We start from the raw sequence: 57,671 nt of genomic DNA on the forward strand, positions 1-57,671 counted from the left end.
CTCTTTTAGCCGAGGAGCCTTGTATAACTTTGTTGATGGTCAGATCAAGTAGGCGACCAAATAGACAGCTCTTTATTTTTTTGTGATCCAGGGTATGGTGCGGTATCATTTTCTTATCCTAGATCAAATAATTCAGGGAAAGAAGGTGTTACTTTTGAATGACTTATAAAATAGATAAAAATGGAATTAGGAATAGGAATGTTTGGCGACTCGAGGATAGATCCTGTTACAGGTCAAATCCAGGCAGCACAAGATAGAATGAAAGAAATTATTGAAGAGATCAAGCTTATGGATCAAGTAGGATTGGATTTCTTTGGAATAGGGGAGCATCACCGTGCAGATTATGCGGTTGCAGCACCCGAAATTATCTTGGCTGCGGTTTCTACCGTTACCAAAAATATTAAATTGGGCAGTGCAGTTTCGGTATTAAGTTCTGCCGATCCGGTTAAATTATTTCAGGATTTCGCAGCCGTCGATCTTTTATCCGATGGACGTGCTGAGCTCATGGCTGGAAGAGGATCCTTCATTGAATCCTTCCCTTTATTTGGTTATGATCTAAAAGATTATTCCGAGTTGTTTGAGGAAAAACTAGAGCTTTTGCTTCGCCTGAATAAGCAAAATCCAATTACTTGGCGCGGTAATTTTAGAGCACCATTAATCAATCAGGAAGTTTTCCCACGACCTAAAAATGGATCACTACCGATTTGGGTTGCAGTAGGTGGCACAACATCTTCTGTGATCCGTGCCGGAAAGTTGGGCTTACCGGTTATGTTTGCCATCATCGGCGGGATGTATGAAAGCTTCGATCATTTATTTGACATGTACCGTCAAGCATATGAGGATAATGGGCATGATATGGCTAATTTTCAGGTCGGAGTACACATGCATGCGTTCTTTGGCGATAACAACGCGCAGGTAGCAGACTACTATTATCCGATTTATTCGGCACAGATGGATCGTATCGGTGCAAGTCGTGGATGGCCGCCATACCAACGCACACAATATGACTTCGGAAGGTCTTCCAGAGGACACCTTATTGTTGGGGATGCTGCTTATGCCGTAGATAAAATATTGCAAATACAGGAGAAATTTGGATTGACACGCTTCTCTGCACATATGGATGTGGGCGCCCCTGGGCATAAAGAAATGCTGCGTTCTATAGAGATTTTTGGTGAGAAAATAGCACCTGAAATTCGAAAGGCTCTTCATAAAGATGCCTAAAGAGCGATTATCATTTTTTTAACGCTGAGATATTCGCTACCTTTGTGTCGTAAATCATTTTAGAGAGTAAGATGCTTGGATTAAAGTTGTTGACAGATCCGCGATGGGCAAACATTGCAGAAGGAAATTTAGAAGAGATTTTGACAGATCATGCCTGGTGTGAACAAAAGGCTGCTTCAAATGCCATATCCTTAATTACCAACAACTCAGAACACGAAGATTTGGTGCATGAGCTGACAGCAATTGCCATCGAAGAAATGGAACATTTTAAGATGGTTATTGATATCATCAAAGAACGTGGCTATACCTTGGGTCGTGAACGAAAAGATGATTATGTCGGTCAATTGATGAAATTCTCTAAAAAAGATGGCAGTAGAAATATGGCTTTTATTGACCGTTTATTATTCGCGGCGATGATTGAAGCCCGTAGCTGTGAACGTTTTAGAGTGCTTTCACAAAATATTCAAGATAAAGATCTTGCGATGTTTTACTATGATTTAATGGTGTCTGAGGCAAATCATTACACCACATTTCTAAATTTTGCACGCAAATATTCCGTAGACGTCGACGTAGAAAAGCGTTGGAAGGAGTGGTTGGAATTTGAAGGGAAGCTAATTCAGTCGTACGGAAGTAAAGAAGCCATTCATGGCTAATTGAACCTCGCTCCTACCTATTTTAAAACACATACATAACAGTTGTCCCGTTCTATTTCTTAGAACGGGATTTTTTGTCACTTATTTATTCTTATCTTTGTACCGTGATTGAAAAAAGTAAAATAATAGATATCAGGAGTTTGTCTTTGGATCAGATCAAAGATCAACTTACCGCGTTGGGGGAGCAGGGCTTTCGTGCGAAGCAGATTTATGAATGGATTTGGGTGAAATCTTGCGTAGATTTTGATCAGATGAGTAATTTGAGTAAGCCCCTTCGTGAGAAGCTGAAAGCGAATTTTACGATCAATGCAGTTACAGTCAAAGAATCTCAGATCAGCTCAGATAAAACAATTAAAAGTAGTTTTTGGCTCTATGACAACAACATCATTGAAGGGGTGTTAATACCTGCTCCGGAACGAATGACCGCTTGTGTCAGCTCACAGGTGGGCTGTAGCTTAACCTGTAAGTTCTGTGCAACAGGTTATATGGACCGTAAACGGAACCTTAATGCCGATGAGATCTATGATCAAGTCGTTCTTATCAGCAAGCAAGCCGAAGAGCACTATGGGCAGCCACTGACAAATATCGTTTATATGGGGATGGGCGAGCCCTTGTTGAATTATGCCAATATGATGAAGTCTGTTGAGCGCATTACAGCGCCGGATGGATTGAATATGGCCGCCAAGCGGATCACGGTGTCCACAGCGGGTATCGCAAAAATGATTAAGAAATTGGGTGATGATCAGGTACGTTTTAACCTAGCACTTTCTTTGCATGCGGCAAATGACAAAAAACGGAATGAAATTATGCCTATCAATGAGCAGAACTCACTGAAAGCATTGGCAGAAGCACTCAAATATTTTTATGCGAAAACAAAGAGCCCAATTACATTTGAATATATTGTCTTTAACAATTTCAATGATGAGTTGGAGGATGCAAAAGAACTGGCCAAGTTCTGTAAACATGTTCCTTGTAAGGTCAACCTGATTGAATACAACCCTATCGCACTGGCCGATTTCCTGAACGCTGAAGCAGATAAAATCGAGGTATTTGCAAATTATTTAAAAAGCCAAGGTATCATCACGAATGTGAGACGTAGCCGTGGTAAAGATATCGATGCAGCCTGCGGACAATTAGCAATTAAAGATAAGGAAAAAGAGGAATCCGAAGCATAATCTGAAGGATAGTTCCTATCTTTAATAGGGAATTAACCAGATGAAATCCGAATTAAATAAGGTTTTTAGCGATTTTATAGCCATATTTTTTCCAAGGGAATGTGGCTGTTGCGGCTGTGTGCTAAAATATCAGGAAAAGTTTGTCTGTACAGCATGCGATTTCCATTTGCCTTATACTAACTTTCACGAATATTCGGATAATGATACCGCAAGACAGCTCTGGGGGAAAGCTCCTGTGGAAGAGGCCTGTTCATTCTTATTATTGCAAAAGGATAGTCGCGTAGAGCGCCTCATTTATCAGATTAAATACAATAACCAACCTTTTCTTGCAGAATATTTTGGTTATCTATACGGCTTAAAATTAATCAAAATAAAGGCCTATCAGGATATCAATTGTATTGTTCCTGTGCCATTGCACCGTAGCAAATTCCGAAAAAGAGGCTACAACCAATCCACTTACTTCGGAAGAGGGTTGTCCAGAGCAATGGGAATCCCCTTGCGGGAAGATATTTTAGTCAGGAAGAAAGCGACAATGAGCCAAACGGGTAAGGGGCGGATCGACCGGTACGACAATGTAAGTGATATTTTCGATTACAAAGGCACTATGTTGCCGGCTAACGTACATATCCTTGTGGTTGACGATGTATTGACCACGGGAGCAACGGTTGTTTCAGCAGCATTGACACTCTTAGATGCAGTTGATTGCAGGGTATCTGTTGCTACGCTGGCAAGAGCCTAGTTCGAAAGTCTATCCCATAACTTATACCCTTCTCCGTCCGGATAAAGCGAATTTCAGTAATTACGGTAACCACTATTACGAGCAGGCCATGCCTTCAATAGTAATGACCAGGTCAAAACGAATTCAACACGTTATTTGCGACGTCGGTTGACATAGTTTAGGAGATAGGCAAATCCTGCCATGCCGATTCCGATGCTGTCTGCAAATAAATCCCACCAGTCACCGCTGCGATACGTAAAAATATAAAGCTGAAGTAACTCTGTCAGTCCTGCAAATAAAAAACCAAGGATGGAAACGACAAAGATTGGAAGCCAACGGGTCGGTTTACCATGGAATTGCTGGATTACACCGTTGTATAGCAATGTACAGAAAACAAAGAACATCCCACAATGGACTAATTTATCCATACCTGGATAGGCGGGAACTGCATCAAAATTATTGCCCGGGAGGGTGCATAAAACAATAACTATTATGGCCCAAATAAAACACCACTTATAGTCTAATAAGATTTTAATCATGGCGATAAATATCCAAAAATTTCCTGATAGAAATAAAAATATTATTTATTTAAAAATCATTTCACTGTAAATCAGTTGTTTAGTTATATTGTTTTGTTTTATATGGTACTATGTATTGCATGGTACCATAAAATACATATATCTTTGTATTGTTATGATAGCTGAAAATACACAAATCCAAATGAGGAAGGGGATACTTGAATATTGTATCCTATCCATAATTTCTCGAGGAGAAATTTATGCCTCCGATATTATCAGCGAACTGAAGAAAGCTCAATTATTGGTTGTGGAAGGAACCTTATATCCGCTTTTAACACGTCTAAAAAACAATGGACTGTTAAGCTATATATGGAAGGAGTCAACTTCAGGTCCGCCTAGAAAATATTATGAAATTACCCAAGAAGGGTTAGAAGTCCTTTCGCGACTAGATGTTACCTGGAATGAGCTCGTGTTTGCTGTAAACACGTCATTGGTGGGTAGAAACAATGATTCAACTAAACCAGTTAAAGATAATAACGATGAATAAGACAATAATTATCAACATAAATAGTATCGTCTTCCATATTGAAGAGGATGCTTATGAGGTGCTTCGCTCCTACATGATTGATATAAAGAAGCACTTTGGACAATCGGAAGATAGTAAGGAGATTTTGGAGGACATCGAAAATCGTATTTCTGAAATGTTTACCGAGAAGATTCAGGCTGGCAGCAAAGAAGTTCTGAATATGGACGATGTTAATGCCGTTATCGAGCAAATGGGGAGCGTCAGCGATTTCGAGTCTGAGGATCAGGATGGTTATGCGTCTTTTCAGCGCCAGCCAAATGCAGATGGTTTTAAAGTAGGGAAGAAGCTGATGCGCGATCCCGATGACAAAGTTTTCAGTGGAGTATGTAGTGGATTGGGGCACTTTTTTGGTATTGAGGCGAAATGGGTACGCTTACTCTTTGCTTTATTTGTTGTGATCGGTGGATCGGGCGTATTGGTCTATGTTATCCTATGGATCGTCATGCCGCTCGCTGTAACCCGTGCAGATAAGATGGAAATGCGTGGTGAAGCACCGAATATTCAGAACTTCAAACGTTCTTTTGATGAAGAAATGAGCGGGGTAAGGGACTCGTTCTCGAGGGGAATGGACCGCACCGGAGATGGTGTTGCTAAATTATTGCAGGTCTTTGTGAAAGTTATCGGCGTATTCTTTGTTATTATCGTCGGGTTAACGCTCATCGGATTGATCATTGGACTTATCTTCTTTGCACTGGCTATTGTGAACGTAATTCCTGACGTCATGGACGATTCTGGTCCTTTCTACCTCATGAATCCGAGCGATGTACCTTTCGCTTTGATCGCGGGTTTCTTGGCCATTTTTATCCCTTTCGCCGGCTTGTTCTATTTGCTTCTCCGTGTTCTCTTCGAGAAAAAACCAATGAACAACTATTTGACAACCACCTTGTTTTTAGTCTGGTTGGCATCGATAGGCGGTATCATCTACTACGCTACATCGGTAGCAAAGGAATTCAAAGAGTCTAGTACGATTGTTGAAGAGAAGCCACTGCAAAAACAAGCTGTTTATTACTTAAATGAAAATGATATTCGGGTAATCCGCTTAAAAAATGGCGTAAAAAGCGGTTTGGGGATCAGGAATGAAAACCTTTCGACCTATCTGCGACGTAATATTCGTATCCGTGTCGAACGTATCGACTCCCTACAGGAACCTTATGTACGGTATGAGTATTCGGCTAAAGGAAATTCTTATAAAGTCGCAACGGATAGAGCTGGTAAAATTAACTATGCATTGAGACAAGATAGTACATCATTAACATTTGACAATGCGTTCCAATTGAATGAAGGTGAGCTCTATCGGGATCAAGAAGTCAATATTACGTTGTTTCTCCCAGTAGGTACCAAGTTGATCATTAATGATAATTTGGAAGATAAATTAAGGGATATTTCATTTTACGAATGTCGTGACCGTTATAGTGAAGATCTAAGGGATATAAAAGAAGTCGAATTTGTAGTTACATCACTTGGGTTGAAATGTGCCTTGCCGCCCAAAAAGTCAGATGACAGTGACGAAACAGATGCTGAACGCAATGAAGTAATCGCAAATGATACGTCTGTTGTCATTCGCAGAGATACCATTATCAATGTCAAAAAAGATGGTGTTACTATAGAGACAAAAAAGAAATAACATAAACCAAGTCTTCCGCCTTTAGGCGGAAGACAAATTATTGAAGCTGTAACCAATCGAAAATCACTACTGAACCTCGTGTGATAAGCCTATTTAGTACCATCAAAAGTAAATGCTATTACACCTATTTATAAACGAATGAAAAGATATTTTTACCTCTTACTCTTAAATTTTTTAATTGCTTCCTTTGCCTATGCGCAAGTGAAAGTTACAGGCAAAGTATTGGCGGAAAATAATGTGCCTTTGGCTTCTGCAACGGCTTATCTGATGAAAGTAAAGACAACCGTTATTTTGAAAGCAGTTGTTACAGATGAAAATGGAGAATACCAATTTTCGGATATACAAGCTGGAAGTTATTATGTCGAGGCGAAAATGGTCGGTTATACCACCAATAAGAGCAATGTTTTTGATATCAGCAAATCAGACCACAAGGTCCCGGCGATCCTGCTGAACACGGATACACGAAAATTGCAGGAGGTCGCCGTAGAGGGTAAGCGGCCGATGGTTGAAAGCAAGCCCGGTAAACTGGTTTTAAATGTGGAAAATTCGCCTTTAGCCGCAGGGAATAATGCCTTAGATATTGTACAGCGGGCTCCTGGAGTGAGTTTAGATAACAATAATAACCTACAGTTGATGGCGCAATCTGGTGTATCCGTGACCATCGATGGTCGGCAGACCTATATGTCCGGTGAACAGTTGGTGAATTTTTTGAAGAGTACGGATGGCAATCAGATTAAGTCCGTCGAAGTGATTACTACGCGTGCAGCAAAAGATGACGCTGAGGGGGCAGTGGGTACAATTAATATTGTCCTCAAAAAAAATCGGATGGAAGGTTTTAACGGAACCTTTAACATGACGGTAGGGAGGGGAGAAAAATTCAGAGGGAATAGCTCCTTATCCTTAAACTATAAGAAGAACAATACGACAGTATTTGGATCGTATGCGTATTCGGATGAGAAAAGCCACCGGAAGCTCCTGCTTGATCGTGTTATTCAGAATAAAGGTGAAAAGACCTATTTTAAACAAAGGTCGATATTGGACGAAAAGGAACAGAACCATTCCTATCGCTTCGGTGTTGAGCAAAGGACATCGGCCAGAAACACCTTAACCGTGCAGTTTAATGGATCGAATAATATCGAATACAACGATAACGATAGTAAGACCAATGTAGGAAAGTCTTTTACAACATTGGATTCGCTTTTGATTTCAACATCGCAGTTCAAAGAATTATTTGATCGTTACTCCGCTAATTTAAACAATGAGTTTAGAATTGATTCGAATGGCAGAAAACTTACCCTTGACCTGGATTGGAGTAAATTCAAAAGCAGCAAACGCGTAGGTTATAATAACCAATATTTTGATGGTCAGATGAATGCGATTACGCCCGAAGAGATCCAACGCAGTAAAATGCCTATCGGAATCGATATCTATGTCGCCAAACTGGATTATGAACAACCGCTATCGAAGGTCTCCAAGCTTGAGATGGGGGCTAAATATTCTAACGTTACGTCGGATAACGATTTAACCTTTGAAGACTTTTTGAACAATTCCTGGATTAATAATGAAAAGCGTACGAATCATTTTGTGTATAAGGAGCAGATCGCCGCTGGATATATAGACTATAATAATACCATAGGGAAATGGGGCCTGAAGGTCGGCGCGAGGGGAGAATATACATTTTCTGACGGGAACTCGCTTACGTTAAATAAGCAAGTGAAACGGAATTACTTTAAACTTTTTCCGAATGCAAATCTGACGTATACACTCCATGAGAATCATATCCTTTCCTTAGGTTACGCAAGGAAGATCACGCGTCCTAATTACCGACAGTTGAATCCTTTTGATTATTTTATTGATAAACTAACCTTTGAACGTGGTAATCCTTACCTGAATCCGCAATTTTCCAATGAATTCACCCTAAACTATACCTTGATGCAACGTTATAATGTGACATTGGGTATTAACGATGTGCGGGATGCGATTGTAGAGAGCATGGGGCAAGATTCGGTGCTAAAACAAACGTGGGTTATACGTGAAAATTTAGGTAAAAATTTGACGGCTTATCTGAATCTGAACATCCCGGTTACGGTATCCAAGATTTGGAGCATGAATAACAATATTACAGGCATCCACTTTAACTTTGATGGCATGGTGAGTGGTTATCCGCTGAAAAGGACCTCCTTTCTTTTGCAGGCTACATCGATGCACAATTTAAAACTGGCGAAAAGTCTGTCCGCTAATGTCAATTTGAGGTATTTCTCGCCGTTCAACTATAATGTATACGATATGAAGGCCCGTTGGGATATGGAGGTAGGAGCGACCAAGACATTTAAAGATCAACGTAGTTCGTTGAAGCTGGCGGTGAGCGACTTGTTTAATACAGGGAATCAGAATCTGAAAACCAATTTCGGCGATTTTGACTCCAGTATCAGGCAATACCAAGATCGTCGCGTGGTTCGATTGACCTATTCGTATAAATTCGGAAATTTAAAAAACAACTATCGTAAGAAAGATACAAGTAATGAGGAGAAAGAAAGAGCGCAATAGGCCCTTGAATTTTCTAAAAAAAGCGACACCGCGAGATGATCTAAATCATCCTGCGGTGTCGCTTTTTTTTATAGACAATGCTATTAGAAAATGTATTTGGTACTTAAAAAGTTCGATTCATTTTCACTAACAATGTCATTCAACAATTTCTTGTTTTCTTCGGTGAACTTTGCCGCGACCAGGGAGCGTATCGAGAATGAACGCAAAGCATCTACAACGGATAATGTTCCCTCAGCGCTATCTTTTCTTCCGGTGAAAGGGAAGGTATCTGGACCACGTTGACATTGGCAGTTGATATTGACACGACTTACCTGATTGACCAATGGATCGATTAAAGACGACACAACAGCCGCATTGTTACTAAAGATACTGACCTGCTGTCCATGCGAAGAGCCGATCAGGTACTCGATAGGTTCCTCAAGGTCATCAAATGGCACAACAGGGATAACTGGACCAAATTGTTCCTCTCTGTAAAGTTTCATTTGAGAATTGACCGGATAAACGATCGCTGGGTAGAAGAAAGATTCTGCTACTTGTCCACCATTTTCGTTAATCACCTTTGCACCATACGCTTTTGCATCTTCGATACATTCCGTCAGATAAGCTGGTTTGTTAACCTCTGGAAGAGGTGTCAAAGACACGCCTTTTTCCCAAGGCATACCATACTTTAATTTAGCAACTTCCGCAGAAAGACGTTTTAGGAACTCTTGTGCCAAGCTGCGGTGTACATAGATAATTTTAAGTGCGGTACAGCGTTGGCCATTGAATGAAAGAGAACCCAGTACGGTTTCAGAAACAGCAAGATTTAAATCGGCATCCTTCGTGATGATTGCCGCATTTTTAGCGTCCAGACCAAGAATTGCACGTAGACGGTTAACTTTAGGATGTAATTTTTTAAGTTCGTCAGCAACACGGCTTGAACCGATCAACGTCAACACATTGATCTTTCCAGACTGCATAAGACTTGGAACGATCTTGTTTCCACGACCATAAATTGTATTGACAACGCCTTTTGGGAAGCTTGTTTTGAAAGCCTCTAATAAAGGGTAATGTAATAATGTACCATGTTTAGGTGGTTTGAACAACATCGTGTTCCCCATGATCAAAGCAGGGATCAACGTTGTGAAGGTTTCATTCAATGGATAGTTGAATGGTCCCATACATAAAACAACTCCTAGTGGAGATCTTCTGATTTGGGCTATAATACCTTGTTCGATCTGAAAACGGGAAGAATCGCGGTCAATATCTTTCAATGCGTCGATCGTTGCGTAGATATACTCTACCGTACGGTCAAACTCCTTAACAGAGTCAGCATAGGATTTGCCAATTTCCCACATAATAAGCTTGACAACAATGTCCTTCTTGGCAATCATCTTTTGTGTGAAATTTTCAACACAAGTAATACGATCGGCAACGCTCATTGTCGGCCATTCTCCACGGCCATTGTCGTATGCTTTTACAGCAGCTTCCAAGGCTTCCATGGACTCTTTTTCAGTACAAACAGGGAAACTACCGATGCGCTTACGTTTCAAGCCGTCCTTAGTCTTTACACAGATAGGTGAAAATACTTCGTTTACTTGACCCGTCCAAGAAATCATTTCTCCATTGGAAAGGAACTCTCTTTGATCGACCTGTTCGTCTAGCGTAAATTCTGCGGGAATGTCTTTCTCCTCGTAGAAGATACCTCCTAAGTTTAAGCTCATTGTTTTTAAAAGTGGTTTAGATTGATATTTATAAAGATATTGCTAATATACTGTAAATATTACAATATTTGTTAATTTTTTATTAAAATAAGTTTAGGTACTAGTGTTTTCATTACAATCCATGCAATTAAATATGCGATTGAACAGAACGAAAAAATAATAAAATATCCCGCTTCTTCTCCCTTGAAACCCATAAAGACAAGTTGAGTCTCTTTGGCATAGTCGAATAGCCAGCCCGAAGTTTTATTGATAATAAAGGCTCCTACACCGCCCGCAAGCCCGCCGATTCCTGTAACAGTGGCAATGGCGCGTTTTGGAAAAGAATCGCCAATAGTGGAAAAAATATTGGCCGACCACGATTGATGTGCCGCACCTGCAAAACCAATTAAAATAACGGGTATCCAATAGGAAATATGCCCCAAGGGTTGTGCAAAGAGTACGACTAATGGGACGAAAGCAAACAGCAACATAGCTTTCATTCGACCTTCATAGGCATTCATTCCCTTTTTCTCCACAAAATACGTCGGCAACCAGCCGCCGTAAATTGACAGCATGGTGATCGCATATAAAACAAATATGGCCAATTGCCCTTCTGTATCAGAAGACTTTATGTCGTAAACGGCTGATAGATAGGCTGGCATCCAGAATAAGAAGAACCACCAGACGCCGTCGGTCATGAATTTTCCGAAGACAAAGGCCCAGGTTTGCTTGTACTTGAGGCATTCTGCTATGGTGGTTTTGGGCTGTTTTGTTAAGGCAGAATGCTCCGTTTGGTGTTCATGGTCATCTTGGTGAATGTAAGCCAATTCAGCCGCATTTACTTTTGGATTCTCGTGCGGTTTTTTATAAAGAAAGATCCAGAAACCCATCCAGACAAACCCAAGGGCTCCTATTATGATGAAAGACATCTCCCAGCCCCAGTGTGCTGCGATGACCGGAATGGTCAATGGAGCAGCCAATGCTCCTATGGTTGCCCCTGAATTGAAAATACTGGTGGACAATGCACGATCTTTCTTTGGAAAATACTCTGCTGTAGCTTTAATGGCCGCTGGGAAATTTCCAGCTTCCCCGACAGCCAATACAAACCGGGCGAAAATAAATAAGTTTACACTAACGCTGATGATTAAACCGGCATTGTTCACATGAGAAATAGCTTCTTTTGCACCCTCAAATCCAACAAACCACTCGCCAGCGACAATTCCTGAGGTTGCAATACCACAAAAAGCATGTAATATGGCGCCAATGGACCAAATAGCAATCGCCCATAGAAAACCTTTTTTTGTATCCATCCAATCGACAAAACGTCCCGCGAAAAGCATGCTGATGGCATAAAAAATAGAAAACAAAGCGGTAATATTTCCATAGTCCGTATTTGTCCAGTGGAATTCAGGGCTGATAAAATCTTTCCAGGTTAAGGATAATACCTGGCGATCCAAGTAATTGATTGTGGTAGCAAAAAATAGGAGGGCACAGATTACCCAACGGTAATTACCCTTTTTCTCTGTATTAATCATAATGGGTTTAATTGTTTATTTTTCTTGAACCTATCGCTTCAAATGACGAATAATGAACGCTGTATGCCTTCCTTTTACGATGCTCGTGGAAGGCATACAAGCAATCTTATTGTTTTTAACGTGCTTTTGAGACAAGATCAAGTGCTTTTTGTGTATTTTCGAATAAATTGCTGGTGTCCTTTGGATCAATCAGTTTACTGCCCATACCTACCGCACATACACCTGACCTGAACCATGCTTTTAGATTTTCTATTTCGATGTCTACACCCCCCGTTGGTATAAAGTTCTGACCTTTAAAAAGATCCCGAATAGAGGACATAAATGCTGGTCCCAAAATATTTGCAGGGAATAATTTTATCAATGCGGCCTGTTGCTGCTGAGCCGTGTAGATTTCGGTCGGTGTCATGCAGCCCGGAATCCACAACTTATGGTGCTCATGTACAAGCGAGCCAACCAAAGGATTCACTAAGGGTGCCACAATAAAATCAGCACCGGCCTGGAGAAACTGTTGTGCATCGTCCACCGATTTGATGGTGCCAATACCCAAGTAGAGGTCTGGTATCTCAAGGTCCCTCGTTGCAACAAGGCGCTCAAAAACAGCCAACGCCTCGGGGCCACGATTTGTAAATTCAAAAACGCGTACACCCGCTCGGTATAATGTTCGTAGAATATCGATACTTTCTTCCTGATCATGATGGAAGAATAAAGGAAGTGTTCCTTGTTCGATAATTTTATTTAATACAATCTCTTTTAAATTCATGTTGTTAATCTCTTTTTAATATCGTCCACTGTACTTGTTGTTGCATCGCTGGCGATAAATAGTTTATCGAATGCCGCGCTTGTTGCAAATTCTAGCGTCTCCTGCGGCGAAAGGTTGGAATACAATCCATAAATCAGACCCGCCATAAAGCAGTCGCCACTTCCTACTTTATCCAAAATCTCTTCCGCTATATAGGTTGTGGATTTGATCAAACGGTCTTTATCAAATAATGTGCTGTAGTATTCTATCCCTTTGGTATGGTGGTCAAAACGGAAGGTATTGGCGACATACTGGCACATGGGGTTGGAAGCAATGATTTCTCGGCTTGTCCGATCTGCTTGCGCGAGTAACTCTTCTTCGGTGTATCCTGACGTGTGTGTTAAGAATTGTTCGTCAAGCGGTGTACCCAGCATCTGATGCGCGGCCCATATATTGCCCATAATTAAATTGCAGTACTTGGCAATCCGAGGCATAACCTCTTTCGGTGTTTTACCATATTTCCAAAGCTTCGATCGGTAGTTAAGGTCTAAGGACACAAAAATTCCTTTTTCCTGTGCTTTTTGCACAGCTTCAAGACAGAGGTCTGCAATATCCTGGCTAATTGCTGGGCAAATTGCCGAAAAGTGAAACCATTTCACGTCCTTCAAGGCTTTGTCCCAATCAATACTGCCGACTTTGAGGCTTGCAAAAGATGAATTGGCGCGATCGTAGATAACCCCCGCATTTTTAAGATCTTTACCTTTGGGGAGATAGTAAATGCCCAAGCGCTCTCCGCCCCATTGCATCGCCGATGTATCTATGTTTCTACGTTTCAAATAGACATCTATACCTTCACAAATGGCATTTTGCGGTATCGCAGATAAGTAGGATGATGGCACGTTCCATAGGGCCAAAGCTGTAGCGACATTTAATTCTGCTCCTCCAACGTAGAAAGGCAATTGGTGCTGTTCAATCCAATTGTCTTCAATATCCGGACAGATCCGTAACAGCAATTCCCCAAAGCTTAAAACTTTACCCTGCATGTTCATTTATTAAAATTCAAAATATTCTTTTGCGTTATTGTAGCTGATATCCTGTATGATTTTCCCGACCCATTCGATATCATTTGGTATTTCTCCTTTTTCGATGTCCTGTCCAAAGATGTCACAGACCAATCTTCTGAAGTATTCATGTCTTGGAAAAGAAAGAAAACTTCTGGAATCGGTCAACATGCCTACAAGACGACTTAACAAACCCATATTCGACAAGGTATTAATCTGTTTTGTCATGCCGTCTTTTTGGTCCAAAAACCACCAAGCTGAACCAAACTGAATTTTTCCTTTGATAGAACCATCATTGAAATTCCCAATCATTGTCGCAATAAGTTCATTGTCGGCTGGATTGAGATTATAGATAATTGTCTTGGTTAGCTTATCTTGGTTATCTAATTTATTCAAAAACTTTGATAATGTACGTCCCTGACTAAAATCCCCAATGGAGTCCCAGCCTGTATCAGGACCGATCAAGCGATGCATGCGGGAGTTATTGTTACGTAAAGCGCCCAAATGGTATTGTTGCACCCAGCCTTTTTCATGATCCCATTCTGCAAAATAGACTAACATGGCCGATTTAAACTTCAGGCTCTCATCAAAAGTTATTTCTTTGCCTGCACGAATTTTATCAAAGATGAATGCGATTTCAGTTTCGGTGTAATCTTCAGCATAGATCTGTTCCAAACCATGATCTGAGACTTTACAGCCGTTGGTCGCAAAGAAGTCGTGCCTTGCTTTCAAGGCCTTGAGGTAGTCGCTTAAACTGCTTATCTGCATATTGCTGACTTCTTCAAGCTTATTGATGTATTGGTTCAATGCAGGCAGGTCATCGCAATTCATTGCTTTATCCGGACGAAATGCCGGAAGCATTTTAAATGATTCACGCTCTTTCGCAAACTGCTGATGAAATTCCAGACTATCGATTGGGTCGTCTGTTGTGCAAACGACTTCAACATGCATCATCTTGAGTAGTCCGCGGACAGAATGACTATCTTGTTGCAGTAAAGCACTGGTATCTGCATAGATCTTGGCCGCGGTTTTTGGAGACAATACATCTGTTATGCCAAAATAGCGTTGTAATTCAAGGTGTGTCCAATGGTGTAGTGGATTACGCAAGGTATAAGGGACAGTTTCTGCCCATTTGATGAATTTTTCTTCATCTGAAGCGTCTCCGGTCACATAATGTTCGTTGACACCGTTGGCACGCATGGCCCTCCATTTGTAATGATCACCATGTAACCAAACCTGACTAATATTATCAAACTTGACATTATTTGCAATCTGTTCCGGGATTAGGTGATTATGGTAATCAATAATCGGCAGATGTTTTGAATAATTATGGTACAGCTCTTCAGCCGTTTTTGTGTTCAATAAAAAGTTGTCGTCTAAAAAAGTTTTCATACAATGTATTGATTTGTAAGTTCATCTGTTTTCTATCCTCTTTTGCTTGTCAAACTTTTTATTGCTGAAGTAATCGGACATAAAAAATGCAAAAAGGGGTGAAAGTACGGTCGCCTGAATTTCCCAAACTGTTTAATTGGTCAATGAAATTACCAATATTCAGGTCATACTTAAAGGAAATTCAATAAAATAAATGCGCAAACGTTATCGGTAGCGTTTAAGGCAATCGGGTTATACCGCATTTTCTACGTTTTCTAAGCACGTTTTCGCTATCGCAGATTGCTTGAAATTTTGAATAAGTCCCGAATAATATGATCTGCTAAAGCGTAATTGTATTGCATATAAAAAGCAATTTCTCTAAGTTTGTTCAACAAATTGCTCAACATGGATATCCAATCACTTTATCAGATTTATAAACAGTATCCGAATATTACAACAGATACACGTAAAATTGAAAAAGATAGTCTATTTTTCGCCTTAAAAGGGGCCAATTTCAATGGGAATACTTTCGCCGAGAAAGCGCTTGAAATGGGTGCTAAATATGTTGTTATTGATGACGAGACCTACCGAAAAGGAGAAGCGTATATTCTTGTTGATGATGTTTTAAAAGCACTACAGCAACTCGCAAATTACCACAGACATCAGTTGCACATACCAATTATTGGTGTGACAGGTACAAATGGAAAAACGACTACGAAGGAATTGCTGTATGCCGTTGTTTCGCAGAAATACAAGGCCTATGCAACAAAAGGAAATTTGAATAATCATATTGGTGTTCCATTGACATTATTGGCGATAGATGATTCTGTTGAGCTAGCCATCATCGAAATGGGGGCAAATCATTTGGAAGAAATTGCTTTTTTGTGTGGGATTGCCGAACCGACACATGGTTTGATTTCTAACGTTGGCAAAGCACATCTAGAAGGTTTTGGATCTTTTGAAGGAGTAAAGAAAACCAAGGGCGAGCTGTACGATTGGCTGCAGGACCATCAAGGGGTATTATTTTTGCAGGCAGATAACCCACATCTTAAAGAGATGGCTTCCGCCCGCAAGATAGCCAACATTGTCACTTATGGTTTTTCGGAAGGTAATGATGTGATTGGAAAGCTTCTTAGGGCAAATCCCCTTTTGCAAATTGAATGGCACAAGAAAGGCACGGCCGAATCTTATGTTGTCGATACCCATTTAACAGGATCTTATAATACCGAAAACTTTCTTGCAGCTATTGCAGTAGGTTTGCATTTTGGCGTTTCTTCTGCGTCAATCAATCGGGGTATTGAAGGATATGCCCCTACGAACAATCGTTCGCAGGTTATGAAAACTGCCCACAATACGCTAATCTGCGATTATTATAATGCAAATGCAACAAGCATGGCTGCTGCATTGGATAATATTCGGATTATTGAAGCGGATAAGAAGGCTATTGTATTGGGTGATATGTTTGAATTGGGGACAGAATCATTTGAAGAACATAAAAAAATTGTCGAGAACGTAAGAGCTATTCCTGCAGATCGCAAAATTTTTGTAGGAAAAGAATTTTTCGCACATCGGTATGAAGGTGGAGCATTTTATGAAACTACTGCCGAAGCAAAACAGGCAATCAGCGGAAATCCTATTGTGGACAGCACGGTCTTATTGAAAGCGTCAAGGGGTATGGCCTTTGAAAATCTGGTCGAACTACTGTAGTCTTTTTAGCTTTATGCTATGCACAACGAGGGGATAAGTTCGGGGTGCGAACATATGGCGACCATGGTGCTCCCGCATTGAATGTACTTAAAAAGGTGGACTCAACGTGGACTCACGGTGGACTTACCGTGGTTGCGGGACGAAGTTGATAGGATGTTGCGGAAACCTTCGTTCCACTGAATCCCGAATGACTCGCCCAGTAGCATCGAGCGAAAGGAAGTGCAAAACAAACAGTTTTGTCATGTAAGGATTAAATAATAAGGAAAATGAGCAAATTCGTTCTACGGAGAAATGATGCTCATTTGGAAAAACGTACCTTTGTTGCATATAATGGATAAAAGACGTTTTTTTTTAGAAATAGCCTATTTTGGACAGGCTTATCATGGTTGGCAAATTCAGAATAATGCAATTTCCGTGCAGGAAGTGCTGAATAAGGCGCTTGAAACCCTGTTGCGGGAACCCATTGAAACAACTGGAGCTGGCCGTACAGATACAGGTGTTCATGCCAAGCAATTGTATGCACATTTCGATGCAGCCCCTGTGGGTATTCTACAAAAAGCTGATCGTTTTATTCATTCGCTCAATGCACTATTGCCCTTTGATGTGGCCGTGAAGCGCCTGATCGAAGTGGAACCCGAAGCACATGCTCGCTTCGATGCGACGCAAAGATCATATGAATACCATCTTCATTTTCATAAAGATCCTTTTATCTATCCCTATTCATGTTTTATGCGCGATCGTCCGGATGTCGAAAAGATGAATGAAGCTGCGCAGTTTTTATTGGGTAAACAAGATTTCGAATGCTTTAGTAAGTCTCATACGCAGGTGTTTACAAATATTTGCGATATTCGTAGAGCCGAGTGGGTATGGCATACTGAGCAACATCTGGTTTTTCACATAACTGCAGATCGTTTTTTGCGCAATATGGTGCGTGCCATTGTAGGGACATCGTTGGAAATAGGGATAAAAGGCAAGCCGGTTTCATTTATGCAAGAGGTTATTCAAAGTAAAAACCGCGGAAAAGCGGGTGTTTCTGTTCCTGCACATGGTTTATATTTAACAGAAGTAGCATATCCTTATATATAGAATTTAATAGATATAGAATTTAACGTGAGTCAAGATAAAATAACTGGTAAAACCTACGATATCAATTTAGTGAAACGCATGAGTCGTTATATGCGGCCTTACCATGTGTCATTTTGGATATCGGTCGTTCTAACGATATTGTTGGCCGCTGTGGCGCCCGCTTTGCCTATGCTAATTCAGCATACATTAGATAACTATATTTTAAATTTCGATACCAACGGGTTGTCCCTCATGCTGATAGCGATGTTGGCATTGGTCATCCTGCAGACCTTGATTCGTTATTATCATACCTTAATGACAAATACCCTGGGGCAGTCGGTCATTCGCGATATCCGGATTCAGGTATTTAACCACATTGTTCAACTCCGGCTCAAGTATTTTGATCGTACTGCGTTGGGAAAACTAATTACACGTACCATTTCTGATCTGGAGACTCTTTCCAATATTTTTTCTGAGGGCTTGATCCAGATTATCGGTGATTTATTGCAGCTGGTAGTTATTCTGGTTGTGATGTTTTACTCCGATTGGAAGCTAACATTGATTGTTTTAATTCCCATGCCTTTGATGGTGGCAGCAACTTATGTGTTTAAAGAGGCGATGAAATCTGCTTTTATTGATGTGAGGAAATGGGTTTCCAATTTAAATACCTTTTTGCAGGAACACATTACGGGAGTCGGGATTATCCAATATTTTGCGCGTGAAAAGCAGGAAATGGATAAGTTTAAAGAAATTAATGCGCAACATCGAAATGCACATATTCGAACCAATTGGTACTTCTCCATCTTTTTCCCAGTTTTGGAAATTATCATGGCTATTGCTTTGGGATTATTGGTGTGGTTTGGTTCCAAACAAATTATGGGTGATGTGATCTCTCCGGGTGTAGTTGTAGCCTTCATCATGTATATCAATATGATCTTTAGGCCCATTCGGGAACTTATTGATAAATTCAATACACTTCAAATGGGTATGGTCAGTGCTGAACGAATTTTTGAAGTCTTGGATACCGATGAAAAGACGCCTAATTTGGGGACTTTGAAACCCGCACATATCAAAGGAGAGATTGCGTTTCGCGATGTTTGGTTTGCTTATAATGAGGAAAATTGGGTTCTGAAAGATGTTAACTTCAATGTTAATCCGGGCGAGACTTTAGCTTTAGTTGGGGCTACTGGTGCCGGAAAATCTTCTACCATCAATATTCTAAGCCGGTTTTATGAAATCAATAAGGGTGAAATTCTATTGGATGGCCGTAATATCCGGGATTATGACCTTGATTATCTGAGAAATACCATTTCGACAGTATTGCAGGATGTATTTCTCTTTTCGGATAGTGTCATCAATAACATTACATTAGGTGATCCTGCGATATCTAGAGAGCAGGTGATCGAAGCGGCAAAGGAAGTCGGTGCGCATGATTTTATTATGCGACTTCCTGGGGGCTATGATTATGATGTGAAAGAGCGGGGAGCAACTTTATCTGCGGGGCAGGCACAATTGATTTCTTTTATACGGGCTTTGGTACACGATCCTCGCATTCTTATTTTGGATGAAGCGACTTCTTCTGTTGATACCGAAACGGAAGAAATGATCCAACATGCAATTGATAACCTCATGAAAGGAAGAACATCGATTGTTATTGCCCACCGCTTGTCCACCATTCAGAAGGCGGACAAGATTATTGTGTTGGATAAAGGCGAAATCAAGGAAATCGGAACGCATCAGGAATTGCTATCTTTCGATGGTTATTATAAAAAACTATACGACTTACAGTTTCATTCCGCAGGGATTTAATTAAGCGATAATACTCTCTTTGGGGATAGTTTCTTCGTCTTCAATACGTGTATTTGCTTTAATTTCTGAACCTCGACCGACTAGAACGTTTGCTCCGATTGAGATATTTGGGCCGATGTTGACAAAATCTTCAATAATGGTGTTGCTTTCGATAACGGCGGAACCGGCAATAACGCAGTGGTTGCCTATTTGTACATCTGGAGCGATCGAAGCGCCTGGGAGAATAATGGTGCCTTCACCAATTTCGGCTCTTTTTGATACGTAGGCTTTAGGATGGATGAGGGTCTGGAAGTTCCAGTTTGCGTTTTCTGACACAATCCTTTGGCGAAGACCAGGATTCTTGACTGCGACAAAGAAATTTTCTTCCGTGCCTTTTGATTCATGATGAAGTTGAACCTCATAATCAAATACATCTTCAATTAGTAGCGATTTGTCGATAAGACCACCAATTTCAATCGCTAAATCTTCTGCTACATCTACCGCAGTTTTAGCATGAGCGGTTGCTCCATATATGTATAACATGGTATTTTTTTTTCGCAAAGATAAAGCTTTCTAAAAAGAAGCCCTTTGATATGATGTAAAAAAATACAACAAAATGTCAGGTTTGATTGTTTTGGTGTTTATAGAGCTGTAGGGTTGGTTGTTTTTTCGGTCGCAATTATATTGCATATGAAAATCAATTTATCTAAGTTTGTTGATATACAAAAATTAAACTATGATTCAACGTATCCAAACTGTTTATTTGCTGATAGCAGGATTAGTCATATTTGGCTTGTTTCTATTTCCCTATGTTAATTATAGCGATTTAGTGGGTTTAGGAAAGAATGTGAAGGTGACTGGTGTGTATAGTGTTGCTGCTGGCCAGTCTGTACATGAGGGGGGATTTGGTTATATTCTCCAGACCGTGGTGACCGTGTTATTGGGAGGACTTCCGCTATTTACGATATTTAAATTTAAAAAGCGTAAAGTTCAACTTTTGCTTATATGGGTGGAGATTGTGGCAATTATCTTATTTGCAATCTGGTTATACTCGTCTGCAAGTACTCATCTTGCCACCGTGAGCCAGTTTTTAGGTGCCGGGAATATCGGGGTAGGTTTCTTTTTGTTGCCAATTTCGATTATTTTCTGTGCGTTAGCGATGGGTGGAGTACGTAAAGATGAAAAGTTGATCCGATCTGCCGATCGATTGCGAGCATAATTTTAAGACAATAAAATAATACGAGTTAAAGCCACGAAGATCGTGGCTTTTTTAAATATAATATGATATGAATGTTTTTTTTAGATATGTTGTTGTCTTGATCCTCTTTCTTGGAGGTGGGCTTGTAAAGGCTCAGTCGGCAGATTCATTGCTGGTTGTTGACGATATTCAATTCGATGTGCGGGAATTTCACTTCGATGAGGGTAAGAATGAACTGGTGATCAATTTGTTTGCGATATCTTATAGTACCGATCCACGAGAATATAAAATGAACACCTTTTCCACGCAAGTGTTGGATCAGAAGAAACAACCCCATTTCTTTTCAACGATTCAGATGGGAAATGTTTTGGTTAAATTTGAAGATAAGCAGAATTATCTGCACTATTTGCTAGAAGAAGATAAGCCTGTGGATATACAGGTCATTGTTAAGGATTGGAAGAAAACGGATAAGCCGGTTATGATTAAACTGGTGTTTGAGAGTAGCACGGAAGAGGGGGAGTTTTTGGAAGTTCCTATTCCATTAAAGAAATAGATTTTGGCTCTTGAGCAAAAAAGCTTCAAAGTTATACTTTGAAGCTTTTTTGATTATTCAATATTATCGATTGTATCTGATCTGCTGTTTGTCCATCATACCCATTTGGTCTTTCATCATTTTGATCTGATCGGCCAATAATTTGTTTTTATCTGCTTTTTTCGCTTCTTGAAGTAGTTTTTCGGCTTCACGCTTGTTGCGTTTTGCCATTGCTACACCTGCCAGGCTTAATTTTGCTAAAGCGATATTATGATCCATATGTAAGCCCAACGCCAATGCCTTCTTAAAATATTTTTCGGATTGCATAGGTGCGCGTTGTGATTCGATCAGTCCGATCAGCATATTGTAGTAACCGTGCTGTTGTGGGATCAATTGCTTTTCGTAGTTGGTGATTTTACGTAGCCATTTTTCAGCTGCGGCCATATTTTGTTTACGCATATACCATTGCGCAATCAGCATATATTCGTGGAAAAATACAGTAACAAAGCCTAAGATCGTGATCAGGATACCTAAGATTCCCCATCCCCAATTTCCAGTCCAGAATAAGGCAACTGTTCCGATCAGCAATGCACTGCAAATAATGATTCTAACGAGATTTGACATAAATCTTTGTTTAAAATATTTGTATTCAATTTAATTCTGCAAATATCCGTTAATTTCATCGTTTAAGCAACTCGTTCAGGTGGTTATTTTGTAAAAATGTGTTTTTCCCCCTGAAGAGGATATGGATAAACAAGATGTGATCGTTTTTTTTGCTGTAGTTCCTTGAAAAGAGCTTATGAGGATAAATTTGCCTTTATATGCAACTTTATCTATGTTTGGGGTATGGAAAAGCAATACGATGATTCTTGGGCTCCTGTGCTAAAGCCTTTGTTTGGTCAACCCTATATGAAACAACTGTCTACTTTTGTGCAAGAAGAGCGTCAGAAAACGAAAGTGTTTCCACCGGCAGATCTGGTGATGAATGCTTTTAAGCTGACGCCATTGGACCAGGTAAAAGTAGTTATCTTAGGGCAGGATCCTTACCATAATGATGGGCAGGCACATGGCTTGTCTTTCTCTGTGCCAGAAGGGATTGCTTTGCCGCCATCCTTAAAAAATATCTTTAAGGAATTGCAAGACGATATACCCGGTTTTGTTGAGCCGCGTGCTGGCGATTTGACCTATTGGGCCAAACAGGGTGTACTGTTGTTAAATGCGACATTGACAGTGCAGGCGCATCTGGCAGGTTCCCATCAAAAGAAAGGTTGGGAGATTTTTACAGATAGTATTATTTATGCCATTTCGGAGCGTTGTGAACATGTCGTATTTCTGTTGTGGGGAAGTTATGCCCAAAAGAAAAGTGTGCTCATCGATGCGAAGAAGCATCTTGTGCTAACGGCGGTTCATCCATCACCGTTGTCTGTCTATCGTGGTTTTTTTGGTAGTAAGCATTTTTCACGTGCAAACCAGTATTTGATGGAACATGATAAAACCCCAATTGATTGGCGCCTGATTTAAGTTTTGTCTTGAGTTAAATAAACATCATTGCCGGTTATCGTCGCATGGAGCAAATACGTCCAAAAGCGAGATTCCGGTAATGATATTTTTGATTGGGCTTATTCCTTCGCTTAATATTCTAAAGGAATAATTGGCTCTTTTTTGCTGGTTGACATAATCATCATGGTTTGGAATGTCTTTACAAAAGGTATTTTGGAGATTTTTTCCATGATGACGCCTTCATAAGCTTTAATATCTTTTACGTAAACCTTGAGGATGAAATCACAATTGCCTGTAACGTGGTGGCATTCGGTTACCTCGGGTATCATTTTGACAGCAGCAACAAACTCAGGGATAGCGTTATGTGTATGGAAATCGAGTGAGATCTGGATAAACGATTTGATTCCAAGTCCCAGTTTCTCCTCGTCTACAAAAGCATGGTAACTTTTGATGAAGCCAGAGTTTTCCAGTTTTCGCACACGCTCTAAAGTTGGTGCGGGAGATAGTCCGATGCTAGATGCGAGTTGCAAATTAGTTATACGACCATTCTCTTGTAATAGTTTAAGAATTTTTAAATCTGTTTTATCCGGTGCAAAGGGCATATCTTAAGTCTTAATAATCAATAGTATTTGTAAATATACAAAATTATATTTGGAAATTTAAAAATATACAAAATTATTGATGATTAATAGATTTTAACTATATTAGGGTTGTTTAGTTATAATTTTAATCGATGTAAAATCATTTGACTGTCATAATCGATTGAAATGTGCTCATTTTAATGAAATGGAGTGATAAATGTCATTTTTTTATTAAAAATGCCTTCGTAAGGTGCTATTAAATGCTGTTTTATTGGCTTTGAAATTGTAACTTTGCAGTTCGATAGGTGCGGAGGTGAAGCCCTCCCAAATTAGTTAAACCGTGAGAGCGCAATATGAGTACTAAAGACGACGATTTGTTAAAAGAGCTGGAGCTCGAAGAATATAAATACGGGTTCACGACAGATATCGAAATGGAAATTGCAGCCAAAGGCCTTACTGAGGATACGGTTCGTTTTATTTCGGCAAAAAAGAATGAACCTGAATGGCTATTGGAATGGAGATTAAAAGCTTTCCGTCATTTCTTGACGTTAAGAATGCCTACTTGGCAGAATTTCAAAGCTCCTGAAATTGATTTTCAAGAGATTTCCTATTATGCAGCCCCAAAAGCAAAACCACAGCTTAATTCGATGGATGAGGTTGACCCTGAGTTGATTGCTACCTTTGAAAAACTGGGGATTCCTTTGGATGAGCAAAAAGTATTGGCAGGAGTTGTGGCGGTAGATGCTGTCTTTGACTCGGTATCTGTCAAAACAACGTTTCGTGAGAAATTAAAAGAACAAGGTGTTATTTTCTGTTCATTTGGTGAGGCCGTGCAAGAGCATCCTGACCTGGTGAAAAAATATTTGGGTACAGTGGTTCCACAGACGGATAACATTTATGCAGCGTTGAATTCTGCAGTATTTTCGGATGGATCCTTTGTTTATGTTCCAAAAGGTGTTAGATGTCCAATGGAATTATCTACCTACTTCCGTATCAATGCACAGAATACCGGACAATTTGAACGCACGTTGATCATTGCAGATGAGGGAGCTTATGTTTCTTATTTGGAGGGATGTACTGCACCTATGCGTGATGAAAACCAGCTGCATGCTGCGGTAGTAGAATTGATTGCCGAACGCGATGCTGATATTAAATATTCTACCGTGCAAAACTGGTACCCTGGTGATAAAGATGGAAAAGGTGGTATTTATAACTTTGTAACCAAGCGTGGAATCTGTAAAGGTGATAACAGTAAAATCTCCTGGACACAGGTAGAAACTGGTTCTGCAATTACATGGAAATACCCTGGTGTGATTTTAAAGGGTGATAACTCTATTGGCGAGTTTTACTCTGTGGCCATGACACGTAATTATCAGGTAGCTGATACAGGAACGAAGATGGTTCATTTGGGTAAAAACACGAAATCTAAAATTATTTCTAAAGGTATTTCTGCCGGTAAGAGCCACAACAGTTATAGAGGTTTAGTGAAAATCGGCCCAAATGCAGACAACTCACGTAACTTTACCCAATGTGATTCCTTATTGATCGGTGATAAATGTGGGGCACATACATTCCCTTATATCGAAAATAGAAATAAGACAGCCAAATTAGAGCATGAGGCGACTACTTCCAAAATCGGTGAGGACCAAGTATTCTATTTGAATCAACGTGGTATCGATTCTGAGAAAGCTGTTGGTTTAATTGTCAACGGGTATGCAAAGGAAGTATTAAATCAATTGCCGATGGAGTTTGCTGTAGAGGCTCAAAAATTATTGGCAATTTCATTAGAAGGTTCAGTAGGATAGATAAAAAATCATTGGGAATGTAGTTTATGACGCTACATTACACCATACTCAATACGAATAAAATGTTAAGCATTAAAAATTTACATGCGTCTGTAGAAGACAAACAAATATTAAAAGGGTTAAACCTAGAAGTAAAAGCTGGAGAAGTTCATGCGATTATGGGACCAAATGGTGCTGGTAAAAGTACATTGGGTAATGTATTGGCCGGACGTGAATCATATGAAGTAAGTGAAGGTTCTGCACTATTGGACGGTGTAGATTTATTGGATCTTTCACCTGAGGACCGTGCACGTGAAGGGCTGTTTTTGGCTTTTCAATATCCTGTTGAAATTCCGGGCGTATCGAATATCAATTTCTTGAAAACAGCTGTAAATGATATTCGTGAGTATAAAGGCCTTCCTCCAATGGAAGCGAAGGAGTTTTTACAAATGGTAAAAGATAAGCAAAAATTGGTTGAATTTTCGGCTAATTTGGCTAACCGCTCTTTAAATGAAGGATTTTCCGGTGGTGAGAAAAAGCGTAACGAAATTTTTCAATTAGCGATGTTGAATCCGAAATTATCTATTTTGGATGAGACAGATTCTGGTTTGGATATCGATGCCCTTCGTATCGTTGCAAATGGCGTGAATCAATTGCGCTCTAAAGACAATGCTTTTATTGTTATTACACACTACCAACGTTTGTTGGATTATATCGTTCCAGATTTTGTTCACGTATTGTACAATGGCCGTATCGTGAAATCGGGACCTAAAGAATTGGCTTTGGAGCTCGAAGAAAAAGGATACGATTGGTTAAAAGAATATGATACACAAAACGCCTAATCTTTTACCTGAGTAAATAGGATTGGAAGAGAATTTTGGCGATTTGATTAAAAAATAACATGAGTACATTAGTTTCAGAATCATTACTTCAACAAGTGTTGGGAGCTTTCAAAGAGCAAGGCGTTTCAGACGAACCTTCGTTTTTCGTGGAGGCCCGCCAACTTGCATTCGAACGTTTCGAAGCAGCAGGCTTTCCCACCGTTAAGAATGAAGAATGGAAATATACAAACATCCACAGTATTATCAATAAGCCTTATGCGCTTGATGTCGATGTGGATATCGAAGGCTTAGACTTTAGTGCAGGGGAGATTCCTCAGTTGGATGCTTACCGCATTATCTTGGTGAACGGTCAGTATGTGTTGGCGGTAAGTGAATTAGAAAATGTGAAGGGACTGTCGGTTATTCCAATGGATGAAGCCACTTCAGAGCCTGCATTTGAGAGCCATTTTGCTAAATATGCGGACAAGTCAGACAATATTATGGTCGCATTGAATACGGCTGCTTTTACAAATGGTGTTTTTATCCATTTGAAAAAGGGAGTTGTACTTGATAAACCAATACAGATTATTCATGTCGCTACAGGAAAAGAGGATTTCTTTGCACAAACACGTAATTTGATCGTTGTCGAGCCAAATGCAGAACTTGAATTGATCGAAAGCTTTATCACTGCAGAAGGTACCGCAAATAATGTGCACAATAAGGTCTCTGAGATTATCGTCAAAGAGAACGCTAAAGTACAACATTATTATTTGCAGCTCGCAGAATCTGTAAGTCGTTACTTTAATCATACAGAGGTATACCAAGAAAAAGATAGCCTTTATAATAATTACAACTGTAATTTTCCTGGCGCCTCGTTTATCCGTAACAATATCAATGTTCGCTTGGATGCAGCGCATGTGGAGAGCCATTTATATGGAATCAACTTAACTGCAGGTGATCAATTGGTCGATAATCATACCATCGTAGACCACCTTAAGCCACATTGTGAGTCTTATGAATGGTATAAAAATATTACACAGGATAAATCCGTTGCAGTTTTCAATGGAAAAATCTTTGTGCGCGAGGATGCGCAGAAAACGAATGCTTTTCAACAGAATAATAATATGTTGATGTCAGACAATTCGGCGGTTTATACCAAACCACAGTTGGAAATCTTTGCCGATGACGTAAAATGTTCACACGGGTGTACCATCGGTCAGTTTGATAATGAAGCGCTGTTTTATCTGAGAGCAAGAGGAATTGGCGAAGAGTCTGCTCGTATCCTGTTGGTACACGCATTTGCATTTGACGTAACGACACGTTTCTCAAATGAGGTTGTTCGCAAATATGTTGAAGAGCTTGTAGAAGAAAGCCTAAGAACAAATTAAATCCATTTAGGATCATATAGCTTTTAAATATGGCGTTTACTGAATAGGTAAACGCCATTTTTTTTCATAGACCAATACATCATAGCCTTCGTATCAAGCGCCAAGTTGCTTCTTGTTGCTCTTGCTTGGACGGAAGAGCGTTTAATTGTACTGGGAGAAGCGCTTAAAGTTATCATTGTTTGCTGTGGGGTAAACCCTAGTAATTTCTGGGTATCAAGTTCGTCATTTTCACGGTATAACAACGGATCTTAATCGGAGCTACAACGCTATTTGTTCGCTCACAACCGAAGAAGCACCGAACAAGTACCGAACAAGCTCCGAAGAAGCACCGAGGAAGCTTCGAATTTGGTCCCTTTTGTTTGGTTCCTTTTTTCGTAAATGGAACGAACGTTGAAACTAATTCTTGGTACTTGCTTTAAATTGTGCTAATAATTTTTTCGGCAATTTTAGTAAAATCAAACAAAGATAAAGGTGATGAAGGGCTGAAATGTAGGGAATAACAGAGCACTATTAAACGAAAAAAGCTTCCAAATTTTGGAAGCTTTTTTTGAGCGAAAGACGAGATTCGAACTCGCGACCCCAACCTTGGCAAGGTTGTGCTCTACCAACTGAGCTACTTTCGCGTTGATGTTACAAAAGTAAGGCATTTATTCGTATTCTGCAAGAGGAAAAGCAAAAAATATTAACTTAAATTGATCGCATCAACACAATTAATACCGTCTATAGCCGCTGAAATGATACCGCCGGCATAACCCGCCCCTTCACCACAAGGGTAAAGTCCTTTGACCTGAGGGTGTTGTAAATCTTCTTTATTTCTAGGAATCCGAATCGGTGAAGATGTACGTGACTCTACACCGACTAAAATGGCTTCATTGGTATAATACCCTTTCATCTTTTTGCCAAAGATGGGCAACGCACCGCGTAATGCTTCGTGAACAAAAGCAGGTAGCACTTCGGTGAGATCTGCAGATGCTGTTCCGGGCTTGTACGAGTTTTCTGGCAGATCCATAGATACACGTCCTTCGACAAAGTCGACCATGCGTTGCGCCGGAGCAACGAGCTTACCGCCACCTACGGCAAAAGCCTTTCGTTCGATCTCTTTCTGAAAATTCAGTAATGCAAATGGATCCTTATGTGCATTGGCAACGTCCTCAAGGTTGATCTGAATAACGGTGCCTGAATTGGCGTGCGGATTATTTCGTTTGGATGGCGACCATCCGTTGACAACGATTTCATCTAAATCTGTTGCACAGGGCGCAATGACGCCGCCTGGGCACATGCAGAATGAAAATACACCACGGTCATTCACCTGTTCAACCAGGCTATAATAGGCTGGCGGCAAATGCTCGCTTCTTACCTGGCAGTGGTATTGCGCCTGATCAATGATTGCCTGCGGGTGCTCGATACGCACGCCCAAAGCAAATGCTTTGGCTTCGATCAGCCAATTGTTGCGATGAAAAAGCTCGAAAATATCCCGCGCAGAGTGCCCTGTTGCTACAATGACATGATCTGCCTTAATTTCTTCACCATTGGCTAATTTGACACCGCGTACTTGACCGAAGGATTCTAAAATGTCATCGACACGTTGGTCAAAATGAAATTCGCCCCCAAATTCAAGGACGCTCTCGCGCATGGCTTCAATAATATGCGGCAATTTATTTGTACCGATATGTGGGCGCGCATTGACCAGAATATCCGTCGTTGCCCCATGGGAAACGAAAAGTCTGAGTACTTTGTCTACGTCACCTCGCTTATTGGAACGTGTATATAATTTTCCGTCTGAGTACGTTCCAGCTCCACCTTCGCCAAAGCAGTAGTTTGACTCAGGGTTTACGATGCCTTCCCGGTTCAACTTAGCTAGATCGCGTCTACGGTCTTGGACCTTTTTACCGCGTTCGATTACAATTGGTTTGAGACCACGTTCAATACAGCGTATTGCTGCAAACAGGCCGGCAGGGCCCGCGCCAATAATAATAACGGGTTTTCCGTCTTTAACGGACTTAAAATTATTTTCGTAGAGTTCTGGAACAGGAAGCTCGTCAATGTAGTAAATAACCCGAGCTCGATAAACAACCTGCTTGCTTCGGGCGTCAATGGAACGTTTACGGATTTTATAACCTTTGACTTGTTGAGGTTGGACTTTCAGGGCTTTGATCCCTTGCTGTAGAATATACTGATCGTCCTCGATTCTTTCTGGAAGTATCGCAATTTCAATTTCTTTTTGCATAGTATGAGGGCTGGGTTTTTATCCCAAAACCGGGACAAAGTTAATGAATATTGGCTATTTGGAGATTTGGAAATAAAAATATTCTTATCTTAGTAAGAGCTTGGTATATGCTTTGATAGTGTAACCGTATAATTTGAATAGTATTTAATTCTTTGAACAATGAAAATTAAAAGATTTTTGGTCGCCCTATGTGGTTTATTTGCATTAGTATCATTAAACTCCTGTGGCTACAATACGATGGTCTCACAAGATGAGAATGTTAAAGGAAAATGGGCACAAGTTGAAAATGCGTATCAACGTCGTGCGGATCTAGTTCCAAATTTGGTTAATACAGTAAAAGGAGCGGCAAAACACGAAGAAAGTACATTGACAGCTGTTGTAGAAGCAAGAGCTAAAGCTACTTCCGTGACGATTAATGCCGATGATTTGTCTGAGGAGAATATTGCCAAGTTTCAAAAAGTTCAAGATGAATTCAGCGGTTCGTTGAGTCGTCTTTTGGCGTCTGTTGAAGCTTATCCTGATTTGAAAGCCAATCAGAACTTTTTGGAATTACAAGCACAGCTGGAAGGTACTGAAAATCGTATTTCAACAGAACGTAGATCTTACAATGAAGCGGTACAGCAATATAATACCACCGTACGCAGCTTCCCGAATAATTTAATGGCGGGGATGTTCGGATTTAAGGCAAAAGGTACATTTACTGCTGCCCCAGGTTCGGATAAAGCGCCAACGGTATCATTCTAACAGCAAATTGTTAGGAATAAACAGGATGATGGATGATGCGGCTTTCGTAGAAGCACATCATCCATTTTTTTATCGTGTTTTAATTAGTTTAGACCCTTTGAATCTGGAATAACCGGTATGGTAATCTAGTTTTGGAGTGCAAACGTATACAAACTATGGCATTAAATTCTGAAGAACAAGAGAAGATCGTTCACGCTATTAATGTGGCTGAAAATGAGACTTCTGGTGAGATTCGTGTAGTGGTCGAAAATCATTGCCCCGACGAGGTACATGATCGTGCAACCTATTATTTTTCCAAATTGGGCATGCACAAGACTACATTGAAAAATGGTGTTCTTATCTATATCGCGCTGGAAGACCATAAATTTTCCATTATTGGCGATAAGGGAATTCACCAACGTGTAGAAGGTGATTTTTGGAACAGTACCAAAGATCTAATGGTGGCGGAGTTTCGGGTGGATCGCATTGTTGAGGGCCTGGTCAAAGGGATCGAACATGCGGGTAAACAATTGGCAAAATTCTTCCCGCGTGAACACGATGACATCAATGAGCTTCCAAATGATATTGTTTTTGGAGACCGTTAGTTGTTAAGTGACCAGAAACAGTCCCGAGAAGCTATTCCCTGTCTCACAAATAAACTGATAAAGATCGTGATAAACCCGATTTCGGGATTCACCGAACGCCATTTGCATGAAAACTGCTCAAGGCAAATAAAAATGAATAAAAGAGAATTATAGGATGAAATTTGTATCGAGATTATTTTCTCGGGTTCGGATCCCTGCTATGGCTATGTTGCTTTGTTTGCTGTCGGTAGCCACAGTATTGGGTCAAGATTTCCCAGAAACATCAAATAGGCTTGTCAATGATTATACAAACACATTGACCGCAAGTCAGAAGCAATTATTGGAGCAGAAGCTATTGGCATTTGAGGATTCTGCATCTACGCAGATTGCAGTGGTTATGATGAATTCTACCGGTGGCTATGATATTTCTGATTATGCGGTTCGTTTAGCGAAAAAATGGGGTATTGGGAATAAAAAGTATAATAACGGTATTCTGTTGTTGGTCGCTCTGGGAGATCGGGCGGTGACTATTCAAACAGGTTATGGCATAGAGGGCGCTGTCCCGGATGCCATTGCATATCGTATTATTGAAAATGATATCAAGCCGGCTTTTCGTCAGGGCGATTACTACAAAGGGGTGGACGATGCGACCAGTTCCTTAATTTCCTACACAAAAGGTGAGTACAAAGCTGATCCAAAACAACCGAAAGGAAAGGGATCAGGTTCGGTGATGTTTGTTGTTATTATTGTGATAGTCTTGGTTGTTCTTTTCTCCAATCGCGGTGGACGAGGTGGTGGCGGTGGTGGCCGTGTGATGAATGGACGCGGCGCTTCTGATATCTTTTGGTGGACATTGCTGAATGGTCTTGGCGGCGGTGGCGGCCGAGGTGGCGGCGGTGGCTTCGGCGGAGGCTCTGGTGGCGGATTTGGCGGTTTCGGTGGCGGTGATTTTGGTGGTGGCGGTGCTTCCGGACGTTGGTAACATCTTTGCTAAATAATGTTAAATAGGACGACAGTGAAACGGAAATGTTTTACATTTATGGGAAGTATATAATTATGAAAAAGGGAATATTAATGGGTTTAAGCTTTTTACCAGCCTTGTTAATGGCACAAGAAAGCTTCACGGTTACAGGAAAAGTAAACACGACGTCAGACAAAGCGAAAGTGTTTATGCAGTATGCTGCGAATGGCACTCGTCAGACTGATTCAGCGACGGTCGTAAAAGGCGAATTTAAGTTCAACGGACAGGTAGCTACACCAACAAAAGGTATGATGATCTATTCGCCGGAGGGCTTAACTTTTGCAGAACTTAGAAATAGTCAAAAGCAACCTGAGACAGCACAGTTATATCTTTCTAAAGGCGTTATCAAAGTCGATGCAACCAAAGGGTTTAAAAATGCAACGGTCTCAGGTACGGCGCTTAATGACGATCTGACGCAGTACAAGGCTTTTGTGAAACCGCATACAGATGCGTTCGAGGCATTGAACCAACAATATTATGCGGCTTCGGAGACGCAAAAACAGGATCCTAAATTCATCGAAGGCTTACAAAAACAAGCTGGTGAGATTTCCGAAAAAATGGAAAAAGCAGATGCTGAATTTATTAACAAAAACCCAAAAAGCTGGTATACGTTGGATTTGTTGTCTGAGAATGTCAGCGGTGAAAACGTCAATGAATATGTAGCTTCTTTTGAGAAAATGTCTCCTGAACTGAAAAATTCTGAAAAAGGGAAGGAATTGGCTGAGCGTATCCAGAAATTGAAAGCAGTAGCTGTTGGTTCCGTAGCTCCTGACTTCACATTGCCAGACACAACAGGAAAGAATATTTCCTTATCTTCCTTAAGAGGAAAATATGTTTTGTTGGATTTTTGGGCAAGTTGGTGTGGTCCTTGTCGTCATGAGAACCCGAATGTCGTTGCGGCTTTCAATAAATTTAAAGATAAAGGATTTACCGTGTTTGGTGTTTCTTTAGACAATCCCGGTAAAAAAGATGCTTGGTTGAAAGCTATCCATGATGATAATTTACAACAATGGCCACACGTTTCAGACCTACAGGGCTGGAAATCAGCTCCGGTAAAATTGTACGAAGTACGTGGTATTCCGCAAAACTTCCTCATTGATCCTTCTGGTAAAATTGTCGCATCAAATTTAAGAGGTGAGGCTTTGGATGCGAAGTTAGCTGAATTGCTAAAGTAAACTGATATTTAGTTGCCATTGGGCATGAATAACCCCTAATTGTTATACTCATGTGAACTGAGTCTGCAATTAGGGGTTTCTTTTTATAGTCGTCCTCATCCAATCGCTTTTTTGGCGCCGCGACTAATTGACGACTTTAAAAGGCGAATAGCGTGACGACTGCAAAACATTGAATGAATTTGCTAACTTCGTCTGCTGCTATAGCGAATGATTGCGTGAAACCGCTATATCCTCGTAACAGCGGGATTAGGGGATGATGAATCCTAGGTATTTAAACATGGTGATCAATGGGATTTCTAGCGCTATTGGGGTTATAAAATTGTAAAGATGAAGAAAACAGTAATTTTGGGTATATTCTTGGGGACGGTGATTGCTTCCTGCGGTGGCGATCAAGATAAGGGAATTCCTGTTGTCAACCTCGAGGCGTTGCATGCCATACCTTTGGATCACCCGATTGATCAATTGGCTAAAGACACGACATTTATCGATGTTACGTTGCCGCCTAATGCCCGGATCGATCAGTTGTCACAACAGGAGCTGGGTCAACTAAAGGCTGCGGCATATCGTTTTTATCAGCATGTTACACTGGAAAATAATCAATACCGTGTTGATCTCAAAGATCCTAAAGTCCTACACCTATCGGAACAGGTTATTAAGGCGTATGAACAGGCGATCAGCAATACGAATCATTTTGCGGACTCGATGGCCAAAGCAGGCCAGGCCATTCAGCTGCCGCCGGTATCTGAAGAATACCGCAATAATTTGCTTAAATAACAATTGGCAGGATATGATGCTCATATGCCTTTATGGAATATGACCGTTCAGGTATCAGGCCTTACCAAAGAATTTGGACAAATCTAGCAACGCAAGGCATAAAAAAAGAGTATACATCACGATGTATACTCTTTTTTTTATTGTTAGTCAAGAAATAAACTAGATCATTTACAACGAAAGGATTTCAATGATACGAAGCAGATCTTCATTCATTTTTACGTTATGCTTGATGGCGCTCTTAAAAGGAGTGAATCTTACTTCACTGCAAATCAGTCCGGCCATTTCACCTCTGCGGCCTTGTAGTAAAGCCTCTACCGCCGCAATTCCAAGCCTGCTGGCTAGTACACGATCCATGCAAGTAGGGCTTCCGCCACGCTGAATATGTCCTAAAATAGATAATCTAACGTCGTAGTGTGGGAAATTTTCCTTGATTTTTTCCGATACCACCATCCCGCCTTCTTTGTCGCCTTCAGCAACAATAATAATGCGGGATGATTTATTTTTACGGCTTTTGTCAAGTCTTTTCATGATCGCATCATAGTCTACCTCGAACTCAGGAACCAGAACTGCTTCAGCACCGGTACTGATACCAGAACGGACGGCGATAAGACCAGAGTCGCGGCCCATCACTTCGATCACAAAAAGTCTATCGTGAGACTCGGCGGTGTCGCGAATTTTGTCTACGGCTTGGATAACTGTATTAATGGCTGTATCATAGCCAATAGTGAAGTCTGTGCCGGCCAAATCGTTATCGATTGTGCCCGGAAGACCGATGATAGGAAAATCGAATTCTTCGATAAATTTGGATGCGCCGGTAAATGTACCATCGCCACCGATAACAACCATGGCATCAATACCGTGGCTGCGTAAATTTTCATAAGCCTGCTTGCGTCCTTCAATTGTTTTGAAAGCCTCGCTGCGGGCTGTTTTTAGGATAGTACCACCACGTTGTATGATATTGGCTACAGATTTAGCATCCATAGGGATAATCTCACCATTAACTAGACCATCATAACCTCTGCGTACCCCAAATACTTCAAGATTATTGTAGATCCCCGCTCTAACAACAGCGCGGATACCAGCATTCATTCCTGGAGCATCTCCTCCAGATGTCAAAACAGCAATTTTTTTAATGTTACTCATACGTACTCAAACTTAGCTATTTTTAAGCGTATATACAATTATATTTCCGTTATTAGAAGTCGCCAATATCGCTATTGAGAACAAGCAATCGCTTTTTTAACTGCAATTCATCTAAGTGTGAGCTAAAGATAATGCAAATTTAATAATTGCTTGTTCTCTGCTGTTATTCTCTAAGCATACCTTCTGCTGTATACAGACTATTTTTTTGCCTTAAAGGCGTCAATTCCGCTCTGTAAAAACGCTTTATATTGTTCAATATTTCTATTTGCACCAGACTGAGGTACCAATACCTTTCCAGTGGCGTCTACAATAACATATAACGGTTGTGAATTGCTATTGAACGTCGATGCTTGGAAATCACTGTTTTTATTTCCTATCGTTTTAATCTTTTTGCCACTGTATTTTGATACGAATTGTTCGTTTGCAGGTAATTCTGTTTTATCATCGACAAACAATTCGGCCATTATAAATTCTTCCTTCAATAGTTTGGCAACCGCAGGATCAGTCCAGACATTTGCTTCCATCTCCCGACAGTTAACACAGTTCCAACCTGTAAAATCTATCAATACAGGTTTATTCAGTTCTTTTGCTGTTTCCAAGGCCTGATCATAATCATAATATGGATCAAATCCTTTTGGTGTACCGCGTTCGTGAAAAATCTCCGCATATTTTTTGACTTTACCATCACTGTGTGCGGGAGCGGCTGCTATTCCTGCCGACAGGTCAAAATCCTGTGTTGCCGAAGGTGGCAAGAAAGCTGAAATAGATTTTAGGGGAGCCCCCCATAGTCCCGGTACCATATAGATAACGAAGGAGAATACAATGATAGCGAGAATAGTTCTCGGTACGGAGAGGAATTTTAATTCGCTGTCATGTGAAAATTTAATCTTTCCAATAAGATATAAGCCCATCATACTAAAGATGGCAATCCATAGCGATAAGAACACCTCCCGATCCAGCCAATTCCAATGGTAGGCCAAATCTACATTTGATAAGAATTTAAGCGCCAGTGCGAGCTCTAAGAAGCCGAGTACAACCTTCACCGAATTTAACCAGCCACCAGATTTTGGCAGGGATTTTAACATCGAAGGGAACATTGCAAATAAGCCAAAAGGAATTGCAAGTGCTATAGAAAAACCGAGCATACCGATTGCGGGACCTAGGCGTTCTCCTTTTGAGGCCGCTTCGACCAATAAGGTGCCAATAATGGGGCCAGTGCAGGAGAAGGAGACCAGTGAAAGGCTGAATGCCATAAAGAAAAGCCCTACGAGACCGCCTTTGTCGGATTTGGCATCCATTTTATTGACAAAAGAACTCGGTAACGTGATTTCAAAAGCACCAAAAAAGGATGCGGCGAAAACAACTAATAAGAGGAAGAATAGGAAGTTAAATACCCCATTTGTGGATAAAGCATTCAATGCATCCGAACCAAAGGAAATGGTGATTATCATTCCTAAAGCGACATAGATCACAATAATAAAGAGACCGTAGAGGAGTGCCTTGCTGATACCGCTTGCGCGGCTTCCAGCCTGTTTTGTAAAATAACTTACGGTCAGTGGGAGCATTGGAAATATACATGGCATAAGTAGCGCTGCGAAGCCGCCAACTAATCCTGCGATAAAGATACTCCAAAGTGATTTTTTACTTGATTCTTGCCCGGAGGGAGCGTTTGCCTTAGCAGGAGCTATTTTGCTGCTGTCCTGACTAACCATTGTGTCAGGTGAAGCTGTAAAATTTAGATCCTCAGGTACCGCTTCAACAGCAGTAGCTGTATCTGGTGATGATTCAAATTGAAGTCCTTCTGTACTTGTTAAGCTATCTTGTGCGGAGGCAAAAGTTGCTGTCGTTAAAGAAAGACTGAAAAAAGCAATTAAAAGTAGAATGAATGTGTTTTTTAACATGCGTATGAATTTCTGATGTTATGGTCAAAAATAAAAAAAGGCGATGAGAATCGCCTTATTAATTTATCCGTGTAGAATCATTTTTACTATTTGATTGTCACAGCAAAAGCATATTCGTCTGGAGGAAGACATTGTGATGCATCACATGCTTGCCATTCAACAGTGCCTTTAACGGTGGTAGTTCCTTTGTTTAAAGTTACTTTTTGTTGGAAAATTACCTCGTTTGTAAAATAACCAACATCCATCTTAAATACATCTTCGTGTTTTACCTTAGGTTTCGGCTCTGCAGTTTTACCTACCAATGTATAATCTGCCGCTTTAGCAAAGTTGAAAGAAGTTGGAATTGGGCCGCCATCTTTCACATTTTGTGAATAAATGTGCCATCCATTTTGGATTGTAGCTTTTACATAAACTACAGCTTCTTTGTTATTTAACTTTTTGCTCGCCACAGTCCATTTTACAGGTTTGTGAATCTGAGCGAATGCTCCCGTAACTGCAAAAATTACCACAGTCATTAACAGTATTAACTTTTTCATCAGAATTTAATTTGTTCTTTCCTTTTTCACTACAATGATTGCAGTATGTTCTTGTTCTTTGATGCTTCGGGTGAATAAAGGTTTAATCACGCTGTTGACAAATTTAGAACAAAGGTATGACAATTCTAAAATGGGTTATCCTTTTTTTGTAAAGATTAAGTAATAAGATGTGTAATTTCTTTGATATCAAATTCGCGCAAGGTGTCTTCCAAAAGAACCAGTAGCTTCCCGTCATTAGACACCTGTTGGATAATACCGGTCTTCTTGGAGCCGTCGACTAGGAATGGTCTTTCTTCACCTCTCCAAAACAATAACGCGTTGTAGCGGTTTAACTGATATTGAGCGCCCTCCTTATACAGGTTCAGGTACTCCTGTTGGATCACTTGGAATAACTCCTGTGCCAGTTCCTTGATGTTGTAATCCTGTCGATCGGTCAGGCAGGCGAGCGAGGTTATTGTTGTTGCTGTGTCAAAATTAAGTTGATTAATATTTACACCAATGCCAATAATTGCGTGCTCCATTTTACTGCCTTTTAATTTATTTTCTATTAAAATGCCTGTTATTTTCTTTGAATTGACGTAAATATCATTGGGCCATTTCACGGCTACAGGCTGCTCGGTTTTGCTTTTCAGCCAATTGACGGTTGCAATGGCGATTGTGGCGGAAAGTGCAAATTGTTCCGCTATTGGCAGGAAATGAGGCTTTAAGAGGATAGATGTCGTTAGGTTTTTCCCTGGTTCACTGACCCAGGAGCTTCCGCGCTGCCCCTTGCCCTGAAATTGTTCTTCTGCTAAAATGGCAGTCCCCTCAGCTAGTGGCTTGAAATTTGACAATAATTCCCTGAGATAATCGTTTGTAGAGGCGACTTTGTCAAGATATATTGCATTTTGACCGATGATAAGTCCCGAAATATTGTTATTTTGCAAACTGAAAGTATTAAATAAATATTAAGTCAAAACTATCACATTTTTTAATGAGTAAAAATAAAAGTTCAGAATTGTCCCAACGTCTATCAGAAATTATCGTTTATGGTATGCAAGAAAAGAAAGCAAACGAGATCGTTCGCTTGGATTTAAGAGATCTTCACAGTTCTGTTTCCGATTATTTTGTGATTTGTCATGCCGACTCTAACATTCAGGTGAATGCGATAGCAAAGAGTGTCGAAGAAGAAGTCTATAAGGCATTTGGTCAAGAACCCCAATATAAAGAAGGACAATCCAATGGTGAATGGTTGATTTTGGATTTTGTGGATGTGGTTGTACATATCTTTAAGACCGAAAAAAGAGCGCATTATGGTATCGAGGATTTATGGGGAGATGCAGAAGTACAGCATTTCCAAAGCGCTTAATTGTTCTCAACGAAAAAATTTATAAAGAAAATATAATTACGATATAATGAAAAAAATCCCGAGTAGTAAGGTAAGCCCGAAACCGCCAAAATTCAATTTTGTGTGGCTTATGATTGCCATGTTTTTAGGTTTTTTTGCCTTACAGTACGTTTTTGGAGAAAGCCCAGCTAAGGAAGTTAGCTATAGTGATTTTGAGACACGTATGTTGAATACAGGCGCTGTAGAGCGTCTCGTCGCCTATAAAAAGAATGATCTTGTCGAAGTGGAGGTCTATTTAAAAAAGGGCTGGAAAGATAACCCAAGTTTTAAAGACGCTACAAAAGCTGCTGATCCGCTTCCAAGTCTATCAGGACAGGAAGACAAGGGTCCACAATATATTTTTAAGGATGCCTCTCCCGATGTTTTAGAAAAGAAATTAGCTGCATCGCAAGCGGAATTAACGCCAGGTACACCAAAGGTCCAGTTGACTTATGATGATCGTTCCAACCCTTGGGCAAGCTGGTTTATCACGTTTATGTTGCCGTTGTTGGTATTGGCTGCAATCTGGATCTTCTTGATGCGTCGTATGGGCGGTGGTGCTGGCGGCGGTGGCGGTGCGATCTTTAACATAGGTAAATCTAAGGCGACGTTGTTTGATAAAGAATCGCAGATCAATATCACATTTAACGATGTTGCTGGTCTTGAAGAGGCGAAACAAGAAGTTATGGAGATTGTGGATTTCTTAAAAAATCCACGTAAATATACCAATTTAGGGGGTAAAATTCCGAAAGGCGCTTTGCTTGTAGGGCCTCCGGGAACGGGTAAGACTTTATTGGCTAAAGCGGTAGCCGGAGAGGCTCAAGTGCCATTTTTCTCATTATCCGGATCTGACTTTGTCGAAATGTTTGTGGGTGTAGGTGCATCGCGTGTTCGCGATTTGTTTAAGCAAGCGAAAGAGAAAGCACCATGTATCATTTTTATTGATGAGATTGATGCTATAGGTCGTGCTCGTGGTAAAAACTCGATGATGGGCGGTAATGACGAGCGTGAAAATACATTGAACCAATTATTGGTGGAGATGGATGGTTTCGGTACGGATTCAGGCGTTATTATTTTAGCGGCTACTAACCGTATCGATGTACTGGATACAGCATTGTTGCGTCCAGGACGTTTTGACCGTCAAATTTCTATTGATAAACCGGATTTGATTGGCCGTGAGCAAATTTTCAAAGTGCATCTAAAGCCGTTGAAATTATCGGCTGAGGTCGATGCAAAAAAATTATCGGCGCAGACACCTGGTTTTGCGGGAGCTGAAATTGCCAACGTGTGTAACGAAGCAGCCCTTATTGCTGCCCGTAAAAATAAACCAGAGATTGATATGCAGGATTTTCAGGATGCCGTTGATCGTGTGATCGGTGGTCTTGAGAAGAAAAACAAAATCATCTCTCCGGAAGAGAAACGTATTGTTGCTTATCATGAGGCTGGACACGCTATTGCGGGCTGGTTTTTAGAGCACGCCGATCCTTTGGTGAAAGTGTCTATTGTGCCACGTGGTGTCGCTGCTTTGGGTTATGCACAGTATCTTCCCCGTGAGCAGTTCCTATATACGACAGAACAGCTTATAGACAGTTTATGTATGACTATGGGAGGTCGTGTCGCTGAAGATATTACTTTTGGAAGAATTTCAACAGGTGCTCAAAATGACTTAGAGCGTATCACGCAACTTTCGTATGCGATGATAGCAATCTACGGTATGAATGATAAAGTTGGCAATGTTTCCTTCCGAGATAGTTCTGAAGCGTCTTTCCAAAAACCATATTCTGACAAAACGGCAGAGCTGATTGATGCAGAGGTACGTAACTTAATTAATGACGTCTATGCACGTACCAAACAGTTATTGCTGGATAAACGTGAGGGTTTGATTAAAATAGCAGAAAAGCTATTGGAAAAAGAGATTCTTTTTCAGTCGGACTTGGAAGAGATCTTAGGTAAACGTCCATTTGAAACCAAGACTACTTACGAGGAGTTTGTGAATGGTGCTGATGGTGGTGGAGTTCCACAGACAGATTTACCGTTGGATGTTCACCCGGACGAAGCGCGATCTAACGAAGGGCAGAGCTCAGAAGCACCCTCCAATAATTTGAATTAATTTGAATGCTGCAGCGCTAGAGTGATCTAGCGCTGCATTTATATATTTGCGCCATGAACGTGAAGAACGCAACAGCGAAAGAGATAATGTTAAAACGAGTACGTCAGGCATTACTACAGAAAAACGATAATCCACATCCCAATTTCAAAGAAACGCCGCTTTATAAAGAAGAGGATGAGTTGGTGGATATTGTTTTTGTTCGCGAATTGACTGCTGCGGGAGGCAAGTTTCTGTATTGTGATGGTGAGATCGGTCTGATTGAAAATCTGATTTTATTGACCGAGGAGAATAATATCAAAAATATATACGCTTGGGAACAAGGTGTTCAAAATTTACTCAGTCCATATGGTTTCCCTTTTTTAAAAACAGCGGAAGATTTTGAATCAGCAAATGCAAGTATTACATCATGTGAAGCATTGGTTGCACGTAATGGGAGTGTTATGGTGAGTAATGCAAATGCTTCAGGACGCAGGTTGAGTATATATCCTCCAATTCATATTGTTATTGCCAAAGCTTCGCAATTGGTTTGGGATCTTAAGGATGCTTTAGCTTATATGCAGAAGCGTTACGGTCAGGAAATCCCGACAATGATTTCGACAATTACCGGCCCCTCCAGGACGGCTGATATCGAGAAAAGATTGGTTTTGGGCGCACATGGACCAAAAGAACTTTACGTTTTACTTTTAGAGGATCGATTCTAGGAATTACTATGCTATTATATTATCTAACAGAAATGCCTGTTGCGAGTATTATTTTCTTTTTTACGCTCGTTACCAGTATCTATACGTTTTCACATGAACAACTTTACGGTAAACTGATGTTGCATCCGTATAGTATCGCACGTAATCGAAAATGGTATACCATCCTTACCAGTGGCTTTGTGCATAAAGATTGGGGGCATCTGCTGTTTAATATGCTTACCTTTTATTATTTTGCATTTGGTTTGGAGCGCATACTTGCAGAAGCAAGTCCATACGGTCATATTTTATTTGCCGTAATCTATATCGGTAGTTTAATCTTGAGCGATATTCCAACAATCATCCAGCAAAAAAATAACCCCGGTTACTATAGTTTAGGCGCCTCAGGTGCGATTTGTGCGGTTCTGTTTAGCTACATTCTTTTCGATCCGAAAATTACCATTGGTGTGATGATGATTATACCGATGCCGGCTTATCTGTTTGCATTTTTGTTTTTAGGTTACTGTGTGTGGGCGTCAAAAAAAGCGCAAGATGGTATAAATCACGATGCTCATTTCTTTGGCGCATTGTCGGGTCTGATCTTGACGATTATCTGTTTCCCTTGGGTTATTAAGCATTGTTTGGCTCAGTTTTAAAATTTTCCACCCCAGGTTTCCCGATCTAAATTTCTATACTGGATCGCTTCGGCGAGATGATGATTTTCGATCATTTTACTTTGCTCCATATCAGCGATTGTTCGAGCAACTTTGAGTATTCTATCGTATGCTCTTGCAGATAGGCTCAGATGTTCAATAGCCGTTTTGAGTAACTTTCTTCCGGGCTCATCAATCTGACATATTTCTCGGGTCAATTGTGTACTCATCTGGGCATTACAATGGATGTCTGGAAAAGAATCGAACCGTTCTTTCTGAATTTCGCGTGTTTGAATGACCCGAGTTCGCACAGTACGGCTGTCTTCGGCTATACGTGTCGTACTCAGTTGGTCAAATAGTACAGGTGTCACCTCAATATGCAGATCGATACGGTCTAAAAGGGGCCCCGATATTTTACTTAAATAACGTTGTACAGTATTGCTGCCGCATATGCATTCTTTTTCGGGGTGATTGAAATAGCCACAGGGACAGGGGTTCATGGCGGCAACGAGCATGAAACTCGCCGGATAATCCACCGTGAGTTTTGCCCTTGATATGGTAATCTGCCGTGATTCAAGAGGCTGCCGCATGACCTCGAGTACACTCCGTTTGAATTCTGGTAATTCATCAAGAAACAGCACGCCATGATGCGCTAGTGAAATCTCACCTGGGAGCGGATTAGAGCCTCCACCTACCATGGCTACATCGGATATGGTATGATGCGGAGAACGAAACGGCCGTGCCGTCAAGAGAGACTCTTTGGTTTTCAGGTTTCCAGATACAGAGTGTATTTTGGTGGTTTCTAAAGATTCAGTCATATTGAGGGGCGGGAGGATCGTCGGTAGCCTTTTTGCCAACATGGTCTTACCCGCGCCGGGAGGACCTATTAAAATGAGGTTGTGACCACCCGCAGCTGCAATTTCCAGGGCTCTTTTGATATTCTCCTGTCCTTGGACATCCGAGAAATCGACGTCGTAATTATTCGTGCCGGTATGAAAGCACGTTTGAATATCAACTTGCGTTGGTTCAATTTTTATCTTATGATTTAGGAAATCAACAACTTGGCGGAGGTTTTCTACTCCGATCACATCGACACCTCCGACAATAGCGGCCTCCTTTGCATTCTCTTGGGGTAGAATAAGTCCTTTAAAGCCATCTTTTAGGGCTTGTAAAGTGATGGGTAAAATGCCACGGATGGGCTTAATGCTTCCGTCTAAGGATAGTTCTCCTAGAATAAGATAATCTGCCAGAAGCTCATTTGTCATTTGTCCAGAGGATGCCAATATGCCGATCGCGATTGATAAGTCATAACTGGACCCTTCCTTACGCATGTCTGCGGGTGCCAAGTTGACAACAATCTTTTGGCGTGGCATGTGAAGTTGACAGGAAGTAATGGCACTTTCGACACGTCTTAAGCTCTCTTTAACGGCATTGTCAGGTAAGCCTACAATATAATAATGCAAGCCTGTAGATACGATTACCTCAACGGTAATTGTGCAGGCATTGATGCCATAGACGGCACTGCAATAGGTTTTATTTAGCATAATTTTTATAATGGGTTGATTTAAAGATACTAAAAAACTGAACGGGTTAATAATTGTTTGGTGAATTATTGAAAGTCAATCGAATTTTATCAAAAAATGATTATATTGGAAAGTATAGTTTCTCGTAAATAATGGATTAAATGCCGCGTTTGGCAAACGATTTGCTTTGTGAATTGTATTATTAACGAGGACTAGTTTCATCGTAATAGAATTAGAAATTAAAACGAAAAAGAAATGAATGACACAAGTAAAGTAGCTTTGGCGTTGTTAGCGGGTCTTGCTGCAGGTGCAGCTTTGGGAGTTTTATTTGCTCCGGACAAGGGGTCGGATACGAGAGATAAAATTAATGATTCATTAAGCGATTTGAGTGATGCTATTCGTGAAAGAGCGGAAGAACAGTTCGATCAACTGAATGATTTTAAAGAGAAGATTGTTTCTACATTGAAAGGGAAATTAAATCAGAGCGAAGAAGTGCTAGATGATGATATCATCGAACATGCATAATCCGCAGATTATTCATTGGAATAATTGGTGTAGAATACATATTATCAGGCTATTTCTAGGGATAGCTGTCTGACGAACTATTTACTCCTTATGCGTAGAGAGTGGATTTGTGTTGGCATCATCGGATGCTGCGTTTTCGTTTTTTAAGCTAGAAGTTGAAATAGCCTGAATAAATTTTAGATGCATGGAAGAAGAAAAATTTTCACTTAGCGGTACGTTTCAAAAAACCAAAGAGTATGTTGACTCTCAGTTTAAGCTTGTCAAATTAAAGACAATCGAACGGTCGTCCAGATTGATCGCCAGCCTTGTTGTTGATGCGACAAAGTTAATTTTCACGTTGTTCGTTCTGTTTTTTTTGTGCTTGGCACTGGGTTTTTGGCTCGGGGAGCTATTGGGGAGCTATTCACTGGGCTTTTTGGCTACAGCAGGGATCTTTTTAGGGATTATCATCTTAATACGGGTTTTTGAGCCTATGCTGGAATCCAAATTTATGGATCTTTCAATCCGCCGTTTTTTAGCGAAGTGGAACGACGAGATTGAGGAAGAAGAGGAAGAATTGCACAAGGAAAAACTTGATAGAGAAAGGGCTACAAATGAACAATAAACAGACTAAAATACGTAATCTGCAGGAACTTAAAGCTGAGATTTCCCGTTTAAAGACGCTAAAAAACGAACAAGAATCTTATCTTAAGGCTCAATTTACCTTGCTCAACAATAAAATAGAGGCTCCGATTCGTTTTTTCAATACCTTAAAAGATAATATACCGGGGGTAAATATCGTTCAGCAGTTGTTTGCGAAAAACAGCAATCCAGATTCCGATTGGTTAACAAAGACCTTACGTATCGGCGTGCCCTTTGTTATGAATAGGTTGTTCCTAAAAAATACGGGCGTTTTAAAGAAAGCGCTGATGTTGCTGTTATCAGAGCGTGCTGTCGGCCAGATCAATCAAGATAAAATCACCGGTCTCATCGGTAAATTAACGAGCTTTATTCGTCCCAAGAAAAAGAAGAAAAATAAAGCTGCGCAAGCTGAAAATGCAGTGACCAAGGATGAGGTTAACGAGTACGGAATTCCTTCCTATAGCGAGACTTACTAATGCAATCGTGTTGGATTTATTCGGAAGCGTTTGCTTCTTTCTTTAAAAAATCCGCATAAGCTAGTTGAATGCCTTCCCGGAGGTTAACTCGATGTTTCCAGCCCAGCGCATGTAGTTTTGAGACATCCATGAGTTTTCGCGGTGTTCCGTCAGGTTTGGAACTGTCGAAGGAAATAGTTCCCTGGTAACCAATGACGTCTTTAATCAATTCGGCAAGTTCCTTAATGCTTAAATCTTCGCCAATGCCAATGTTGACAAATTGTTTCTCGTCATAATTATTCATTAAGAAAACGCAGGCATCTGCCAGGTCATCGGAAAAAAGAAATTCCCGTAAGGGGGTCCCTGTTCCCCAGATCATAACTTCAGGGAGCTGATTGATTTTAGCTTCATGAAATCTTCTGATCAAGGCCGGTAAGACATGTGAATTTTGCGGATGGTAGTTGTCGTTAATTCCGTAAAGATTTGTTGGCATAACGGAGATATAATTGCATCCATACTGATCCCTGAAAGCTTCCGCCATTTTTATTCCCGCGATTTTAGCAATTGCGTAAGGCTCATTTGTAGGCTCCAGAGTACCCGTGAGTAGCATGTCTTCATTCAAAGGCTGCGGAGCCATTTTTGGATAGATACAGCTTGAGCCTAAGAACATTAATTTTTTAACCTTATTATCGTAGGAAGATTTGATGACGTTATTCTGTATAGCCATATTCTCGTAGATAAAATCAGCGCGATAGGTGTTGTTCGCCATGATCCCGCCAACTTTGGCTGCGGCTAAGAAAACATAGTCCGGTTTTTCCTGATCGAAAAAATCAGCCACTGCTTGCTGATTGCGCAGATCTAATTCGGAAGATGTGCGTGTGACAATGTTGTTGTACCCAAGCTCCGATAATTTGCGATGAATTGCCGATCCGACCATTCCACGATGGCCTGCTATATAAATTTTAGCGTCTTTCTCCACGATAAGTTATTGATTCCTGCAAACTTAGATAAATTGCTTTTTATATGCAATATAATTCGCCCGTGTGGATGCAATTTATGCATTCCTGTGTCTGCTACAGGACTTCAGATTGTTCTGTAATTGCCGGTATTCGTGCTGTCTCTCAGATTTATTTTTTTTAGCGGGAATATAAGGTTATTTTTGCGGGATATTTATTAAAAAATGGGAAAGGACAAACTACGTAAATTTGCTGAAGTTGCTACTTTTGAAAATGTAATCCAACTCGACGCAGGCAAAGAATATAAAGGAAAATGGGCTGAGAAGCAATTTGGTAACAATAATCCAGTTGTTTTGGAGCTTGCTTGTGGTAAAGGTGAGTATACTGTTAATCTAGCGAGATTGTTTCCGGAGAAAAATTTCATCGGTATCGATTTTAAAGGTAATCGTATTTGGCGAGGAGCCAAAACAGCTTTGGAGGATGGAATTCGGAATGTTGCTTTTCTTCGGATACAAATTGAGACTATCCTTGAACATTTTGCTGAAAATGAAATTGATGAGATCTGGATTACCTTTCCGGATCCGCAACCGCAAGATAGCCGAGAAAAGAAACGATTGACCGGGCCAAAGTTTTTGGATCGTTATAAAATCATTATGAAGCCTGAAGGGATGATGAATTTGAAAACAGACAATGACGGTTTTTATGCTTACACACTAGAGCAGATCGATTTACAGGGTTTGAAAAAATATAAGGAAACGACAGATCTTTACCATTCAGACTTGGTTGATAACGTTTTATCCATTAAAACATATTACGAACGGAAGTATTTGGCGCATGACAAGAACATTAACTATGTGAAGTGGAGTTTCGAGAAGGCTTAAGCCTTAACGCTTCTATTGTAATAAAGAGCCCAACGAAAGTTTGGGCTCTTTTTGTTTTCTTCAGTATTGCGGATACTGAAGCTTTGATCACCCACTTTTTACCCCAGTTGGCAGCTGTGTCTACGGTTATTTACTCTTGTCGTAGTTTTACATGAAAGTTACCGTATACTTCCAGTATAGTTACGGTATTGTTTTAGTATGGATATAGTAGTTATGTAAAATACTAAATAGCTACTTAAAGGGGGGAGTAAATTTACTTAAAACATCCTAGAATCCTCCTTTCGGGCCCTTTCCGACTGTCTTATAATTCCTAAAAGACTAAGTAATTCTTGTTTTTTTTATTTTAATAAGGGCTTTTAAATAATTTCGATTTATTTCGTTTTTTAAATATTATTAATTATTTTCGATTTGTAAATATAAAATAACCAAAGAAAGATCGCTTAAAAGCGTGCCTAATGCATGATAATCCCTTCAGGGTGAACTTCAAAGCATTTTATTAAAACGGTAATAGTATGATAAAAGGAAATACTATTCGAAACAATTGTTAACAAAAAGAAAACATTAAGTTAAAACAAACTTTTTGTTAAGAATATATTTTTGTGCCAAATTGAAAATTAACAATTTACACCAATAACTATGTTTAGTATTAACCCTATCCAAATTAATCTAAGGCACTCCTCCTCGAAAGTGCTATTTGTGGCATTAGCAATTGCCTGTAATATGGATTTTACAGCATTGGCGGCTCCACTAGGATCTGATCAAGCTGTGCATGCAGTTAAGCAGACCAAGATTAGAGTAAAAGGGCAAGTTGTCGATAATCAGACGAAAGAACCTTTGGCATCCGTATCAATCCTTGCAGCGGGTGTAGTTAAAGGAGCGACGGACAGAAATGGTAATTTCGATATTGAAGTAGAATCAGGGACAGCAATCCGTTTTCAGCTAATCGGTTACGAAGCTGAAACGCAAACTTTTTCGTCAGCCCAATTGAATGCTAAAATTTTTTTAAGTGCGAGATCGGAGGCGCTCAATGAAGTCGTTGTGACAGCGCTAGGCATACAGCGAGAAGAGAAGGCATTAGGCTATTCCATAAGCACGGTCAAAGGCGAGGAATTGACGAATGCAATTTCAAACAATTGGACGGATGCTCTAACAGGAAAAGTCGCTGGTTTGAATTTGGTAAAGTCGGGTGCGGGGCCATTGGGATCCAATCAGATTATTTTAAGAGGGGAAACATCTTTTACGGGCGATAATTCCGCATTGATTGTTGTGGATGGTGTTGTCATGGGAGGAGGGACGCGGATGACCGGTAATGGTAGTTCCAATTATTTGGATAGTGATTCTCCTGTAGATTTTGGAACATCATTGGCGGATATTAATCCGGATGATATCGAGTCCGTTTCAGTATTGAAAGGACCAGGCGCTTCAGCGCTCTATGGTTCCCGTGGCGCACATGGCGCTGTGATTATTACCACAAAAAAGGGAAAAGGGGCTAAAAATAAAATTGGTGTATCCGTTAATTCGAATACGGCAATTGGGACAATTAACAGATGGCCCGATTATCAATACGAATATGGTCAAGGTGCGATTGATCAGGATCTTTATTATTCCTACGGACAGTCAGAGGATGGTGCAAGTACTTTAAGTACGTCTTCTGCTTGGGGACCCAAATTTGATGGACAGTATTATTACCAGTACGATCCTAATTTCTATCGTTTGACACCTCCAGAGCGGACATTATGGAGACCCTATGAAAATAACCGAAAGGATCTTTTCCAAACGGAGCTCACGTCTACTAATTCGATCAGTATTTCTGGTGCTACTGAAAAGACCAGTTCACGGTTTTCATATACCAACGTAACGAACAAATGGATTATTCCCAACATGGGTTATAATCGGAATACCATCGCTATGCAGTTCAATAACAAGGTGACGGATAAACTGAGCCTCTCAACAAAAATTAATTTTAATAATAGAGGATCAGACAATTTACCAAATAGCGGTTATAACAATCAAAGTTACATGTACTTTGTACGGGGCATTGTGCCGAATGTGAATGCAGCTTGGCTAGAGCAGAATTGGATTCCAGGAAAGGAAGGAATTGAACAGATGACTCCGTTTTCAAACCTGTTGGATAATCCAAGAACCATATCTTATGATATGATCAATGCGCAGGATAAAAACAATATTATTGGAAATTTACAGGCCGATTATAAATTCAATAAGGAGTTGAATTTGATGGTGCGGACAGGAATCGATTGGAGCTATGATAAACGCAAACAATCCAGGCCATTTGATACCTATAAATATGCTTATGGCTATTACCGGGAGCAGTCCATCAATAACCAGGAAATTACTTCCGACTTTTTATTGCAATATAACAATCAACGGAACAATCTTCACAAATTTGGCGCATCGGTTGGAGGTTCATTGATGCACAATAAGTATATTAAAGATGATGCTTACGCTAATAGTCTTATTTATCCAAACCAATATAATTTTGCCAATGCGAGGGAAAAAATCGTTTATTTACCTTACCGCGAGGAATATGCAGCCAATAGCTTATATGCCTTACTAAATTATAGTTATAAGGATATGATTTTTGTCGATGCAACGAATCGTATCGACTGGGCGAGTACATTAGCATCTCCGAAACGGAATGAAGTTAAACCATTTATATACCCTTCGCTTAATACAAGTTTTGTTATTTCCCAATTGCTAAACCTGCCAAAAGCGATAAATTTTTGGAAAGTCAGAGCATCGATTGCTCAAGTCGGAGGTGGAGGAAAACGGGCTTATCTAAACTCTTATGGTTACCGTAGTGTTGAGGGGACCACTGGAGGGCTTACAAATCCAACCACCGTTCCAGATGAAAATCTGACGTTCGAAAGTACGCGTTCTTATGAAGTAGGAACAGATTTTAGAATGTTCAGAGATCGACTTAGATTAGATCTTACTCTGTATTCAAACTCGACATTTGATCAGATTATTGAGTCTCCGCTGGATCCTTCAAGCGGTTTCAGAAATCAGATTACGAATGCTGGAGAGGTACGGAATAGGGGGATAGAGATTGCGCTTTCTGGCGATATTATCAAGAAGAAAGATGGCTTAAATTGGAATATGTATGGAAATTTTACGAGCTATGATTCGAAAGTTATTTCCATACCTGCAGATCTGCAAGGAGAATTAGTGCTATCCACGTTGTTTGGAAGTAGAGGAACAATTGTGGCCATACCTGGTAAACGATTTGGTGATATCTATGGACTCGGATATGAGCGAAATCAGGATGGTCAAATTATTTATGAAAATGGACTTCCTGTATTGTCCCAACAGAACATGTATATCGGTAATCCAAATGCAACGACCAAATTTGGTTGGGGGAATGAATTTAAATACAAAGGATTTAGATTTAATTTCTTATTTGATGGTCAATTCGGCGGAGTGGGATATTCGTTGACGCATGCCGTATTGATGGAAGAGGGAAAATTAAAAAAGACAATTCCGGGACGATATAATGGTATTATCGGCGATGGTGTTGTGAAGAATAGTGATGGAAGCTACAGCAAGAATACAGTTGTTGCGTCTGCTGGAGATTATTATGCTAAACATTTTAACCGGGATAATATAGAATCAAATACGTTTTCCACGGACTTTATAAAGCTTCGTGAGGTCAGATTTGACTATACATTACCTAAGTCTTTTGTTGAACGCTTGAAAATTGAGCGCGCATCAATTGGCGTGTACGGAAGAGATCTGTTTGTCATGACCAAATGGCCTTCATTTGACCCAGAGTTTGGATCGCTAAATTCAAGCGGTATTGAGAAGGGCGCAGAGATTGCGCAGTTCCCTTCAACCCGCACAATGGGTGTCAATTTATCATTCTCATTTTAAATCCAGCGTATTATGAAAAAGAATATAAGAAAAGCTTTTATTTTGTTGGCAGCCTGTGGGATACTACAGAGCTGTACAAAAGATTTTGTCGCAATAAATACAAATCCAAATGCAATTTCTGCGGCAGCGCCACAAAGTCTCATCGCGCCAGCTTTACTCAATGTGTTAAACACAAATTTATCACGGAATATGCGCATCAACAATGAGCTTATGCAAGTGACTGTAACGGTGAATGATGCATTGGAGATTCAACGGTATGAAATCAGACCGTCAGAAGCGGAATCTACCTGGTCCGGATGGTACGTACAGTTGACGAATATACGCGACATTTATCAGAAGGCAGGGGAAGGGCAGCAGAAGGGTTACCAGACATACCAGGGTATTTCGCTTATATTGGATGCTTGGGTGAGTTCGTTAATAACTGATATGTATGGTGATGTACCTTATACAGACAGCAATAAAGGGTATAGTGATAGTAATTTAACTCCTGTATTTGATAAACAGTCCGATATTTATGCGGATATCTTTAGAAAATTAGAAGAGGCCAATACGCTTTTGAAAGGTAAGGTTGCTGTCGAATCGACCAATTTAGCGATGGATCCTATATTTAATTCAGATCCTGGAAAATGGCAGAAATTTGGTAATTCTTTATATCTCCGATTATTGCTACGTATAGCACATAAGTCAGAAACCAATGCTGTTGCAAAGATCAAAGAAATATTAGAAACGAATGCCGCTGAATATCCGGTGATGCAAAGCAATGCAGAAACGGCTGCTTTATACTACACCAATGTACAGCCTTATATGAATCCTTATTTTAATAGCCGTGACATAGATTTTAATGGAAACAAAGGCTATTCAGAGTTTTTTATCAATAATCTGCTGGACCTTTCAGACCCACGATTAAAAATTTGGGCCACTGAAGCCACATTAGGAGTATATGGCGGTATGCAGTCCGGATACCAGAGAGGAAATGTCCCCGAGCAACAATCAACGCTTTTAACAAGTCTAAAAGCCGACTCGCATATGGGGAATATCATGAATTACGCCGAGTTGCAATTTATTATTGCTGAATGTGGTATGAGAGGGTATGCTCAGGTTGATGCGCCTGGAGCCTATTTAAAGGGGGTGAACGCGGCTATGGAATACTGGGGGCTAACAGCGCCATCATCTTACCTAAGCAGTGCAAAGGTTCAGTTGCTGCCCACAGATAGTGATCATGCGAAATTGAAAAAGGTGCATTTGCAAAAATACTATGCGATGCTATTTACGGATTTCCAACAGTGGTACGAATATCGTAGAACCCAATTATTGGATTTATACAAAGGTCCGGGCTTGTTGAATCAAGGGAAAATGCCAGTACGTTTAAATTATCCAACAATTGTACAATCTTTAAACAAAGTAAATTATCAGGATGCTGTGAGTCGTATGGGGGGAGACGGGATAAATGAAAAAATGTGGTGGCAACCTTCAATCAACTAATCAATGAAAAAGTTAAAATCAATACTATGCAGTATGTTGGCGATGTCAGCATTGCTGTCCGGCTGTATCAAAGACAACGTCAATGAATCGATAGGGACGCTAAATCCTGAAATATCGTTGTATGCGCTACGCAGTCTATATAAAAATGCCGATTTACAGCTTAATGCGTCTTCGCTACAAGGGGCAGAACATATCAAAGCAGTGGTCGTTTCGCATGCGGAAAATAAGAATTTACCAGAAAATACACTTGCTGTACAGAATATTTGGCGAAATCAACGCCGTGGAATATTAGTTCAGGTACCCAATGCGTCTGAATTTAAATTTGGAGATTCGGTTCAGATCAATATTAGCGGTTCAAAACTGATTAAAAAAGATGGCTTATTAGTTCTTTCAGTAGATAATAATCAACAGCTTAAAGTCTACTCATCTGGTAATACTATTGCCCCATTACCTGTTGCTGTTTCCAGTCTAAAGTCGAAGTTTGATGAGTTTGAATCAACCTATATCGATATTACAGCCGATGTTGAACCTGAACCCGCAGCTGGGACAGCGTTGAAAGGAGATAAAATCTTAATGGATGGTGATAAAAATGAGATTATATTGCATACACAAGATAATGCGACATTTGCTGGGGAGTCCATCGCTCCAAGTGCATCATTCAGAGGAATTGCATTCAAGGAGGGCGAAAAGCTACAAGTTAGGATGCAGAGTTATGCTGATATGGCTTATGCCAGCGGTAAGTTATATGCAGGTTGGCCTGAAACTTTTGATGCTGTAGATGCGAGTGTGAAAGGTAGCTATGATATGAAGGATAAAAACGCGGTCTCCTTTCCAACGGGGCAATGGAACCTGTATCAGGCTATTCTAGGAACAACTGCTGGTCGTGATCGTATCGTTTCTGGAAAAAATGCCATCCGTATGCAGCAGAACTTAAGTGTTGAGGGTTATGTGCAAATGAATTTTGATGTGCCGAATGGGGCCTCAAAAGTAACGCTTTGGTATGGTTCGTATTACACCGATCGTTCGTGTACGTTCAAGTTGGAATACTCGACCGACGGAGGAACGACATGGAAGCAAACAGGCGAGCCTATTTCGGACGCGCATACAACGACAGAGAGCATGAATTCAAAACAGGCTGTATTCTTAATGAATATTCAGGGGCCGGTTCGTTTTAGAGTTACCAAACTTGGATTAGGGACAAGTAACAATGTGATTAATAACGGAAGGTTGGGATTGGACGATATTGCTATTTATAAAAGTTATTAATTTGAAAAATTGATTTTCAAATGGCCCCATTGGATTGTGTAATCCAATGGGGCTTTTTTATCATCAGCTATTATCTCAACTCATCAAAAAAAATCGTTATCTTCATTATATAACTATAAACGAAGACTTATGAACTTAACAGATTTAGTTACAGGTGGAGTAGGCTCTAAAGCGATAGAGACTATTTCAAAAATTACTGGTATCAGCGAATCCAAGGCAAAATGGATTGTAGCAGCGGCAGTTCCTTTGATGATTGCAGCATTGAATTACAATGCGAAAAACAAGGGGCAGGCGGAGAACATTGATAAGGCTATTGACCAGCATAGCAGTAGCGGGATTCTCGATAAAATTGGAGATCTTTTTGGACAGGGAGGAGCGGAGCAAAATGTTTCTGAAGACGGTAATAAAATTGTCAACCATATGTTCGGCCAAAATACCGAAGTCGTGACACAGCATATAGCGGATAAAGCAGGCTTGAGTTCTTCTCAAGTGACGGGTGTACTGGCCACACTTGCTCCTATCGTAATGGGATATTTAGGGCAACAAAAGCAGGCTTCAAGCGGCGGTGGGATTGGTGATCTGATCGGCTCTGTGCTTGGTGGTGGAACACAACAAAATGCAGGTGGCGGTATGTTGGGTGGTATATTAGGCTCTTTTTTAGGCGGTAGCCAAGAAGAACAGGCGCAAGCAACTGAGCAGCCGGCATCGGGAGGTAGTGTTACCGACATGTTGGGTGGATTGGCAGGTAGTTTTTTTGATAAAAATAACGATGGGCAGGCAAAGGGCAATATTCTTGATTCAATCGCCGGTATGTTTGGCAAGTAAGCTGTGTTCGGTTATTATTTTTCTTGATAAAAAGCTAGTATGGGATTAAGCTAAGATGGTGCAGATCCTAAACAGGAAGCGGTCGGAAGTTCTACACTTCCGACCGCTTTCTGTTTGTTCAATTTGTATTAATCTTCGGCCGATACTTTCGGTGGAAAATTTTTATGTTTTCTTTTGCTGATTTTGTCAATATTGACGGGTTGAGGTACCTTGACATAATATCCTGTTCCGTCATATTCACGTTTATTGGGATTTTCCTTACATGCTGGCGAACAGCATCCATCCATCTCCCAGCCGCACTCATCACATTGTGTGAAATGTTCATTACAAGTTGGGTTGGCGCAGTTGATCATTTTGGTGGTTTGCTTGCCACAGTTAAAACAAGTTGATACCACGGATGGGTTGACAGAATTTACATCGACAGTAACACGATTGTCAAAGACGTAGCATTGACCTTCAAAATCTTCACCACCTGCTTCCTTTCCGTATTTGATAATGCCGCCATGTAATTGATAAACATCCTCGAAGCCTTCTTTTAACAAGAGAGCAGATGCCTTCTCACATTTGATACCCCCTGTGCAGTACGTTAATATTTTTTTTCCTTTATATTGTTCGAGCTCTTTGATTTTCTCGGGGAACTCGCGGAAATTATCAATATCGAGGGTAACAGCATTTTTAAAATGACCAACATTGTGCTCGTAATTTGAGCGTACATCCAATACAACCACATCCTCTTGGTCTTTCATGGCTAAGAAATCCTTCGGTTCAAGGTGCACACCGGTTTGACGGTTGGGGTCAATTTCTTTTGGATCTCTCAAACCAGAGTGAACAATTTCGGCTTTGTAGCGGCAATGCATTTTAATGAATGATGGTTCATCTACATCGTCAATTTTGAACTCTGTTTTATTGAAACGACCATCGGCATAAATGGCATCCATATAGCTTTTACAGGATTCTACAGTACCCGAAACAGTTCCATTAAGACCTTCATTAGCTACAATGATACGGCCGACTAAGTCCAGTGATTTACAAAATTCTAAATGATCTGATGCGAATTTTTCGGCATCCTCGATAGGGCTGTAACAATAGTACAGCAAAGTTTGATATTGTGTCATGATATTCATTGATACCGCTGCAAACGGCGTTTAATGCTAAAAATAAATTTAGTGCAAAGCTACAAAAAATAATAAGTGGAATAAAATGACCTTCGTCATCTTTTCTTTAAAGGTTCGAGCAGGTATTCCAAGCCATTAAGCTTTATTTCATAGAGTGTCGCTAACTGCTGACCTAGTTTTCCCTTTGGAAAGCCTTTTTGGTTATACCATACGAGATAGGGCTCAGGAAGATTACATAAGGTGTATCCTTGGTATTTTCCAAATGGCATCTTGACTGTAACAAGCTCGGTTAAAATTTCAGGATTTAACATTAGTCTTGAGGTTTTCCATAATTAAGACGGTACCAAATAGCTTTTAGTGCGATTATGCCATGATTAAATAAATTGGGAATGGTCCCATAGTAGTGTTTGAAAATAGCAAAGCGCTCTTTCAAGGATTCCTTATGTCTTTGCTTTGACATTCCGCCCACAAGATATCGGGCTACATATTGCTGTGCATTGACTGATTTTTTAGCCTTTTTGGCACAACGAATAACCCAGTCAATATCAGCACATAATTTATAATTAAGATCGTATGGCTCAGCAATGTCACGTTTGATGTAGATCGCCTGATGGCATATATTCATGCCATATCGAAAGCTTTTCCAGTCGAAATGAGCCGGAACTTTATGCCTCCGTTCACCGATAATATTTCGATTGTCATCTACGAGGATAGTTTCACCGTAAAGAATATCGGCATCATCGCTCAGTTTGGCAAGATTCTCAATGCTGTTGAGATCATAGATCTCATCTCCGGAATTTAGAAAAAGAACATAATCACCTGTTGCTAATGCTAATCCCTTATTCATTGCATCATAGATCCCCTTATCCTTTTCGGAGAGTAGAACGGTGATTTTATCCCTGTATTTTTGGATGATCTCTAATGTCCCATCAGTTGATTGTCCATCAATGACAATATACTCTATATGATCATAGCTCTGATTGACAACAGATTTCAGGGTGTGTTCTATGTCACGCACATTGTTGTAAACGACAGTTATAATCGAAAATTTAGGATGAGCAGACATGTTTTTTATGTATTGAATTTATTCATTTTCTTCTTCAGGAATCGGATGCCACGGTTGAATAAAGATCCTTTCCGATGTGAATAGAAATACTTGATGGCCTCATAAGCTTGCTTGTTTTCTGAAATTTCCGTCGGAAAATACCGTACAGGGCTTTCTGCTAGTGTAACCTGATACGTAGCTTCCGCAGCTGTATGTGTACCCGAACCATCGTTGCCAATATTCTGTGTCATCGAATTCCTTGGATACAAAACTAACCCATTTTTTTTGAATACAGAAGCATACCAGCGTATCGCCCAAGAGTTGATCTTTCCGGCCTTAAATTCCTGCACTTGTTTCCAGAAGTTTTCTTTACCCTCTATACTGAATTGATGTATCTGCTCGGCC

The 57,671-nt window shown here is 40.4% G+C and carries 54 protein-coding genes and 1 tRNA gene (2 of these 55 cut by a window edge); 34 read left to right on the forward strand and 21 right to left on the reverse strand.

Annotated elements, in window-relative coordinates:
* The 5 genes from AACH28_RS16935 to AACH28_RS16955 all read left to right on the forward strand — a co-directional run.
* Nucleotides 1–9 carry the final stretch of an AcvB/VirJ family lysyl-phosphatidylglycerol hydrolase gene (locus AACH28_RS16935; RefSeq protein WP_286752806.1) on the forward strand. The gene continues 660 nt to the left of window position 1, outside the view, so only the last 9 of its 669 coding nucleotides appear in the window; its start codon lies beyond the left edge, outside the window; the stop codon is at nucleotides 7–9.
* A gap of 171 nt (nucleotides 10–180) precedes the next feature.
* Nucleotides 181–1,221: an Atu2307/SP_0267 family LLM class monooxygenase gene (locus tag AACH28_RS16940; RefSeq protein WP_341831067.1), complete on the forward strand. Its 1,041-nt coding sequence runs from the start codon at nucleotides 181–183 to the stop codon at nucleotides 1,219–1,221.
* A gap of 71 nt (nucleotides 1,222–1,292) precedes the next feature.
* Nucleotides 1,293–1,874 carry a tRNA-(ms[2]io[6]A)-hydroxylase gene (locus AACH28_RS16945; protein ID WP_341831068.1) on the forward strand — a complete coding sequence of 194 codons (582 nt, stop codon included), beginning with the start codon at nucleotides 1,293–1,295 and terminating at the stop codon, nucleotides 1,872–1,874.
* Nucleotides 1,875–1,948: 74 nt separating this feature from the next.
* The gene (gene rlmN, locus AACH28_RS16950) at nucleotides 1,949–3,049 is read left to right on the forward strand and encodes a 23S rRNA (adenine(2503)-C(2))-methyltransferase RlmN (RefSeq protein ID WP_376746079.1); all 1,101 of its coding nucleotides are present in this window, start codon (nucleotides 1,949–1,951) and stop codon (nucleotides 3,047–3,049) included.
* Between the two features lie 40 nt (nucleotides 3,050–3,089).
* A complete protein-coding gene (locus AACH28_RS16955; RefSeq protein ID WP_115046362.1) occupies nucleotides 3,090–3,788 on the forward strand; it encodes a ComF family protein in 699 nt (232 codons plus the stop codon).
* Nucleotides 3,789–3,919: 131 nt separating this feature from the next.
* On the opposite strand, the gene AACH28_RS16960 is transcribed toward AACH28_RS16955, so the two are convergent.
* On the reverse strand, nucleotides 3,920–4,306 hold the full coding sequence (locus tag AACH28_RS16960; RefSeq protein WP_083295776.1) for a VanZ family protein: 387 nt from the start codon (nucleotides 4,304–4,306) through the stop codon (nucleotides 3,920–3,922).
* Between the two features lie 154 nt (nucleotides 4,307–4,460).
* On the opposite strand from AACH28_RS16960, the gene AACH28_RS16965 reads away from it, so the two are divergent.
* The 3 genes from AACH28_RS16965 (at nucleotide 4,461) to AACH28_RS16975 (ending at nucleotide 9,042) form a co-directional block, all read left to right on the forward strand.
* Nucleotides 4,461–4,832 carry a PadR family transcriptional regulator gene (locus AACH28_RS16965; protein ID WP_046673104.1) on the forward strand — a complete coding sequence of 124 codons (372 nt, stop codon included), beginning with the start codon at nucleotides 4,461–4,463 and terminating at the stop codon, nucleotides 4,830–4,832.
* Nucleotides 4,825–6,495: a PspC domain-containing protein gene (locus AACH28_RS16970; protein WP_341831069.1), complete on the forward strand. Its 1,671-nt coding sequence runs from the start codon at nucleotides 4,825–4,827 to the stop codon at nucleotides 6,493–6,495. The genes AACH28_RS16965 and AACH28_RS16970 overlap by 8 nt, the downstream gene beginning before the upstream one ends.
* Before the next feature lie 138 nt (nucleotides 6,496–6,633).
* Nucleotides 6,634–9,042, forward strand: coding sequence for an outer membrane beta-barrel family protein (locus AACH28_RS16975; protein ID WP_341831070.1), 2,409 nt, complete (start codon nucleotides 6,634–6,636; stop codon nucleotides 9,040–9,042).
* An 83-nt stretch (nucleotides 9,043–9,125) separates the two neighbouring features.
* Here AACH28_RS16975 and AACH28_RS16980 read toward each other — a convergent pair whose 3' ends face one another.
* From AACH28_RS16980 to uxaC, 5 genes are all read right to left on the reverse strand, one after another.
* Entirely contained in the window at nucleotides 9,126–10,745 is a 1,620-nt protein-coding gene (locus AACH28_RS16980) for an NADP-dependent glyceraldehyde-3-phosphate dehydrogenase (RefSeq protein WP_341831071.1), read from the reverse strand.
* A gap of 71 nt (nucleotides 10,746–10,816) precedes the next feature.
* Complete coding sequence (locus AACH28_RS16985; protein ID WP_376752093.1) at nucleotides 10,817–12,259, reverse strand: MFS transporter; 1,443 nt, start codon at nucleotides 12,257–12,259, stop codon at nucleotides 10,817–10,819.
* A gap of 115 nt (nucleotides 12,260–12,374) precedes the next feature.
* On the reverse strand, nucleotides 12,375–13,019 hold the full coding sequence (locus tag AACH28_RS16990) for a bifunctional 4-hydroxy-2-oxoglutarate aldolase/2-dehydro-3-deoxy-phosphogluconate aldolase (RefSeq protein ID WP_341831072.1): 645 nt from the start codon (nucleotides 13,017–13,019) through the stop codon (nucleotides 12,375–12,377).
* Nucleotides 13,016–14,041, reverse strand: a complete 1,026-nt coding sequence (locus tag AACH28_RS16995) for a sugar kinase (protein ID WP_286834604.1) — start codon at nucleotides 14,039–14,041, stop codon at nucleotides 13,016–13,018. Before AACH28_RS16995 ends, AACH28_RS16990 begins: the two co-directional genes overlap by 4 nt.
* 9 nt (nucleotides 14,042–14,050) lie before the next feature.
* Complete coding sequence (gene uxaC / locus AACH28_RS17000) at nucleotides 14,051–15,451, reverse strand: glucuronate isomerase (protein WP_341831073.1); 1,401 nt, start codon at nucleotides 15,449–15,451, stop codon at nucleotides 14,051–14,053.
* 384 nt (nucleotides 15,452–15,835) lie between these two features.
* Here uxaC and murF point away from each other — a divergent pair, with 384 nt between their 5' ends.
* The 3 genes from murF to AACH28_RS17015 all read left to right on the forward strand — a co-directional run bounded on the left by murF (nucleotide 15,836) and on the right by AACH28_RS17015 (nucleotide 20,011).
* Nucleotides 15,836–17,137, forward strand: coding sequence for a UDP-N-acetylmuramoyl-tripeptide--D-alanyl-D-alanine ligase (gene murF, locus AACH28_RS17005; protein WP_341831074.1), 1,302 nt, complete (start codon nucleotides 15,836–15,838; stop codon nucleotides 17,135–17,137).
* Nucleotides 17,138–17,467: 330 nt separating this feature from the next.
* Nucleotides 17,468–18,223, forward strand: a complete 756-nt coding sequence (gene truA, locus AACH28_RS17010; RefSeq protein ID WP_112375082.1) for a tRNA pseudouridine(38-40) synthase TruA — start codon at nucleotides 17,468–17,470, stop codon at nucleotides 18,221–18,223.
* Nucleotides 18,224–18,247: 24 nt separating this feature from the next.
* The gene (locus AACH28_RS17015) at nucleotides 18,248–20,011 is read left to right on the forward strand and encodes an ABC transporter ATP-binding protein (RefSeq protein WP_075990267.1); all 1,764 of its coding nucleotides are present in this window, start codon (nucleotides 18,248–18,250) and stop codon (nucleotides 20,009–20,011) included.
* On the opposite strand, the gene AACH28_RS17020 is transcribed toward AACH28_RS17015, so the two are convergent.
* Nucleotides 20,012–20,533: a hypothetical protein gene (locus AACH28_RS17020; protein WP_341831075.1), complete on the reverse strand. Its 522-nt coding sequence runs from the start codon at nucleotides 20,531–20,533 to the stop codon at nucleotides 20,012–20,014. It abuts the gene before it with no gap.
* 193 nt (nucleotides 20,534–20,726) lie between these two features.
* Here AACH28_RS17020 and AACH28_RS17025 point away from each other — a divergent pair, with 193 nt between their 5' ends.
* Together AACH28_RS17025 and AACH28_RS17030 are read left to right on the forward strand one after the other, a co-directional pair.
* Nucleotides 20,727–21,209, forward strand: coding sequence for a DUF4293 domain-containing protein (locus tag AACH28_RS17025; protein WP_075990265.1), 483 nt, complete (start codon nucleotides 20,727–20,729; stop codon nucleotides 21,207–21,209).
* Between the two features lie 67 nt (nucleotides 21,210–21,276).
* Nucleotides 21,277–21,741, forward strand: a complete 465-nt coding sequence (locus AACH28_RS17030) for a hypothetical protein (protein ID WP_088163282.1) — start codon at nucleotides 21,277–21,279, stop codon at nucleotides 21,739–21,741.
* Nucleotides 21,742–21,804: 63 nt separating this feature from the next.
* On the opposite strand, the gene AACH28_RS17035 is transcribed toward AACH28_RS17030, so the two are convergent.
* Nucleotides 21,805–22,344: a hypothetical protein gene (locus AACH28_RS17035; protein WP_075990263.1), complete on the reverse strand. Its 540-nt coding sequence runs from the start codon at nucleotides 22,342–22,344 to the stop codon at nucleotides 21,805–21,807.
* A 222-nt stretch (nucleotides 22,345–22,566) separates the two neighbouring features.
* Between AACH28_RS17035 and ung the strand changes: the two genes are divergently transcribed.
* Complete coding sequence (gene ung / locus AACH28_RS17040) at nucleotides 22,567–23,241, forward strand: uracil-DNA glycosylase (RefSeq protein WP_341831076.1); 675 nt, start codon at nucleotides 22,567–22,569, stop codon at nucleotides 23,239–23,241.
* A 110-nt stretch (nucleotides 23,242–23,351) separates the two neighbouring features.
* Here the strand turns inward: ung and AACH28_RS17045 are convergent, their stop codons facing one another.
* A complete protein-coding gene (locus AACH28_RS17045) occupies nucleotides 23,352–23,822 on the reverse strand; it encodes an Lrp/AsnC family transcriptional regulator (protein WP_046673117.1) in 471 nt (156 codons plus the stop codon).
* A gap of 332 nt (nucleotides 23,823–24,154) precedes the next feature.
* Between AACH28_RS17045 and sufB the strand changes: the two genes are divergently transcribed.
* The 3 genes from sufB (at nucleotide 24,155) to sufD (ending at nucleotide 27,794) form a co-directional block, all read left to right on the forward strand.
* Nucleotides 24,155–25,606 (forward strand): Fe-S cluster assembly protein SufB, encoded by a 1,452-nt coding sequence (gene sufB / locus AACH28_RS17050; protein ID WP_075990262.1) that lies wholly within the window; start codon nucleotides 24,155–24,157, stop codon nucleotides 25,604–25,606.
* Nucleotides 25,607–25,668: 62 nt separating this feature from the next.
* Nucleotides 25,669–26,427, forward strand: coding sequence for a Fe-S cluster assembly ATPase SufC (sufC, locus tag AACH28_RS17055; RefSeq protein ID WP_046673119.1), 759 nt, complete (start codon nucleotides 25,669–25,671; stop codon nucleotides 26,425–26,427).
* A 59-nt stretch (nucleotides 26,428–26,486) separates the two neighbouring features.
* Nucleotides 26,487–27,794: a Fe-S cluster assembly protein SufD gene (gene sufD / locus AACH28_RS17060; RefSeq protein WP_075990261.1), complete on the forward strand. Its 1,308-nt coding sequence runs from the start codon at nucleotides 26,487–26,489 to the stop codon at nucleotides 27,792–27,794.
* Between the two features lie 550 nt (nucleotides 27,795–28,344).
* Here sufD and AACH28_RS17065 read toward each other — a convergent pair.
* Both AACH28_RS17065 and AACH28_RS17070 read right to left on the reverse strand, forming a co-directional pair.
* A tRNA-Gly gene (locus tag AACH28_RS17065) sits at nucleotides 28,345–28,417 on the reverse strand.
* A 59-nt stretch (nucleotides 28,418–28,476) separates the two neighbouring features.
* On the reverse strand, nucleotides 28,477–30,021 hold the full coding sequence (locus tag AACH28_RS17070) for an FAD-dependent protein (protein WP_341831077.1): 1,545 nt from the start codon (nucleotides 30,019–30,021) through the stop codon (nucleotides 28,477–28,479).
* A 165-nt stretch (nucleotides 30,022–30,186) separates the two neighbouring features.
* Here AACH28_RS17070 and AACH28_RS17075 point away from each other — a divergent pair, with 165 nt between their 5' ends.
* From AACH28_RS17075 to AACH28_RS17095, 5 genes are all read left to right on the forward strand, one after another.
* Nucleotides 30,187–30,765 carry a LemA family protein gene (locus AACH28_RS17075; RefSeq protein ID WP_046673163.1) on the forward strand — a complete coding sequence of 193 codons (579 nt, stop codon included), beginning with the start codon at nucleotides 30,187–30,189 and terminating at the stop codon, nucleotides 30,763–30,765.
* 155 nt (nucleotides 30,766–30,920) lie between these two features.
* Complete coding sequence (locus AACH28_RS17080; RefSeq protein ID WP_070561453.1) at nucleotides 30,921–31,349, forward strand: TPM domain-containing protein; 429 nt, start codon at nucleotides 30,921–30,923, stop codon at nucleotides 31,347–31,349.
* A gap of 199 nt (nucleotides 31,350–31,548) precedes the next feature.
* Nucleotides 31,549–32,310, forward strand: coding sequence for a YgcG family protein (locus tag AACH28_RS17085; RefSeq protein ID WP_046673124.1), 762 nt, complete (start codon nucleotides 31,549–31,551; stop codon nucleotides 32,308–32,310).
* A gap of 74 nt (nucleotides 32,311–32,384) precedes the next feature.
* Entirely contained in the window at nucleotides 32,385–33,524 is a 1,140-nt protein-coding gene (locus AACH28_RS17090; protein ID WP_286752798.1) for a TlpA disulfide reductase family protein, read from the forward strand.
* A 327-nt stretch (nucleotides 33,525–33,851) separates the two neighbouring features.
* Entirely contained in the window at nucleotides 33,852–34,298 is a 447-nt protein-coding gene (locus AACH28_RS17095; RefSeq protein ID WP_070561451.1) for a hypothetical protein, read from the forward strand.
* Between the two features lie 168 nt (nucleotides 34,299–34,466).
* On the opposite strand, the gene pfkA is transcribed toward AACH28_RS17095, so the two are convergent.
* From pfkA to AACH28_RS17115, 4 genes are all read right to left on the reverse strand, one after another.
* Nucleotides 34,467–35,441 (reverse strand): 6-phosphofructokinase, encoded by a 975-nt coding sequence (gene pfkA, locus AACH28_RS17100; RefSeq protein WP_286769212.1) that lies wholly within the window; start codon nucleotides 35,439–35,441, stop codon nucleotides 34,467–34,469.
* A gap of 197 nt (nucleotides 35,442–35,638) precedes the next feature.
* The gene (locus AACH28_RS17105; RefSeq protein WP_341831078.1) at nucleotides 35,639–37,342 is read right to left on the reverse strand and encodes a cytochrome c biogenesis protein CcdA; all 1,704 of its coding nucleotides are present in this window, start codon (nucleotides 37,340–37,342) and stop codon (nucleotides 35,639–35,641) included.
* 86 nt (nucleotides 37,343–37,428) lie between these two features.
* On the reverse strand, nucleotides 37,429–37,878 hold the full coding sequence (locus AACH28_RS17110; protein ID WP_286769210.1) for a protein-disulfide reductase DsbD domain-containing protein: 450 nt from the start codon (nucleotides 37,876–37,878) through the stop codon (nucleotides 37,429–37,431).
* 155 nt (nucleotides 37,879–38,033) lie between these two features.
* Entirely contained in the window at nucleotides 38,034–38,804 is a 771-nt protein-coding gene (locus AACH28_RS17115; RefSeq protein ID WP_232475638.1) for a biotin--[acetyl-CoA-carboxylase] ligase, read from the reverse strand.
* 47 nt (nucleotides 38,805–38,851) lie between these two features.
* Here AACH28_RS17115 and rsfS point away from each other — a divergent pair, with 47 nt between their 5' ends.
* The 4 genes from rsfS to AACH28_RS17135 are packed head-to-tail and all read left to right on the forward strand — an operon-like array spanning nucleotide 38,852 to nucleotide 42,687.
* Nucleotides 38,852–39,226 (forward strand): ribosome silencing factor, encoded by a 375-nt coding sequence (gene rsfS, locus AACH28_RS17120; protein WP_046673130.1) that lies wholly within the window; start codon nucleotides 38,852–38,854, stop codon nucleotides 39,224–39,226.
* Nucleotides 39,227–39,272: 46 nt separating this feature from the next.
* The gene (ftsH, locus tag AACH28_RS17125; RefSeq protein WP_088163273.1) at nucleotides 39,273–41,354 is read left to right on the forward strand and encodes an ATP-dependent zinc metalloprotease FtsH; all 2,082 of its coding nucleotides are present in this window, start codon (nucleotides 39,273–39,275) and stop codon (nucleotides 41,352–41,354) included.
* 53 nt (nucleotides 41,355–41,407) lie between these two features.
* Nucleotides 41,408–42,055: a lactate utilization protein gene (locus AACH28_RS17130; RefSeq protein WP_070561445.1), complete on the forward strand. Its 648-nt coding sequence runs from the start codon at nucleotides 41,408–41,410 to the stop codon at nucleotides 42,053–42,055.
* A gap of 8 nt (nucleotides 42,056–42,063) precedes the next feature.
* Nucleotides 42,064–42,687 (forward strand): rhomboid family intramembrane serine protease, encoded by a 624-nt coding sequence (locus AACH28_RS17135; RefSeq protein ID WP_088163272.1) that lies wholly within the window; start codon nucleotides 42,064–42,066, stop codon nucleotides 42,685–42,687.
* Here AACH28_RS17135 and AACH28_RS17140 read toward each other — a convergent pair.
* On the reverse strand, nucleotides 42,684–44,228 hold the full coding sequence (locus tag AACH28_RS17140) for a YifB family Mg chelatase-like AAA ATPase (protein ID WP_286752795.1): 1,545 nt from the start codon (nucleotides 44,226–44,228) through the stop codon (nucleotides 42,684–42,686). The genes AACH28_RS17135 and AACH28_RS17140 overlap by 4 nt on opposite strands.
* Nucleotides 44,229–44,462: 234 nt before the next feature.
* On the opposite strand from AACH28_RS17140, the gene AACH28_RS17145 reads away from it, so the two are divergent.
* From AACH28_RS17145 to AACH28_RS17155, 3 genes are all read left to right on the forward strand, one after another.
* Nucleotides 44,463–44,732 (forward strand): YtxH domain-containing protein, encoded by a 270-nt coding sequence (locus AACH28_RS17145; protein ID WP_046673135.1) that lies wholly within the window; start codon nucleotides 44,463–44,465, stop codon nucleotides 44,730–44,732.
* 184 nt (nucleotides 44,733–44,916) lie between these two features.
* A complete protein-coding gene (locus AACH28_RS17150; protein WP_341831079.1) occupies nucleotides 44,917–45,336 on the forward strand; it encodes a hypothetical protein in 420 nt (139 codons plus the stop codon).
* Nucleotides 45,326–45,829 (forward strand): hypothetical protein, encoded by a 504-nt coding sequence (locus tag AACH28_RS17155; RefSeq protein ID WP_341831080.1) that lies wholly within the window; start codon nucleotides 45,326–45,328, stop codon nucleotides 45,827–45,829. The genes AACH28_RS17150 and AACH28_RS17155 overlap by 11 nt, the downstream gene beginning before the upstream one ends.
* A gap of 16 nt (nucleotides 45,830–45,845) precedes the next feature.
* Here AACH28_RS17155 and AACH28_RS17160 read toward each other — a convergent pair whose 3' ends face one another.
* Entirely contained in the window at nucleotides 45,846–46,787 is a 942-nt protein-coding gene (locus AACH28_RS17160; protein WP_286752792.1) for a GDP-L-fucose synthase, read from the reverse strand.
* A gap of 201 nt (nucleotides 46,788–46,988) precedes the next feature.
* Between AACH28_RS17160 and trmB the strand changes: the two genes are divergently transcribed.
* The 5 genes from trmB (at nucleotide 46,989) to AACH28_RS17185 (ending at nucleotide 55,106) form a co-directional block, all read left to right on the forward strand.
* The gene (gene trmB, locus AACH28_RS17165) at nucleotides 46,989–47,645 is read left to right on the forward strand and encodes a tRNA (guanosine(46)-N7)-methyltransferase TrmB (RefSeq protein WP_286833378.1); all 657 of its coding nucleotides are present in this window, start codon (nucleotides 46,989–46,991) and stop codon (nucleotides 47,643–47,645) included.
* Nucleotides 47,646–48,281: 636 nt separating this feature from the next.
* Entirely contained in the window at nucleotides 48,282–51,533 is a 3,252-nt protein-coding gene (locus AACH28_RS17170) for a SusC/RagA family TonB-linked outer membrane protein (RefSeq protein ID WP_341831081.1), read from the forward strand.
* Nucleotides 51,534–51,545: 12 nt separating this feature from the next.
* Complete coding sequence (locus tag AACH28_RS17175) at nucleotides 51,546–53,015, forward strand: SusD/RagB family nutrient-binding outer membrane lipoprotein (RefSeq protein ID WP_088163266.1); 1,470 nt, start codon at nucleotides 51,546–51,548, stop codon at nucleotides 53,013–53,015.
* A 3-nt stretch (nucleotides 53,016–53,018) separates the two neighbouring features.
* Nucleotides 53,019–54,281: a DUF5689 domain-containing protein gene (locus AACH28_RS17180; protein WP_341831082.1), complete on the forward strand. Its 1,263-nt coding sequence runs from the start codon at nucleotides 53,019–53,021 to the stop codon at nucleotides 54,279–54,281.
* Between the two features lie 129 nt (nucleotides 54,282–54,410).
* On the forward strand, nucleotides 54,411–55,106 hold the full coding sequence (locus AACH28_RS17185) for a DUF937 domain-containing protein (RefSeq protein WP_286752789.1): 696 nt from the start codon (nucleotides 54,411–54,413) through the stop codon (nucleotides 55,104–55,106).
* Nucleotides 55,107–55,234: 128 nt separating this feature from the next.
* Here AACH28_RS17185 and AACH28_RS17190 read toward each other — a convergent pair whose 3' ends face one another.
* The 4 genes from AACH28_RS17190 to AACH28_RS17205 all read right to left on the reverse strand — a co-directional run.
* On the reverse strand, nucleotides 55,235–56,221 hold the full coding sequence (locus AACH28_RS17190) for a rhodanese-related sulfurtransferase (RefSeq protein ID WP_341831083.1): 987 nt from the start codon (nucleotides 56,219–56,221) through the stop codon (nucleotides 55,235–55,237).
* A 95-nt stretch (nucleotides 56,222–56,316) separates the two neighbouring features.
* A complete protein-coding gene (locus tag AACH28_RS17195) occupies nucleotides 56,317–56,532 on the reverse strand; it encodes a DUF3820 family protein (RefSeq protein ID WP_046673143.1) in 216 nt (71 codons plus the stop codon).
* Nucleotides 56,532–57,287 carry a glycosyltransferase family 2 protein gene (locus AACH28_RS17200; protein WP_153844439.1) on the reverse strand — a complete coding sequence of 252 codons (756 nt, stop codon included), beginning with the start codon at nucleotides 57,285–57,287 and terminating at the stop codon, nucleotides 56,532–56,534. The genes AACH28_RS17195 and AACH28_RS17200 overlap by 1 nt, the downstream gene beginning before the upstream one ends.
* Nucleotides 57,288–57,292: 5 nt before the next feature.
* Nucleotides 57,293–57,671, reverse strand: the 3' portion of a protein-coding gene (locus AACH28_RS17205) for a sugar transferase (RefSeq protein ID WP_341831084.1). It continues 536 nt past the right edge of the window; only the last 379 of its 915 coding nucleotides appear in the window; its start codon lies beyond the right edge, outside the window; its stop codon occupies nucleotides 57,293–57,295.

The organism is Sphingobacterium thalpophilum, assembly GCF_038396785.1.
Lineage (GTDB): Bacteria > Bacteroidota > Bacteroidia > Sphingobacteriales > Sphingobacteriaceae > Sphingobacterium > Sphingobacterium thalpophilum_A.

Excerpts from the sequence above, each read along its gene's own strand:
- AACH28_RS16940 (WP_341831067.1), top strand. The coding sequence starts at position 181 with ATGGAATTAGGAATAGGAATGTTTGGCGACTCGAGGATAGATCCTGTT.
- AACH28_RS16945 (WP_341831068.1), top strand. The coding sequence starts at position 1,293 with ATGCTTGGATTAAAGTTGTTGACAGATCCGCGATGGGCAAACATTGCA.
- AACH28_RS16955 (WP_115046362.1), top strand. The coding sequence starts at position 3,090 with ATGAAATCCGAATTAAATAAGGTTTTTAGCGATTTTATAGCCATATTT.
- AACH28_RS16960 (WP_083295776.1), bottom strand. The coding sequence starts at position 4,306 with ATGATTAAAATCTTATTAGACTATAAGTGGTGTTTTATTTGGGCCATA.
- AACH28_RS16965 (WP_046673104.1), top strand. The coding sequence starts at position 4,461 with ATGATAGCTGAAAATACACAAATCCAAATGAGGAAGGGGATACTTGAA.
- AACH28_RS16970 (WP_341831069.1), top strand. The coding sequence starts at position 4,825 with ATGAATAAGACAATAATTATCAACATAAATAGTATCGTCTTCCATATT.
- AACH28_RS16975 (WP_341831070.1), top strand. The coding sequence starts at position 6,634 with ATGAAAAGATATTTTTACCTCTTACTCTTAAATTTTTTAATTGCTTCC.
- AACH28_RS16980 (WP_341831071.1), bottom strand. The coding sequence starts at position 10,745 with ATGAGCTTAAACTTAGGAGGTATCTTCTACGAGGAGAAAGACATTCCC.
- AACH28_RS16985 (WP_376752093.1), bottom strand. The coding sequence starts at position 12,259 with ATGATTAATACAGAGAAAAAGGGTAATTACCGTTGGGTAATCTGTGCC.
- AACH28_RS16990 (WP_341831072.1), bottom strand. The coding sequence starts at position 13,019 with ATGAATTTAAAAGAGATTGTATTAAATAAAATTATCGAACAAGGAACA.
- AACH28_RS16995 (WP_286834604.1), bottom strand. The coding sequence starts at position 14,041 with ATGCAGGGTAAAGTTTTAAGCTTTGGGGAATTGCTGTTACGGATCTGT.
- uxaC (WP_341831073.1), bottom strand. The coding sequence starts at position 15,451 with ATGAAAACTTTTTTAGACGACAACTTTTTATTGAACACAAAAACGGCT.
- murF (WP_341831074.1), top strand. The coding sequence starts at position 15,836 with ATGGATATCCAATCACTTTATCAGATTTATAAACAGTATCCGAATATT.
- truA (WP_112375082.1), top strand. The coding sequence starts at position 17,468 with ATGGATAAAAGACGTTTTTTTTTAGAAATAGCCTATTTTGGACAGGCT.
- AACH28_RS17020 (WP_341831075.1), bottom strand. The coding sequence starts at position 20,533 with ATGTTATACATATATGGAGCAACCGCTCATGCTAAAACTGCGGTAGAT.
- AACH28_RS17025 (WP_075990265.1), top strand. The coding sequence starts at position 20,727 with ATGATTCAACGTATCCAAACTGTTTATTTGCTGATAGCAGGATTAGTC.
- AACH28_RS17030 (WP_088163282.1), top strand. The coding sequence starts at position 21,277 with ATGAATGTTTTTTTTAGATATGTTGTTGTCTTGATCCTCTTTCTTGGA.
- AACH28_RS17035 (WP_075990263.1), bottom strand. The coding sequence starts at position 22,344 with ATGTCAAATCTCGTTAGAATCATTATTTGCAGTGCATTGCTGATCGGA.
- ung (WP_341831076.1), top strand. The coding sequence starts at position 22,567 with ATGGAAAAGCAATACGATGATTCTTGGGCTCCTGTGCTAAAGCCTTTG.
- AACH28_RS17045 (WP_046673117.1), bottom strand. The coding sequence starts at position 23,822 with ATGCCCTTTGCACCGGATAAAACAGATTTAAAAATTCTTAAACTATTA.
- sufB (WP_075990262.1), top strand. The coding sequence starts at position 24,155 with ATGAGTACTAAAGACGACGATTTGTTAAAAGAGCTGGAGCTCGAAGAA.
- sufC (WP_046673119.1), top strand. The coding sequence starts at position 25,669 with ATGTTAAGCATTAAAAATTTACATGCGTCTGTAGAAGACAAACAAATA.
- sufD (WP_075990261.1), top strand. The coding sequence starts at position 26,487 with ATGAGTACATTAGTTTCAGAATCATTACTTCAACAAGTGTTGGGAGCT.
- AACH28_RS17070 (WP_341831077.1), bottom strand. The coding sequence starts at position 30,021 with ATGCAAAAAGAAATTGAAATTGCGATACTTCCAGAAAGAATCGAGGAC.
- AACH28_RS17080 (WP_070561453.1), top strand. The coding sequence starts at position 30,921 with ATGGCATTAAATTCTGAAGAACAAGAGAAGATCGTTCACGCTATTAAT.
- AACH28_RS17085 (WP_046673124.1), top strand. The coding sequence starts at position 31,549 with ATGGCTATGTTGCTTTGTTTGCTGTCGGTAGCCACAGTATTGGGTCAA.
- AACH28_RS17090 (WP_286752798.1), top strand. The coding sequence starts at position 32,385 with ATGAAAAAGGGAATATTAATGGGTTTAAGCTTTTTACCAGCCTTGTTA.
- AACH28_RS17095 (WP_070561451.1), top strand. The coding sequence starts at position 33,852 with ATGAAGAAAACAGTAATTTTGGGTATATTCTTGGGGACGGTGATTGCT.
- pfkA (WP_286769212.1), bottom strand. The coding sequence starts at position 35,441 with ATGAGTAACATTAAAAAAATTGCTGTTTTGACATCTGGAGGAGATGCT.
- AACH28_RS17105 (WP_341831078.1), bottom strand. The coding sequence starts at position 37,342 with ATGTTAAAAAACACATTCATTCTACTTTTAATTGCTTTTTTCAGTCTT.
- AACH28_RS17110 (WP_286769210.1), bottom strand. The coding sequence starts at position 37,878 with ATGAAAAAGTTAATACTGTTAATGACTGTGGTAATTTTTGCAGTTACG.
- rsfS (WP_046673130.1), top strand. The coding sequence starts at position 38,852 with ATGAGTAAAAATAAAAGTTCAGAATTGTCCCAACGTCTATCAGAAATT.
- ftsH (WP_088163273.1), top strand. The coding sequence starts at position 39,273 with ATGAAAAAAATCCCGAGTAGTAAGGTAAGCCCGAAACCGCCAAAATTC.
- AACH28_RS17130 (WP_070561445.1), top strand. The coding sequence starts at position 41,408 with ATGAACGTGAAGAACGCAACAGCGAAAGAGATAATGTTAAAACGAGTA.
- AACH28_RS17135 (WP_088163272.1), top strand. The coding sequence starts at position 42,064 with ATGCTATTATATTATCTAACAGAAATGCCTGTTGCGAGTATTATTTTC.
- AACH28_RS17140 (WP_286752795.1), bottom strand. The coding sequence starts at position 44,228 with ATGCTAAATAAAACCTATTGCAGTGCCGTCTATGGCATCAATGCCTGC.
- AACH28_RS17145 (WP_046673135.1), top strand. The coding sequence starts at position 44,463 with ATGAATGACACAAGTAAAGTAGCTTTGGCGTTGTTAGCGGGTCTTGCT.
- AACH28_RS17150 (WP_341831079.1), top strand. The coding sequence starts at position 44,917 with ATGGAAGAAGAAAAATTTTCACTTAGCGGTACGTTTCAAAAAACCAAA.
- AACH28_RS17155 (WP_341831080.1), top strand. The coding sequence starts at position 45,326 with ATGAACAATAAACAGACTAAAATACGTAATCTGCAGGAACTTAAAGCT.
- trmB (WP_286833378.1), top strand. The coding sequence starts at position 46,989 with ATGGGAAAGGACAAACTACGTAAATTTGCTGAAGTTGCTACTTTTGAA.
- AACH28_RS17170 (WP_341831081.1), top strand. The coding sequence starts at position 48,282 with ATGTTTAGTATTAACCCTATCCAAATTAATCTAAGGCACTCCTCCTCG.
- AACH28_RS17175 (WP_088163266.1), top strand. The coding sequence starts at position 51,546 with ATGAAAAAGAATATAAGAAAAGCTTTTATTTTGTTGGCAGCCTGTGGG.
- AACH28_RS17180 (WP_341831082.1), top strand. The coding sequence starts at position 53,019 with ATGAAAAAGTTAAAATCAATACTATGCAGTATGTTGGCGATGTCAGCA.
- AACH28_RS17185 (WP_286752789.1), top strand. The coding sequence starts at position 54,411 with ATGAACTTAACAGATTTAGTTACAGGTGGAGTAGGCTCTAAAGCGATA.
- AACH28_RS17190 (WP_341831083.1), bottom strand. The coding sequence starts at position 56,221 with ATGACACAATATCAAACTTTGCTGTACTATTGTTACAGCCCTATCGAG.
- AACH28_RS17195 (WP_046673143.1), bottom strand. The coding sequence starts at position 56,532 with ATGTTAAATCCTGAAATTTTAACCGAGCTTGTTACAGTCAAGATGCCA.
- AACH28_RS17200 (WP_153844439.1), bottom strand. The coding sequence starts at position 57,287 with ATGTCTGCTCATCCTAAATTTTCGATTATAACTGTCGTTTACAACAAT.